This window comes from Pseudomonas morbosilactucae (genome assembly GCF_023241665.1).
In the GTDB taxonomy this organism is placed as follows: domain Bacteria; phylum Pseudomonadota; class Gammaproteobacteria; order Pseudomonadales; family Pseudomonadaceae; genus Aquipseudomonas; species Aquipseudomonas morbosilactucae.
Genome location: NZ_JALQCX010000066.1, coordinates 1 through 44203, shown reverse-complemented (window position 1 = coordinate 44203; position 44203 = coordinate 1). Strand labels below are relative to the sequence as shown.

Below are 44203 nucleotides of genomic sequence, written 5' to 3'. Positions count from 1 at the left end.
CCTTGGCGATGGCGTTGAAGTGCAGGTCGACCTTGCCGTCCTTCAGGGTGTACTCGGGCTGCATGCCGGTGATGGCCAGTTCGCCCGGTTTGGCGGCCTGTTCCTTGTCGATCATCACGTTGACGATGTCGCTGCCTTGCTTGACCAGGATGTCGTTCTTGCCGAAGTTCGGCACCACTTCGTCCTTGTCGTTGAGCAGGCCCATCTGGTAGCCCTGCTTGGCGGCGTTGACCTTCTTCGCCAGTTCGCGCGGCCACACGTCGGCCTTGGCCAGCTCGGCGGAGTCGATGTTCAGTACCACTTGCTTGGCGTTCACTTCGCCCTGTGCGTTGAACACCCGGGTCTTGACCTTGTCACCGATGTTCAGCGCCTGGGGCTGTACCGCGCCCACGGTGGTCCAGGACGACGGAATGACCGCACCGTTGTCGATGTTCAGGTCGACCACGCTGTAGAAGGTGGCGTCGGTGTCATGGACTTTCCAGGTGGCCAGCAGCACGTGGTAGCCGCTGCGGTCAGACGGGATGTTCACGGTGTGCTGGGTCTTGCCACCGGCAGGGGCCGGGGTGTTCAGGGCTGGCCAGGGCTCGTTGAGCAGGGGCTTGAGCTCGAAGGAATCGCGGGTCAGCTTCTGGTTCGGGTTCCAGTCTTTTTTGGTGATGTAGAACTGCCAGTAGCGAGTGGCGTGACCGGCGGTGTACTTCCAGGTGAAGGTCTGCGGGCCCGGCTTGACGGTGGTCTTGGTCCAGCGAGTGGCCGATTGCTCGTTGATCTCGGCGAAGCGGTCAAGGCCGCCGGCGGGGATGGTGCCATCGGCTGGGCCGCATTGGGTGAAGTCACCGGTACAGGCCTGGGCGCTGCTTGGGAAGTGCGAGAAGCCGCCGCCCGGGCGACCGATGTACTCGGCGCTCTGCGGTTCATAGGTGATGGCGCCGCAGTTGGCATTGAGCTGGCCGCCACTGCTGCTGCACATGAAGGAGCGAGCCTTGGGGGATTCGATGTAACCGTGGGCGGACGCCTGTTGCGCGGCCAGACCGGCAGCACCCATGGCCAGGACCAGAGGCAGTTTGAGGAACGAGCGGGCTCGGTTGGAGTTGATCATTGAGAAAGCCTTGAGCGATTGGAAGTGAATACAAAAGGTCTCGGGGTTGCGGATGGGGTCCGACCTGATAGGGCGGCGGGCGTCCGTGCCGGCGCGTCCCCGAGAGCAGAAACAGGCTACGGGGCGGGGCGGGGCGGTCCCATGGGACGAGTACGAGAGTGGTTCGCCAGTGCCTGCCTGGCAGGCAAAAAAAAGCGTGGCACTGATTGGCCACGCTCAATGTTCAACGCGTCGTTTTAGGGGTTATTGGCGATCCCAGGCCATGCCCCAGTGGCTACCGGTGCCCGGCTCGTATTGGGTGGCGCCGGCTTTCCACTGCACGCAGTAGCCGCTGTACGGATGCGCCTTGCACTTGTAGGTCTTGCCGTCCTTGGGTTGCAGGACCCGGGTGCCGGCCTTGTAGGCGCTCAGCCCTTGTGGGAAGACGTGGTCGTACTGGCCGCCTTCAACGGGCTTGTCGCCGCCGGTGCCCGGTTTGTCACCACCGGTTCCGGGCTTCTCGCCACCACCGACGCTCTCTTCAGCCTTCACGGTGAAGCGCGCGGTCTGCTGCATCAGTTCGCCTTTCTTCGAGCTGGAGACCACCACCAGATCGTATTTTCCGGCCTTGATGTCGTTCAGTGAGATCGAGAAGTGCGGGGTCAGGTTGCCGATCGGTGCATGTTCATAGGCCAGGGTCTTGCCTGTGGTGTCGAACACCTTGGCGAAGACCATGTGCTCGTCTTTCGGGTCGCTGGCCTTGACGATGGCGTTGAAGTGCAGGTCGACCTGACCGTTCTTCGCGGTGTATTCAGGCTGCACGCCGGTGACGCTGAGTTCGCTCGGCTGGCTGGCCAGTTCCTTGGCGATGACCACGTTGCTGATGTCGCTGCCCTTGTTGACGAAGATGCTGTTCTGGCCTCGGTTGGGCACGATCTGATCCTTGTCGTCCAGCAAGCCCATCTGGTAGCCGAGCTTGGCGGCGTTGACCTTCTTCGCCAGTTCGAACGGCCAGACGTTTTCGTTGGCCAGTGCTGCCGAATCGATGTCCAGCACCACTTGCCTGGCCTGTTGCTCGGTGTGGGTGAACACCCGGGTCATGACCTTGTCGCCGACCTTCAGCGGTTCGGGCTGCACCGCGCCGATAGCGTGCCATTGCGATTCAACGGCGTGGGCGTTATCGATGTTCAGGTCCACCACCGAGTAGAAGGTGTTGGAGTTGTCGTGGACTTTCCAGGTCGCCAGCATCACGTGATAACCGCTGCGGTCGGCCGGGATATTGACCACGTGCCGGGTGGTCTGCCCGGCTTTGGCCGGCATGCTGCCGTTCCACTTTTCATCCAGCAACGGGGTCATCTCGAACGAGTCGCGGGTCAGTGGCTGGTTCGGGTTCCAGTCTTTTTTGGTGAGGTAGAACTGCCAGTAGCGGGTGGCGTGGCCGGCGGTGTACTTCCAGGTGAAGGTCTGCGGGCCCGGCTTGACGGTGTTCTTGGTCCAGCGGCTGCTCGACTGTTCGTTGAGCTTGGCAAAGCCGATCATGCCACCGGCGGCAATGGTGCCGTCGGCCGGGCCGCAGGTGCGGAAGTCGCCGGTGCAGGCCTTGGCGTTGCTCGGGAAGTGCTCACGGCCACCACCCGGGGTGCCGAAGTACTCGACGCTCTGGGGTTCGTAGGCGACAGGGCCGCAGTTGCCGTTCTGGTTGCCACCACCGGCACTGCACATGAACGACCGGGCTTTCGGGCTTTCAATGTAACCGTGGGCGCTGGCGTGTTGAGCCGCGAGCGAAGCCATACCGATAGCCATGGCCAGGGGCAACTTGAGGAATGAACGGGCTCGGTGCAACGTGATCATCGATTGATCCTTGGTTGGAAATTATTGGATTCAACAGGCGATCGTGGGGAAGGATGTGGCGGCTCCAGTGATGGCCGGGATCCCTGTCTGGCGCCCCTCGAAAGCAAGCGCCAGGGTAGGAACAGCAGCGACCGGCTTAAATGGGACGGGTACGAGATTGCACCAGGGGCGCCCGGGCGATGCCTCGCGACCAGGGCTGGAATGGCTGGCGCAGGGCCGCCAGATCGGCCTTGGCCTGGTCGAAAATGCGTTCCAGGGTCGCCAGCAGCTCAGCCTGGCAGCGGCGTACGGCAGCCGGTTGTTGCGTGTCGGCCTGGCGCAGGGCATGGCAGCTGGCGGCCATCTCGCGGGCATCGATCAGGCAGGCAACGCCGCTGAGGCGATGGCTCAGGTCACCGATGATCTGGGGTGTTTTGGCCAGGTCGGCGAGGCGCAACTGGGTGATTTCCTGCTGCAGGTTCTGGGTCAGTTCCAGGAGGATGCGCCGGCGCAGGATCGCGCTGTTCTTGCCCACCTCGTCCAAGTGATCGAGGTTGAAGGGGCGCTGCGTTCGGGGCTCGGCGTCGATGGGCGCGTGGTGGCTCAGGACTTCCCGCAGGCGCGCCAGGGTCACCGGCTTGACCATCAGGTCGTTCATCCCGGCGTTGGAGCATTGGGTGGCCTCGTTGCTCAGGGCGCTGGCGGTGTAGCCGATGATCAGCCGCGGTGCCAGGCCTCGGCGCTGCTCGTCTTCGCGGACCGCACGGGTCAGGGCATAGCCGTCCATCTCCGGCATGTTGCAGTCGCTGATCAGCACGTCATAGGGCGCCTCGCGCAACGCCAGCAACGCCTGTTCGCCGCTGCTGACATGCTGGGCCTGGTGGCCCAGGCGCTGCAGTTGCAGGGTCAGCACCAGGCCGTTGGTGGAGACGTCGTCCACCACCAGCACCCGCAACGCCTGGGTGGCCGGTTGCGGTGCCGGCAGTTTGAGGGGCGGCGCCAGGGCCGGCTGCCACTTCAGGGGCAGTTCCACGTGCACGCAGCAGCCCTGGCCGGGCTCGCTTTCCAGCCAGATATGGCCGTCCATCAATTGGCTCAGTTGACTGCAAATGCTCAGGCCCAGCCCCGAACCGCCGTACAGGTGAGCGGTGCGGGCGCTGGCCTGGCGATAGGGTTCGAAGATCAACGGCTGCAAGGCCTTGGGGATGCCGATGCCGGTGTCGCGCACACTCAGGGTCAGCAGGCTGACGCCCGGGCGCAGCACACGTTCGGTGACCCGGGCCTGGATGCTGCCACGGTCGGTGAACTTCAAGGCATTGCTGATCAGGTTGTGGAAAATCTGCTGCAGGCGCAGGGCATCCACCAGGTACAGGCGGTGCGGCGTGGCCTGGTAATCGAAGCGCAGGTGCAGGTTTTTCTCCTGGGCCTGGGCGGCGAACAGCCCCAGGCTGTTGCTCAACAGCGGTTCGAGGGCGGTGGGGTGGGGCGCGAGTTGCATGAGGCCGCTCTCGATCTTGTCCAGGTCGAGGATGTTGCCGATCAGGTCGATCATCGAGGTCGCCGATTGCTGCGCCACCCGCAGGTGGTGCGACGGTGTCTGGCGGCTGCTGGTCTCAAGCTCCAGCAGGCCCACCAGGGCATTGAGCGGTGTGCGCAGTTCATGGCTCATGCTGGCAAGGAATTCGCTCTTGGCGGCGCTGGCCTGCTGCGCCGCTTGCTTGGCTTCCCGCAGCTTGAGTTCCAGGTGCTTGCGTTCGGAAATATCCAGCCAGCCGCCCAGCAACCCCTGTAACACGCCCCGGGCGTTGTAGAAGGGCACCAGCCATTGGTAGAGGTAGCGCTCCTGGCCGTTGATCAACAACCGAGTGTCGAGAAAGCGCGGGCGATGGCTGGCCAGCAGCAGGCGGTGTTCCTCTTGCAGGGCCTGGGCGAAGTCCTCCGGCATGCTCGGCTGTTCCGTGGGCAGGCGCTCGCGGACCTGCTCCTGGCGGGTGCTGAAAAACTCTTCATAGGCCCGGTTGCAGGTGCTCAGGCGGCCTTCCAGGTCACACACGTAAAGCGGCGTTGGCAGGCCATTGAGCAGGGAAAACTGGAACGCCAGTTTGTCCTGCAAGCGGGTCTGGGCACTGTTGGTTTCCTTGATCTGGCGCTTCAGCCGCCAGTTCCAGATCAGCGACAGCACGAAAATCAGCAACGCCACCAGCAGCACGTGCCAGGCTTGCTCGGCGATCCATTCCCAGAGCGCAGCGTCGGGGCGTTGTTCGGCAATCAGTTGAATGTCGCTTTGCGGCGTCTTGGCCAGGGCGTCCAGCAGCTTGTCGAGGATGCTCAGCAGCTCCCGTGATCCGGGCGCCACGGCGAACTGATGAGGCGTGGGCGTGGCTTCGAAACTCAGGCCGAATTGCAGGCCCTGGCCGGGCAGGGCTTCGGTGCCCACCGGGGTGTCGAGGGTGGCGTCTACCTGGTATTGCAGCACTCGGTCCAGGGCCTCGCGGTAGTGCTCGGTGAGCAGCAGTTGGATGCCTGGGTAGCGTTGTCGCAGGTAGCCCAGCAAGGGGTGATTGCGCGGCAGCGCCAGCTTGCGCCCCTGCATGGCTTCCAGGGAACTGGGGGAGCTGTCGCCGGCACGGATGATAAAGGCCCAGTTGCGGGTGCCGTAGGCCTGGCTGAAACCGACCCCCCGGGCGCCATCGGAAACCGCCAGGCTGCGGGTGGTGAGGTCGGCGTTGCCGGCCAGCAACTGCGCCAGGTCGCCGGCCTTGGATTGGCTGGGCTGGATCTCCAGTTGCAGGCGCAAGGTACTGGCCAGGGTCTGCAGCAGGTTGATGCTCAGGCCGGCCCACTGGCCGTCGGCGCGACGATAGAGGTAGGGCGGTGCTTCCTCGGCCAGCAGCCTGATCCGTCGATGGGCGCCGAGCCAGGCCAGTTCCGTGGGGCTCAGGCTGAAGGATTCGGTGGGGGCGAAGGGAAAGGGCTGCTGGCTGGAACTGTGCTGGATCTTCTGCTTGTGGGCTGCGGGAATATTGCCCAGCACGTAGTCGATCAAGGTGCGCAGGGCGCGGTCGTCGCGGCGCATGGCGAAGGCGAAACCGGTGTTGGGCAAGTAGGCGGCAAACTTGTTGTGCAGGCCCAGGTCGGGCCGCGCCTGCATGTACAGGTTGGCGCGGAATTTATCGCTGATAAAGGCATCGGCCTGCTCGCTGGCCAATTGTTCGAAGGCCTGGGCAGTGGTGCGCACCAGGGCCACCTCGGCCTGCGGGTAGGCTTGCCTGACCATGGCCGGGCGCAGGTAGTTCTCCAGCACCAGCACGCGTTTGCCCGACAGGTCCGGGGGCAGGCTCTGGTCGTTGTTGCGACCGACGATGATCGGCTGGTTGTCCAGGTAGGGCTGGCTCAGGATCAGGCCGGGTTCATGGGCCTCGAACTCGCTGGCCCGGGGCAGCAGGTCTATGCGACGGTCGAGCAAGGCCTGGATGGCGGCCTGGGGCGAGGGCAGTTCCACCCGCTCGAAGGTCAGGCCGAGCTGGTCGCCGATCAAGTCCAGGTACTGATTGGAGAGGGCCTTGAGCACCTGATTGCCGGCGCTTTCCAGGGGCCGCTCCGGCGGCGCGATGGTGGCCACACGCAAGGTCTTGCTGGGCAGGGCGTTGCGCATTTCCAGCAGCCGGGTCAGGGGCAGGGTGCCGCCCTCGGTGTTCGGCGGCTCGGCGCCATGGGCTGTGCAGTGGGTCAACACGCCGAGCAGGCCCAGCAGGGGGAACAGCAGCCGGCAACGGGACCGCCGCGTGGCAGGCGCAGAAAACGCTAAGGGGGGCATGGGCAAACGCTCCAAGGGGCGACGCGGACGAGGGCTCAGGACAGGCCGTGTTCCTGGATGTACAAAAACAGGCTGGCGTCGGTGTCCAGTCCGAGCTTGCGCATGGCGCTGCTTTTTTGCGTGCTGATGGTTTGCTTGCTGCGGCACAGGTGCAGGGCGATGGCCCCCACGCTCATGCCCGAGCCGTACAGGCGCAGCACTTCGATCTCCCGCGCGGACAGTTGCTCGAGTTGCAGCAGGGGCTTGCCGTGGTCCGCCGTGCGCGTGTCCAGCAGGCGTTGCATCGACGGCGAAACAAAGGGCGCCCTAGGGCTGGCGTTGATGGCCTTGGGCAAATCGTTGAGCAGGCCGCGCTTGCTCACCAGCCCCTGGACCCCGAGTTTCAGCACGCTGCTGATCAGCGCCGGGTTGTCGAGCATGGTGATCACCACTATCGCCAGTTGCGGATAGCGGCTGCGCAAGCGGTGGATCAGGCGGATGCCGTCCACCTGTTCCCCGCCCGGCATCATCAGGTCCGTGAGCAGCAGTTCGCAGGGGTGGTCCTGCAGGTTCTGCAACAGGCTTTCCACGCTGTGGGCCTGGGCCACCACCTTCAGGTTGCTGCGCCGTTCCAGCAGGGTCTGAATCCCAATAAGGGTCAGCGGGTGGTCATCGGCTATCTGGACGTGGATCGACATCGTTCACAAGTACTCGGCTTTTCGACAGGCATGGGGGCGCAGCAAGGCCGTGCTCCTGGTGCAGGAGGCAGGCCTTTTGCCTGGGGGGTGGTCAGAGGTTTCGCAGGGTATCACCGAAATTGGCGGCCAAAAGACGTCGGCCTGCACTTTAAGAATCGTCTGATACGAACTGGGAAAGCTCTGGGTTTGAGGCAGGTAATGGCGGTAAAAGACGTAAGAAACGCCTCTGAACCGGGGGCAGGCGAGCACTTTCAAGCGCTGGATCAGCCAGTTCGGCGCCCCCGTGCGAGGCGCCGCCCGGGGCTCAGGTCATGGGGGGCAGACGCCGCTTGAGCGGGGACTTCTTGATGATCGCGGTGTTGGTTTCGGCGAAGTGGTTGAGCCCGTCAAGCAGGCTGTCCAGTTGCTCCATGTCGCGCACTTGCAGGCGCGCGATAAAGCAGTCATCGCCAGTGACCTTGTCGCAATCGGTGAACTCGGCGATCGCCAGGATCTGCCGCTCGACCTCCTGCAATTTGCCCGGCAAGGGCCGGATACGGACGATGGCCTGGAGTTGGTAACCCAGGAACTTGGGGTCGATTTCCAGGGTATAGGCCTTGATCACGCCGCGTTCTTCCAAGCGTCGCAGGCGCTCGGCGACACTCGGTGCCGACAGCCCGCTGATCTGCGCCAGGGCCTTGAGGGAGCGGCGCGAGTCGTCCATCAGGGCATTGATCAGGCATTGGTCGATTCCATCCAGCATGGCAGCCTCGTTAGGTGAATGGTCGTTTTTGCCTTGATAAAAAAGGCGTTGAAGGCTTGTAGCCTTGCATTGTCCATGGAGCGGCGCAAGGCCTCACCGCATACTTTTGGCTCTTGTCGAGGAGCCTGAAAAATGGACAAAACATTGAGTCGTGGATCCCTGGAAATGACCACCGCCATGCTGATTTCCGGCACCATTGGCTGGTTTGTGCTGGTCTCCGGGCAGCCGGTGCTGGACGTGGTGTTTTGGCGGTGTGTGTTCGGTGCCGGTGCCTTGCTGCTGATTTGCGGCGTTTTCGGCTTTTTGCGTAAGGATATTCTGACGAGCCGCCGTTTTCTGCTGGCGGTGCTCAGCGGGGTGGCGATTGTCGGCAACTGGGTGCTGCTGTTCGCTTCCTACTCCCGGGCCTCGATCGCCATTGGCACCGCGGTGTACAACGTCCAGCCGTTTATCCTGGTGGGCCTGGCGGCGTTGTTTCTCGGTGAAAAAATCACCGCGCAAAAGCTCTCCTGGCTGGCGCTGGCCTTTGCCGGCATGTTGGCCATCGTCAGTGCCCATGGCGAGCAGGGGGCGGTGGGCAGCGACTACCTGTTGGGCATTGTCCTGGCCCTGGGTGCGGCGCTGCTGTACGCCTTCGCCGCGTTGCTGATCAAGCATCTGAGCGGCACGCCGCCCCATCTGATCGCGCTGATCCAGGTGTGCACCGGGGTCCTGCTGCTGGCGCCCTGGGCCCACTTTGACGCCTTGCCGCAACAGCCAAGCGCCTGGGCCAGCCTGGTGACCCTGGGCGTGCTCCACACCGGAGTGATGTACGTGCTGTTGTACGGGGCCATTCAGAAACTGCCCACGGCCCTGACCGGCGCCTTGTCTTTCATCTACCCGATTGCGGCGATTGCCGTCGACTGGCTGGCGTTCGGGCATCGCCTGCAAGCGCTGCAATGGCTGGGTGTAGCGGCGATTCTGCTGGCGGCGGCCGGCATGCAGCAGGGCTGGAGCCTGGGCCGCCGCCGGCTGCTGAGTTCTTGAGACGGTTCAGATTTTCCAGTGGGGCGCACTGTGGCCCAGGCGCTGGCGCATTTCCCCCAGGTTGCTCAGCAGTTGCCGGGTCAGCAGCCGGTAACCGTCCAGCTCGCTGTACAGCGGCGGGGCCACGACCGGTGCGGTAGGACTGGGCCAAGGCTGTTGCAGGCGACGGATAGCTCCGGATTGCAGGGCCCGAGCCATGCCGACCAGCAGTACGCGAATCTGCCGGTGCTCATCCTTGAGCAGGCTTTGCATCTGCGCCATGGCCTGGGCATCGCTGGCATCGGGGCGGGTGTTGCCGAGGATTTCCAGGGTGCTGAAGCACATGCGCAAGTGACGCTGCAGGGCGTCCAGTTCGGTCATGGAAATCCGTACTTCCTTGGACACCGACGGCATCAGCGAGCGCAGTTGCAGCAGGGTGCTGTTGAGGCGCCCGAGGATTTTCAGGTGCTCGTCGTCGGTCACCGACTGGCCGCCGACAATGCGCCCGTACAGGGTCGCGCAATCGCGCAGGGCACTGGCCAGGTTGTAGCGCCAGGAATACACGGCGTACAGCGGAATGGCGAAGGAAAACGCCAGGGCCAGGGCGATGCCGATCAGGATGTCCACGGCGCGCCAGAGGCCGTCGCTGACCTGATTGTCGCCATGACCGGCGACGATAAACACGGTGATCGCCGCCAGCAGCGCGGTGTAACCGCCCTTGCCGATGGCGTGGTAGGAGAAGTACCCGCAGACCGTGGCCATGCCCAGGTAGGTGACCCAGGGCAGGCCCAGGTAGGCCTGCTGGATAATCAGCAGCAGCCCGACCCCGGCGCCGACCAGGGTGCCGATGGCCCGCTCGGCGGCCTTCTTGCCGATGTTGCCGTGGTGTTGCAGGCCGCCGATCACCACCAGCATGGTCACCGAGGCCCACTCGCCGTGGGGCAGGTTGAGCCCGGTGGTCAGCACGATGGTGGCGATCAGGCCGAGGGCCACGCGCACGGCGTGGATCAGTTTGGCGTGGCGGTAGCGCCGGTACGGGTCCAGCAATGGCAGCAGTACACGGCGCAACAGCGGTGGCAGGGTGAATGCGCGCAAGCGCTTTAACGGGCCCAGATCAGGTCCTCCTGTGGGACGTCAGAAAATGTAATCGGTGGTCAGGAAGCTCGACTCGCGCTGACGGATGATGTCGCTGATCAGCGTTTTGTTGCTCTCCAGGAATTTGGTCGCCACCAGGGTACGGATCGAGAAGGTGCGCAACGCATCATGTACCGACAGCGTGCCCTCGGCGGAGTTCTTGCGGCCGTTGAACGGGAAGGTGTCGGGGCCGCGCTGGCACTGGGCGTTGATGTTGATCCGCCCCACCTGGTTGGCGAAGGTGTCCACCAGGCGTCCGACTTCGGCGGGGTCGGTGCCGAAGATACTCAACTGCTGGCCGAAGTCGGATTCCAGGACGTAGTCGATCACCGTGTCCAGGTCGCGGTAGGGCACGATGGGCACCACCGGGCCGAACTGTTCTTCCTGGTAGACGCGCATTTGCGGGTTCACCGGGTACAGCACCGCCGGATAGAAGAACGAGGCCCGGGCTTGGCCGCCCTCGGGGTTGATGACCTGGGCACCGTGCTGGACGGCATCGGCCACCAGGGCGTGCAGGTAGTCGACCTTGCTGTTCTCCGGCAGTGGCGTCAGGGCCACGCCCGGCTCCCAGGGCATGCCCGGTTTCAGGGTCTGCAGCTTGGCGTTGAATTTCTCGATAAAGGCCTGCACCACGTCTTCGTGGACGAAGAGAATCTTCAGCGCGGTGCAGCGCTGGCCATTGAACGACAGGGCGCCGGTCAGCGCTTCGTTGACCGCGTTGTCGAGGTCGACCTCGGGCAGCACGATCCCCGGGTTCTTCGCATCCAGGCCCAGGGCCGCGCGCAAACGGTGGGGCTTGGGGTGGAGTTTCTTCAGGTCGCTGGCGGCCTTGTTGGTGCCGATAAAGGCAAAGATGTCGATCTTGCCGCTGGCCATCAGGGCGCTGACGGTCTCGCGTCCGCTGCCGTAGATGACGTTGATCACCCCGGCTGGGAAGCTGTCGCGGAAGGCTTCGAGCAACGGCCGGATCAGCAGCACGCCGAGCTTGGCCGGCTTGAACACCACGGTGTTGCCCATGATCAGCGCCGGGATCAGGGTGGTGAAGGTTTCATTCAGCGGGTAGTTGTAGGGACCCATGCACAGCGCCACGCCCAGGGGCACGCGACGGATCTGGCCGAGGGTGTCCTGCTCCAGCTCGAAGCGGCTGGAGCGGCGGTCCAGTTCCTTGAGCGCATCGATGGTGTCGACGATGTAGTCGCAGGTGCGGTCGAACTCTTTTTCTGAATCCTTGAGGTTCTTGCCGATCTCCCACATCAGCAGCTTGACCACCGCGCTGCGCTGCTGGCGCATGCGCCCGAGGAAGGCTTCCACGTGCTGGATGCGTTCGGCCACGCGCATTGTCGGCCAGGCGCCCTGGCCCCGGTCATAGGCGCGTACGGCGGCGTCCAGGGCGGTGAGGGCGGTGTCGGCATCCAGCAGCGGGGTGCTGCCGAGAATCACTTGTTGGTCACCGTCGGCGGTGGCCAGGTACACCGGGCTGCGGACCACGGCCAGGGGGCCGTCCCAGGTCTGCAACTGGCCATCCACCAAGTAGTCACGCTGTTCGATCGGGCCTTCCAGGCGGTAAGGCTCGGGGATGTCGGCGGCGCCGGGAAACAGGTTGTTCAGGCGATTGGCTGTGGTCATGACTCTACCCCGTGTTGGAAATAATCAGTGCGCAGATGGCCGTGGAAACGTCGCTCCAAGGTTTATACGCCTATCTGGCGCGGTGCTTTAAGGATTTTTCACTGAGCCGGGGCAGGGCGGCGCGCTCGGCAGCCGAGTGTTTTCAGCGGGCGCACGCTTGTCCTCGCGCGGGTGTTGGCCGGTGCTTCAGTCGCTGCCCAGTAACTGGCGGATCAGCTTCGGGGTGCTGCCGGTCCAGCGCTTGAACGAGCGGCGGAAATTGGCCGCGTCGTTGAAGTTGAGGTACTCGGCCACCTCTTCGTTGCGCCAGCCCTTGATCTGGTACAGGTACAGGGCGACGTGCTTGCGCACCTGGTCCACCTGTTGCTGGAACCCGCTGTGGTGTTTGTGCAGCTTGCGCTTGAGGGTCGCCGGGCTCATGCCGAACGCCTGGGCCGCCTGTTCCAGGCTGGGGGCCTGGCGCACATGGGTTTGCAGGTACAGGTAGATGCAGTCCAGAAAGCTGCTGGCAAAGCCCAGCTCCCGCCCCTGCTCGGCGGCTTCCAGGCGTGCCACCTGGCCAGCGGTGGCCGAGGCGTTGGGCCAGGGCTGGGCCAGGTACTCCCGGGGGATACGCATCATGTCCAGGGGGCGCTGGAACTGCGTGTGTTCCCCCAGGTGCACCCAGTACTGCTCGACATAACGCGGCTCGGCGTGGCTGAAACTGCATTCCCAGGGCAGGCGCTGGCCGCTGAGCCACTGACTCATGCCGGCCAGGGAGGTCATGCTCGCTTCCAGCAGAAAGCGCCAGTGCTCGCCGGCGCCACAACTGTCCAGCCAATAGCAGTAGGCGTAGTGCTCGTCGAACAGCAATCGCGGCGCAGCCAGGGGGCTGAGCAGGGCCTGGTGCTGGACCAGGGTGTCCAGCGCCTGGTGCAGGCTGTGGGCGTGGCGCAGGGCATGGCTGGCGGCACCGTAATGCCCGGGCAGCAAGCGCTGGCCGAACAGGAAGCTGCTGTCGTCGGCGTCCAGCAGGCGCCGGCTGTTGCCGATCAGCCCGAGAAACTGCTGCGGGCTGAGCAGGGCCTGGCCGGCGAGGATGTCTTCGTGGAACAGCCCGGTGCCCCGCAGCAGGCGATGGCTGTCGATGTCCCGGGACAGGGCCAGGTCCACCAGCGCCGCGGGTTGGTAATGCCCGGGAATAAAGCGGCTGTCGTTTTCGTACCAGGTGGTTTTCAGAGTCATGGTGCGCCTCAGGCCGTCTTGGCCAGGGGCTGCTTGGCCCGGGCCAGCGCCAGGTTGAGGCGTTTGAGCAAGCCTTCCGGGGTTTCGTCGAGGGCCATCACCACTGCGCAACTGGCCGACAACTGCAGGCGCTCGCCGTGCTGCCGGGTCTTGTGGGCCAGGCTGTGGATCGCCTGTTGCAGCTCCTGGGCCAGAAGCCGGGCCTGGCGCTCGCCGGTGTTGGGCAGCAGCACCACGAAGCGGTCGCCGGCCAGGCGGCACAGCAGGTCCTGGCGACGCAGGTTGAGCAGCAGCAAATGGCTCAGGGCCTGGAGCAGCGCATCGCCCTCGGCGTGGCCGTAGTTCTGGTTGATGGCGGCGAAGTTATCCAGGTCCAGGGCCAGCAACGACAGCGGCTGCTGGTGTTGGCGACTGTGTTCCAGGGTGTCGACCAACTGGCGCTTGAGGTAGTCGGCGCTGCCCAGGGGCGTGAGCTTGTCGAACAGCCGGTGCTCGCGGAACAGCCGTTCGCGTTTTTCCATTTGCGCGCTGATGGCCAACTGTTCGCGGTGCCAGTGGTAGATGCCGATCGTCAGCAAGACCATGCCTACTGGCATCGGCCCGGATTCCAGCCAGTGGTCCCAAGTGATGCTGGCGGGCAGGCGGATGAACTCGTCGAGGCTGTCGATCCACCAGGAAAAGAAGATGCAGCTCAGGCCCAGCGCGAGGTAGTCGGTGACCCGCCCGGCGGGCCGGCTCTTGAGCACCAGCCCCAGCCAGACCAGGGCCAGCAGCGCCGAGCCACCTTCACCGACGATGTCGAGCCAGACCCATTCATCGAACCGTTTCAAGTCGCCGCAGGCCAGGTGCAGCAGCAACCCGGCGTTGGCCGCGAGCAACAGCACGGCGAGTTTCCAACGATGGGGTTTGAGCACGGAGAACATGGCCGCGATCCTTTTGCCAGGAATGAATGGGCGCCAGCACAGCAGATGTTTGTGACAGCCGGGTGACACCCGTAAAAACCGCGTCGGGGTCGAATCAGCTCACACTCATCAGCCGATTTTTTTCGCCCCGATACCGCGCCCTCCCGTCCCTCGCCAAACCCCAACCCGCCTGTAGGAGCCGGCTTGCCGGCGATGGCCCCCGCCTATCCACCGTCCACCTCAAGACGGCATCGCAGGCAAACCCGCTCCTGCAAAAGCCTTTACCTCGGTGCCGTGGGGGTCATTTCAGCTCATTCCGTGACTCAATCCCCCGGCAAAGAGCCCTTTACGCCTTGCGCCGCCCAGGCCTGTCACAGAACCGTCATTCGCCGCCCCTAGCGTGCCCTCCCAGTTGCCGGGCCCCTTGCCCGGCGTCAGCGGATTCTTTGGGGAGGCCACCATGTACAAGCGCAGCGCCAACGTCGGGCTCGTCAGCTTCACGCTCACCGCATTGGCCATGGCGATTGCCAGCGAGCGCCTCAGCGCCGCCGAGCCAGCCGCCACCGAGCACGTGGAGGTGGTGGGCCAGGCCGCCAGTATCGACAAGGCGCTCAAGGAACAGCGCAGTGCCGACAGCATCAAGAGCGTGGTGCACGCCGACGGTGTGGCCCAGTTGCCGGACCAGAACGTCGCCGAAGCCGCCCAGCGCCTGCCGGGCATCAGCATCGAGCGCGACCAGGGCGAAGGGCGCTTTGTCAGCGTGCGCGGCCTGGGCCCGGACCTCAACAGTGTGACCATCAACGGCACCCTGGTGCCTTCCCCGGAGAGCGAACGCCGGGCCGTGGCCCTCGACGTATTGCCCTCGGAGCTGGTGCAGTCGCTGTCGGTGATCAAGACCCTGACCCCGGACATGGACGCCAACTCCCTGGGCGGCACCGTGGACGTGAAAAGCCTTTCGGCCTTCGACCACAAAGGCCTGTTCTACACCGGCAGCAGCGAGGCCAGCTACGACAAGAACAGCGGCCAGACCAGCCCGAAATTCTCCGGTGCGGCGAGCAACCGCTTCAGCCTCGGCGACGGCATCGACAACTTCGGCGTGGCCGCGGCCCTGAGCTGGCAGAAGCGTGACTTCGGCTCCGACAACGTGGAAACCGGCGGTGCCTGGGACTTCGAGCAAGGTGCCAAACTGCAGGAGTTCGAGCAGCGCGACTACGACATCAGCCGCGAGCGCGCCGGTGGCGGCCTGAATTTCGACTACAAGCCCGACGACTACAGCAGCTACTACCTGCGCACCCTCTACAGCCGCTACAAGGACAGCGAGACCCGCAACTCCACCAGTATCGAATTCGCCGACCCGCAGGCCGCGGGGGAATTGGGTGACGCCGAGGGCAAGCGCAAGCTCAAGCAGCGCGACGAGACCCAGGAAATCCAGTCCTATGTGTTTGGCGGCGAGCGCCTGGTCGGGCTCTGGACTCTGAGCGGGCAAGCCGGCTACAGCCGCTCCAGCGAAGACAGCCCGGGGCACATCGCCGGTGCCACGTTCGAGGGCAACAGCGACTTCAGCGGCAGCGGTTTCTACGACAACGACAAGCCTCGGCCGATCATCAGCCCCGGCTTCTACGACCCGGCCAACTTCAGCCTGAGCAAGGTCGAGTGGGAAAAGCAGAAAACCACCGACACCGAGAAAAACCTGCGCCTGGACCTGGCCCGGGACTACGACTTCAAGGGCTACGCATCCCAGGTCAAATTCGGCGGCAAGGTCAGCCGACGCAACAAGGACAACGACCTGGAAACCTGGGTCTATGAAGACTTCGACACACTGGGCTTTACCAGCGACCAGCTCAACCTCAGCCAATTCCAGAAAGGCACGGTGGACTATCGCCTCGGCCAGTTCGGCCCGGGCATCAGCGCTGGCGCCATCGAGCAGTTGATTGGCGGCCTCAACGCGGCGGACTTCTATGACGCGGTGGAGTCCCGGGTCAACGACTTCAAGATGAGCGAGGACATCAACGCCGGCTACCTGATGAACACCCTGGACATCGGTGACTGGCGCTTTATCGCCGGCCTGCGTTACGAGGGCACCGAGTTTTCGGCCAAGGGCACCGGGGTCACCGACGGCGCCTTTACCGACACCCAGACCCAACGCCGTTATCACCACTGGCTGCCGGGCCTGCACGCCCGTTACCAGCTGGACAAGAACACCCAGGTGCGCGCCGCCTGGACCAAGTCCGTGGTGCGCCCGACCTTCGGCCAACTGGCCCCGGGTTTTGTCATTGACGGCGACGAGGCGAGCTTCGGCAACCCCAACCTCAAGCCCCTGGAGTCGAGCAACCTGGACCTGGGCATCGAGCACTTCATGGGCCGCGCCGGCACCGTCTCGGCCTTCGTGTTCTACAAGGACATCCAGAACTTCGTCTACAACACCGACCTGGCCGGCAGCGGCGCCTGGGCCGGCTTCTCCGAAGCCCACAGCTTCGCCAACGGCGACAGCGCCAAACTCTACGGCCTGGAACTGGCCTACTCGCAGAAGTTCGACTGGTTGCCTGCGCCGTGGAACGGCCTGCTGGTCGGCGCCAACAGCACCTTCAGCCGCTCCAGCGCGAGCATCGAGGGCTTCGACCAGGCCAGCGGGCGCAATCGCAAGCGCGACATCGACCTGCCCAGCCAGTCGGACACCGTGGGCAACCTGATGCTCGGCTGGGAGAACGACAAACTCAGCCTGCGCGTCTCGGCCAACTACAAATCGGACTACCTCTACGAACTGGCGGGCATCAACGACAAGGCCCATGACCTGCACGTGGACGCCCAGACCTTTGTCGATTTCAGCGCCAAGTACGCCCTGAGCAAGAACCTGCAAGTCAGCTTCGAGGCGCAGAACCTCACCGACCAGCCGTACTTCGTCTACACCGGCAACCGCGCCTACAACGGCCAGTACGAAGAGTACGGCCCGACCTACAAGCTCGGCCTGACCTTTACCCACTTCTGAGCCACCGCCCGGCGCCCTTGGCGGTGCCGGCCTGAATCGACAACCAAGGATTGTGATGAGCACTTTATTTGCCCCGAAAAATACCCTGCTGGCCCTGTTGATCGGCCTCGCCAGTGGCGCCGCCCTGGCCGCGCCCAACGTGCCCGGCTTGAGCCTCAAGCCCTGGGCCGAGCAGCCACAAGGGGTGACTGCCCTGGGCTTCGTGCCCAGTGGCCTGGGCGCCGATCGGTTGCTGGCCAGCGAGCGTGACGGCCTATTGCTGCTGGACGAGCAGGGGCGCCAGTTGGCGGCGCTCAAGGGTTCCTTCAGTGGCCTGGACAGCCGCGTCGCCGGCCAGCAGCTGTTGGTGGCCAGCCTCGACAACCAGCGTCAACAGGCGCTGTTGGTGAGCGTCGATCCGGCGGCCCGTCGCTGGGGGCAGCCGGTGTACCTGCCCACCCGCGACTACCCGGTCAATGGCCTGTGCCTGTACCGCGATGAAGCCAGCAACCTGTTTCTGTTCCTGGTAGGCGAGGAGGGCAAGGGCGAGCAATGGCTGGTGGGCAAGGGTGCCCAATTGAATGCCGAGCCCCTGCGGGTACGCGGCCTGCCGCTCCCCCCCGAGGCGCAGTTCTGCCAGGTGGACGATGGTGCCCAGCAACTCTTGGTGAATGAACAGAATGTCGGCTGGTGGGCGTACCCGGCCCATGCCGAAGCCGACACCGCGCGCGCCCCGGTGGCCCTGCGCGCGCCCTTTGGCGACATCAAGAACAGCGCCGGGGCCATGGCCCTGATGCCGGGCGGGGTGCTGGGCCTGGACCCGAAGGCGGCGCAGTTGCACCTCTATCAGCAGCAGGAGAAAGGCTGGAGCGCCAAGGCCACGCTGCCGTTGGCGGGCCTCAAGGAACCGGAAAATCTCGCCGTGCGCGCCAGTGGCAAGGGCCTGCAAGTGCTGCTGCGCGATGACGAGGACGGGCGCCTGTATCAGGGCCAGTTGAACTGGCAGGCGACCCCGCCGAGCCTGCCCCCGGTGCTGCCGACCGTGGAGCCTGTGGTGCAGAGCGACCCGGTGGGACGCCAGGGCGATGCCGCCGACGATCCGGCGATCTGGGTGCACCCGCAGCAACCGTCCCTGAGCCGGGTGCTGGGCACCAATAAAAAGCAGGGCCTGCTGGCGTACGACCTGCAGGGCAAGCTGCTGCAGGAACTGCCCGTGGGGCGCTTGAACAACGTCGATGTGCGTCCCGGGTTCAAGCTCGGCGAGCAGACCGTCGACCTCGCCGTGGCCAGCAACCGCGATCACAACAGCCTCAGCCTGTTCGCCATCGACCGCACCAGTGGCGAATTGCGGGAAGCCGGGGAGATCCCCACGCCGCTCAAGGAAATCTACGGCATGTGCCTGTTCCAGCCCGCCAGCGGCGAGTTGTACGCCATCGCCAACGGCAAGGACGGCACCTTTGTGCAATACCGCCTGAGCGCACCCAATGGCAGCGTGCAGGGCGAGTTGGTGCGCCAGTTCAAGGTGGCCAGCCAGCCGGAAGGCTGCGTCGCTGACGACCAGCGCCAGCGGCTGTTTATCGGTGAGGAAGATGTCGGCGTCTGGGCCGTGGACGCTCGGCCCGAGCAACCGGCGACCCTGGCCAGTGTGGTCAAGGTCGGCGGCCTGCTCCAGGCCGACGTCGAGGGCCTGGCCCTGTACCAGAGCGCCGCGCGTGACTATCTGGTGATTTCCAGCCAGGGCAACGACAGCTACCTGGTGCTCGACGCCGAGCCGCCGTTCGCCAGCCACGGCGCATTCCGCGTCGGCCTCAACGCGGCGGCGGGGATCGATGGCGCCTCGGAAACCGACGGCCTGGAAGTCACCTCGGTCAACCTCGGCGGGCCCTGGAGCCAGGGCATGCTGGTGGTCCAGGACGGCCGCAAGCGCATGCCCGAGCAGACCCAGAACTTCAAGTTCGTGCCCTGGGCCGAGGTCACCCGGGCCTTGCAGTTGCCCTGATCGGCCCGTCATCAATCGGTCATCCATTTTTCATCGAATAGCCCACAGGCCAGCGTGCAGCGTTGGCCCGTAGGCATCAGGCAAAGGAGTTTCACCATGCAGGCCACACTCGAACACATGACGATCTGGGGACTGATCAGCGACGCCAGCCTGTTGGTCAAGGCGGTCATGCTGACCCTGCTGCTGGCATCCCTGCTCAGCTGGTACCTGATCATCCAGCGCAGCCGTGTGCTGCGCGGGCGGGAAAAACAGATGAACGAGTTTGTGCAGCGTTTTCGCCGGGCGCCGGAGCTGCTGCCGCTGTACCGCGAGACGGCCCAGGCCAGTGACGGCGAGGGCGGCGTGGAGCAGATTTTCCACGCGGGTTACCAGGAGTTCGGCCACTTGAAACAGTCCGGCGGCAACCCGGCCGAGGTGGTGCTGGAAGGCGTGGAACGAGCGCTGTACGTGGCCATCAGCGAGCAGGAAGTGCGCCTGGAAAAGGGCCTGCAATTTCTCGCCACCGTGGGCTCGGTCAGCCCTTACATCGGCCTGTTCGGCACCGTGTGGGGGATCATGAACTCCTTCCTCGGCCTGTCCCAGGTGCAGCAGGCGACCCTGTCCACCGTGGCCCCGGGCATCGCCGAAGCCTTGATCGCCACGGCCATCGGCCTGTTCGCGGCGATCCCGGCGGTGATTGCCTACAACCGCTTCTCGGCCCGCAGCCAGACCTTGCTGACCCGCTATTACGCCTTTGCCAACGAGCTGCAGGTGCGCCTGCACCGCACGTTGCATGGCGCGCCGATCAACCTGGCCGTGGCCGCCTGAAAGGAGAGTGCACATGTTAGTCAGGCCGCAACGCAAGCACGGGCCCAAGGCGGAAATGAACGTGGTGCCTTACATCGACGTGATGCTGGTGCTGCTGGTGATCTTTATGGTCACCGCGCCGATGCTGACCCAGGGGGTGAAGATCGAATTGCCCAAGGTCGCCAGTGAAGCCCTGGCCAACGACACCCGGCAGCAGATTCTTACGTTGTCGGTGAAGGCCGAGGGCGGCTACTACTGGAACCTGGGCGGCGAGCTGGACACGAAAAACCAGACCGACAGCGCCGTGGCCCTGGACGAGATGCGCGCCAAGGTGGCGCAGATTGTCGCCGAGCGCAGTGACACCCAGGTCTATATCCGCGCCGACAAGGACGCCGGTTACGGCAGTGTGGTCGCGGCCATGGCGGCCTTGCAGCAGGGCGGGGTGCACAACCTGGGGCTGGTGACCGAGGCCCCGCAATGACTGCGCTGAGCTTGCAGGTCGCGTTCTGTGACGAGCCGCGCCGGGCGCGCGAGGTGTTCTGGCGCAACAGCCTGGCGGCGACCCTGGCCCTGGCCTTGCACGCGGGTGTCCTGGTGCTGTTGGTGCTGGGCTGGGCGGTGGAGCCGCCGCCGGTGCAGGCGCCGGCGGTGTTGAAAACCCAACTGGTGATGTTGCCGCCGGCGGCTGAACCCCAGGCCCCGGAACCCTTGCCCGTGGCGGCGCTGCCTGCCCCGGTGGAGCCCCAGGTGAGTGCGCCACCGGAGCCGGCCAAACCGCTGCCGCCGGTGCGCGAGCCGGCACCGAAACTCGAACAGGCGGCCCTGGCCCGCAAGCGTGTGGAAGAGCGCAAGCGTGAGGAACAGGCCGAGCAACAGCGCCAGCGCCTTGACACGGAAAAGCGCCAGCGCGAAGCCGAGCAACAGCGGGTGGCCCAGGAACAGGCGCAGCAGGCGCAACGGGCAGAGCAGGCGCGGGTGGCGGCGGAACGGGCACGGCAGCAGGCGGCTGCCGCTGACAGCCGTCAATACCTGCCCCTGAGCAAGGAGGCGCCGGACTACCCGCAACGAGCCCTGGACAAGGAACTGGAAGGCGATTGCACCGTGGAGTACAGCGTCAATCCCCTGGGGCGGGTGGAAAATCCCAAGGTGCTGGACGGCTGTCATCCGTTGTTTATGCGGCCCTCGCTGGCCGCGGCCAACACCTTTCGCTACCAGCCGCGGATCGTCGATGGGCAAGCGGTGACGGTGCCGGCGGTGCGTAATACGTTTCATTATCGAATCAAGTGACTGCGAGGCGATTACAGGGCAGAAAAGGCGGCGAAATCCCCCGGTTTATGGGCGCGGCTCACCACAAACCGGGGGCTGGCGGGTAAACTTCGCGCTTTCTTCAAGGAGTCGTTATGAGTTACTACCAGCCGGGCATTCTTGCCACCCCCGTTCCGAGCCAGGCCCGTCATTTGTTTTTTGCCCTCGAATCCATCGAGGCATTGCCTGCCGCCCTGGATCAGTTGCTGTCGCAGGTGGATGGAAAAACGGCGGTAGCAGGTTTTGGCGCCTCGCTGGTCAAGGCCCTGGGCGCTCGCGTGCAAGGCCTCAAGGCGTTCCCGGCACTGACCGGCGTCGGCGTCGACAACCCGTCGACCCAACATGCACTGTGGGTCTGGCTGCATGGCGACGACCGCGGTGAATTGCTGCACCGCAGCAATGCCCTGGAAGCGGCCCTGGCACCGGCCTTGCGCCTGGTGCAGATGAACGAAACCTTCCGCCACAAAGACGGCCACGACCTGACCGGCTACGAAGACGGCACCGAAAACCCACACGATGACGCGGCCGTGGCGGCGGGCCTGGCGGACGGTGTCGATGGCCTGCGCGGTGGCAGCTTTGCCGCGATCCAGCAGTGGCAGCACGACTTCAAGGGCTTTGCCGCCATGCAGCCCGAAGAGCGCGACAACATCATGGGCCGGCGCCTGAGCGACAACGAAGAGCTGGACGATGCGCCGGTCTCGGCCCACGTCAAGCGCACCGCCCAGGAGAGCTTCACCCCGGAGGCCTTTATGGTGCGTCGTTCGATGCCGTGGATCGAAGGGGATCGGGGCGGCCTGATGTTCCTGGCCTTCGGTCACACCCTCAATGCTTTCGAAGCCCAACTGCGACGCATGAGCGGCCTGGAAGACGGCATCACCGACGGCCTGTACCGCATGAGCCGGCCAATCACTGGTGGCTACTACTGGTGCCCGCCACTGCTGGACGGCCACCTCGACCTGCGCGGCCTGAAAACCGCCTGATCCAACCCCGCCATACCGCGATCGCCGGCAAGCCGGCTCCTACAACAGCCGCACCCGCCGCCCCCTTGTAGGAGCTGGCTTGCCAGCGATCGCGCTCCCAAAATCCACACCCCTCCCAAAACTGCCTCCACCGGCAGCGGATTAGCGGTGCTTGTCAGAAAAATCCGAGAGGAGTACAAATGTACTCCATGACGACTTTATCTCCCCGCCGCAGTGCCATCCTGACCTTTATCCGTGACCGCATCGCCGATCGCGGCCAGCCTCCGAGCCTGGCCGAAATCGCCGAAGCCTTTGGTTTTGCCTCGCGCAGCGTGGCGCGCAAGCATGTGCTGGCGCTGACCGAGGCCGGGTTTATCGAGGTCAACCCGAACCAGGCGCGGGGCATTCGCCTGCTCAATCAAGCGCCGCGCCCCGAGCTGCTGGACATCCCCGTGCTGGGCCGAGTGGCCGCCGGCGCGCCCATTGGCGTGGATGCCGAGGTGCATGGCCGCTTGTTGCTGGACCCGGGGATGTTCTCCTTGGCCCCGGATTACCTGCTGCGGGTCCAGGGCGATTCGATGATCGAGGACGGCATCCTCGACGGTGACCTGGTGGCCGTTCGCCGCAACCCTGAACCGCGCAACGGGCAGGTCGTCATCGCCCGCCTGGACGGCGAAGTCACCATCAAGCGCTTTCAGCGCCAGGGCCAGGCCATTCGCCTGCTGCCGCGCAACCCGGCCTATGCGCCGATCGAGGTCACGGTTGATCAGGACCTGGCCATCGAAGGGGTGTTCTGCGGTCTGGTGAGGCCAGGCTGATGGGGGCCGTGGTCGCGCTGGATACGCTGTTCAATGCCGGCCGGGTGTGGAAGGGCCGGCCTGCTGCGCCGGCCCCCAGCCCGCAAGCCACTGGCCACGCGGCCCTGGATGCGGTGCTGCCCACGGGTGGCTGGCCGGAGGCGGCGCTGACGGAAATCCTTATCGCCGCCCAGGGCGTGGGCGAGTTGCAACTGCTGTGGCCGGCCCTGGCCCGATTGGCGGCGGCGGGGGAGCGAGTGGTGCTGGTGGCGCCGCCTTATGTGCCCTATCCCCAAGCCTGGCAGAACGCTGGAGTGGATGTGCGTCAGCTGTCGATTATCCAGGCCAGTGAGCGCGATGCCCTGTGGGCCGCCGAGCAATGCCTGCGCTCGGGCAGTTGCGGCGCCGTGTTGTGCTGGCCGCAGCAGGCCGATGATCGCGCCCTGCGCCGTTTGCAGGTGGCGGCGGAAACCGGCCAGACCCTGGCCTTTGCCTACCGCCCGCAGGCAGAGGCGGTCAACCCGTCGCCGGCGGCCTTGCGCATTGCCGTGGATGCCCGGCCCGCACAATTGCGTGTACTCAAGTGCCGGGGCGGCCTGGCCCATGGCGCGCCCATCGCGTTCAGCCCCGGGCACTGAGGCGGTCATGCGTTGGGTGTGCATTCTATTTCCGCAGTTGGCCCTGGACGCCGCGCTGCGTCAGCGCGCCGAACCCGAGGCCCCCCTGGCTCTGCTCAGTGGCACCCCACAACGCCGGGTGCTGCAAGCGGTGAATACCGCTGCCCGGGAGCTGGGCCTGCGCCCCGGCCAGTCGTTGACGGCCGCCCAGGCCCTGGCCAAGGGCTTTGCCTGTGCCGAATACGACCCCGAGGAAATCCAGCGTTGGCAGCAGTTCCTGGCGGCCTGGGCCTATGGCTTCAGTTCCCAGGTCAGCGTGGCCTACCCGCGCACCCTGGTGCTGGAGATCGAGTCGAGCCTGGGCCTGTTCGGTCCCTGGCCGCAGCTGGAAGCGCGGCTGCGTCGCGAGCTGACGGAACTGGGCTTTCGCCACCGTATCGTCGCGGCGCCCAATCCACTGGCGGCCCGGGTCCTGGCCAATGCCTATGACGGCTTGGCCGTGGCGGATGATGAACAACTGGGCCAGGTCCTGGGTGCCATGCCCATCGAGCGCCTGGGCCTGGCCGCACAAACCGCCGAAGCCTTGTCGCGCATGGGCGTGCGCAGTTTCGCCCAGGTGCGCGGCTTGCCTCGTTCGAGCCTGGCCCGGCGTTTTGCCCCGGCCTTGCTTCAGCACCTGGATCAACTCCTGGGCGAGCGCCCATTGGCCTTGGCCTTCTATCAACCACCGGACCGTTTCGACCTGCGCATCGAGCTGAATTTCGATGTCTTGTCGCACCAGGCGCTGCTGTTCCCCTTGCGCCGCTTGACGGCGGACCTGGCGGCTTTTCTCTGCGGTCGCGACAGCGGGGTGCAGCGTTTCGAGCTGCATCTGGAGCATGCTGAATGCGCCGATACTCTGATCCCGGTGGGCCTGCTCAGCGCCGAGCGTGACTCGGCCATGCTCTTTGAACTGGCCCGCGGGCGCCTGGAGCAGATCCAGGTGCCGGCGCCGGTGCGCAGCCTGCGCCTGCTGGCCGAGGACTTGCCGCGCTTTGTTCCTGAACACCGTCAACTGTTCGATGAGCGCCCCCAGCAATCCTTGCCCTGGGAGCAACTGCGCGAACGCCTGCGAGCGCGCCTGGGGGATGACGCGGTGCATGGCTTGCGGGCTCTGGCCGACCACCGACCGGAGTGCAGTTGGCAGGCCACCAGCGACCGTCAACCGGGGCCGGTCCTGCCGGGCCCGCGTCGCCCCGGCTGGTTGCTGCCCGAACCCTTGCCCCTGGCCGACAGCGCTGTACGGATTGTCATGGGCCCGGAGCGCATCGAGTCCGGCTGGTGGGACGGCGCCGATGTGCGCCGCGACTATTACCTGGTCGAAACCCAGGGCGGCCAGCAAGGCTGGGCCTATCGCCCGGTTGGTGGCGGCCCCTTGCTGTTGCAGGGCTGGTTCGCATGAGCGGCTACGCCGAGTTGCATTGCCTGTCGAACTTCAGTTTCCAGCGCGGCGCCTCCAGTGCCTTGGAGCTCTTCGAGCGGGCCCGGGCCGAGGGTTACCAGGCCCTGGCGATCACCGACGAGTGCACCCTGGCGGGAGTCGTACGCGCCTGGCAAGCGTCCGAGGCCTGTGGCGTTCCGCTGATTATCGGCAGTGAAATCCAGGTCGAGGACGGACCGAAACTAGTGTTGCTGGTGGAAAGCCTGGAGGGCTATCAGGCCCTGTGTCGTTTGATTACCCAGGCCCGGCGTCGTGCGCAAAAGGGCCAGTACCGCCTGCTGCGGGACGACCTGCAAATACCCTTGCCGGGGCTGCTGGCGCTGTGGCTGCCCACGGCGGGGGATGAGCCGCACGCGCAGGAGCATGGCCGTTGGTTGCAGGGGATTTTCCGCGAGCGTCTGTGGCTGGCCGTGGAGCTGCATTGCGCGCAGGACGATGCCCGGCGCCTGGCGCGGTTGCTGGCCTTGGCCGAGCAACTGGGAATCGCCAGCGTGGCCAGCGGCGATGTGCACATGCACAGCCGGGGGCGCCGGGCTTTGCAAGACACCATGACCGCGATCCGTCATCACCTGCCGGTGGCGGAGGCCGGGCAGTGTCTGCACCCTAATGGCGAACGCCACCTGCGTAGCGTTGACACCCTGCGGGCCCTGTACCCGGCGGCCTTGTTGCAGGCCTCCCTGGACATTGCCCGGCGTTGCACTTTCAGCCTCGCTCAATTGCAGTATCAGTACCCCCGGGAGTTGGTGCCCGAGGGCCATGACGCGGCGTCCTGGCTGCGCCACCTGGCGACCCAGGGCTGTGCCTGGCGCTGGCCCCAGGGCGCACGGGCCGAAGTGCTGACGCAGATCGACAAAGAGCTGGAGATCATCGGCGAGCTGGGCTTCGAGAGTTATTTCCTCACCGTGCACGACATCGTGCGCTTCGCCCGCAGCCAGCACATTCTTTGCCAGGGCCGGGGTTCGGCGGCCAACTCGGTGGTGTGCTTCGTGCTGGGCATCACCGAGATTGACCCCGATCGCTCGACCTTGCTGTTCGAGCGCTTCCTGTCCCGGGAGCGCAACGAACCGCCGGATATCGATGTGGATTTCGAGCATGAACGCCGGGAGGAGGTGCTGCAGTACGTGTTCCGTCGTTACGGCCGGGGGCGGGCGGCCTTGACCGCAGTGGTCAGCACTTACCACGGCGCCGGCGCGGTGCGGGACGTGGCCAAGGCCTTGGGCTTGCCGCCGGACCAGGTCAACGCCCTGGCCGATTGTTGCGGCCACTGGAGCGACACGCCGCCCAGTGCCGAGCGCTTGCAGGAAGCCGGTTTCGACCCCGACAACCCGCTGCTGCGCCGGGTGCTGGGCTTGACCGGGCAGTTGATCGGCTTTCCCCGGCACCTGTCCCAGCACCCCGGCGGCTTCGTGATTTCCGAAGAACCCCTGGACAGCCTGGTGCCGGTGGAAAACGCCGCCATGGCCGAGCGCACCATTATCCAGTGGGACAAGGACGACCTGGACCGGGTCGGCCTGCTCAAGGTGGATATCCTCGCCCTGGGCATGCTCAGCGCCATTCGCCGCTGCTTCGACCTGATCCACGGGTATCGTGGTCAACGCTACAGCCTCACCAGCATCCCTTCTGAGGACCCGGCCACCTACGAGATGATCAGCCGCGCCGACACCATCGGCGTGTTCCAGATCGAGTCCCGGGCGCAGATGTCCATGCTGCCGCGGCTCAGGCCGAAGACGTTCTACGACCTGGTGATCGAGGTGGCGATTGTCCGGCCCGGGCCGATCCAGGGCGGCATGGTCCATCCCTATCTGCGCCGGCGTAAAGGTGAGGAAAAGGTGACCTACCCTTCAGCAGAGTTGGAGGGGGTACTGGAGCGCACTCTGGGCGTGCCGCTGTTCCAGGAGCAGGTGATGCAGATCGCCATTGTCGCCGCCAACTACACCCCCGGCGAGGCCGACCAGTTGCGCCGTTCCATGGCGGCCTGGAAACGCCACGGCGGCCTGGAACCCCATCGCCTGCGCCTGCGCGATGGCATGCGCAGCAACGGCTACAGCGACGAGTTCGCGGCGCAGATCTTCGAGCAGATCAAGGGGTTTGGCAGCTACGGTTTTCCCGAATCCCATGCCGCCAGTTTCGCCTTGCTGACCTACGCCAGTTGCTGGCTCAAGTGTCACGAACCGGCGGCCTTTGCCTGTGCCCTGATCAACAGCTGGCCCATGGGCTTCTACAGTCCGGACCAGATCCTCCAGGATGCGCGGCGGCATCACCTGGAAATCCGCCCGGTGGAGGTGGGCGCCAGTGATTGGGATTGCAGCCTAGAGCCGATCGCCGGGCAGCAGCCGGCCTTGCGCCTGGGCTTGCGCATGATCAAGGGCTTTCGCGAGGAGGATGGCCGGCGCCTGGAAGCTGCGCGCCGCGCCGGGGTCTTTGCCGACATCGCCGACCTTGGCCGGCGGGCCCAACTCGACAGTCGGGCCCAGGAACTGCTGGCCGATGCCGGGGCTTTGCGTGCCTTGGCGGGCAATCGTTATCAGGCGCGCTGGGCGGTGGCCGGGGTGGAAACGCAATTGGGGTTGTTCGCCAGCGTGCCGCGTCAGGAAGAGGCCCCGGTGAACCTGCCCAGGCCAAGCCGGGGCGAAGACCTGCAAGCCGATTACCTGAGCCTGGGCACCACCCTCGGGCCCCATCCCCTGGCCCTGTTGCGGGCCCAGCTCAAGGCCCGGCGCTGCCGCAGTTCCCGGGAATTGCTGGAAGTGGCGCACGGGCGCCCGGTCAGCATTGCCGGCTTGGTCACCGGACGCCAGCGCCCGGGCACCGCCAGCGGCGTGACCTTCGTCACCCTGGAAGACGAGTTCGGCAACGTCAACGTGGTGGTCTGGCGTGATCTGGCCGAGCGTCAGCGCCGCGTGCTGGTGGGCGCCCAGTTGCTGCAAGTGGACGGCACCCTGGAAACCGAGGGTGAAGTGCGCCACCTGATTGCCGGGCGACTCCAGGACCTGACCCCATTGTTAAGCGGGATTACGGTGCATAGCCGGGATTTTCGTTGAGTCGACGGGCCCCAGAGGTAGAGAATGCCCGAGTCGTGGGCCCGACCCGGTGAAACCATCTGTGTCGACGGTGCTCAAAGGTTTTGGGTGATCCAGCGCCCTGCTTAGAGTGCCCACTCCGTGCCACATTTTTTATCGAGTTCGTCCATGCCGTTCTTATCTGATGACTACGGATGCCAAGGCTGGAAAGGCGAGATGGCCGAGCGCATTCGCCGTTTCGACTGGTCCATCACTGACCTCGGGCCGTTGCAGGACTGGAGCTTGAGCCTGCGCAGCACCGTGCAGTTCATGCTCGGTTCACCCGTGCCCCAGGTGATGCTCTGGGGGCACTTGGGCTACATGATCTACAACGATGCCTACGCGGTGTTTGCCGGCGGTCGCCACCCCTTCCTTTTGGGCTGCCCGGTGGAGCTTGGATGGCCGGAAGTGGCCGAGTTCAACCGTGACATCGTCGACACCTGCCTGGCCGGGGGAACCCTGTCCTTTCGCAATAAAGACCTGACACTGCTGCGCAACGGGGTGCCGGAAACGGTCTGGCTGGACCTTTACTACAGCCCGGTGGCGGACGACAGCCAGGCACCGGCCGGGGTCTTGGCGATTGTTGTGGAGACCACCGAGCATGTGATTTCCGAGCAGCGGCGCCAGGCCGCCGAGCACGCTTATCGGGCCGAGAACGAGCGGGTGCAACTGGCTTTGAATGCCGGTGCGCTGCTGGGTTCTTTTGTCTGGGACTTGCAGGCCAATCGGCTGTCGGGCGATGAGCGTTTTGCCCGCACCTTCGCCTATCCCCTGGAGCAGCCCCTGGATGACTTGCCCATGGCCAATGCCGAGGCGCGCATTCACCCAGACGACGTGCCCAGGGTGCGCGAACGGGTTGATGAAAGCCTGGCCCGGGGCGTGCCCTACAACGCCGAGTACCGGGTGCGGGGCGCTGACGAGTGCTACCGCTGGGTCATGGCCTGTGGCCGTTGTGAGTTCGACAGCGCGGGCCAGGCCTTGCGCTTCCCGGGTGTATTGATTGATATCCACGAGCGACGCATCGCCGAAGAAGCCCTGCGGCAGTTGACCCGTGACCTGGAGCAGCGGGTGCTGGATGAGGTCGATGCGCGCCTGGAGGCAGAAGAACAATTGCGTCAGGCACAGAAGCTGGAAGCCATCGGCGGCCTGACCGGCGGCGTGGCCCATGACTTCAACAACCTGCTGCAAGTCATCGCCGGCAACCTGCACCTGCTGGCCCGCCACGAACCGGAGAACGCCAATGTGCAGCGCCGCACCCGTGCGGCCCTGGCGGCCGTCGAGCGCGGTGCCACCCTGTCGGCACAACTGCTTGCCTTTGCCCGGCGCCAGCCGTTGTCGCCGGCGGTCTACAACCCGCGGCACCTGTATGCCGGGCTCGGGGAACTGTTGCAGCGGGCCCTGGGCGAGACCATTCAGATCGAGGTGCACCTGCCCGACGACCCCTGGTGCATTCATGTCGACCGTCATCAACTGGAAAACGCCGTGCTCAACCTGGCCATCAATGCCCGGGACGCGATGCAGGGCGAGGGCACCATCGCCATCGCCGCGCAGAATGTGACGCTGGAGCGGGAGTTCTGCGTGGGCAAGGACATTGGCGCGGGGGATTACCTGCGGCTGTCGGTCAGCGACTGCGGCGGCGGCATGCCCCCCGAAGTGCTGCGCCAGGCGTTTGAACCATTCTTCACCACCAAGACCGATGGCCAGGGCACCGGGCTGGGCTTGAGCATGGTGTTCGGTTTCGTCAAACAGAGCGGCGGCCACATCGAGATGCTCAGCACCCCGGGGCAGGGCACCACGGTGCAGCTGTATTTCCCCCGCAGCCGTGAACAGGCCAGCGCCGAGGAGGCGCTGCCGATGCCGGATGTGGGCGGCGCCGGCGAGCGAATCCTGGTGGTGGAGGACAATGAGGCGGTACGCAGCGCTGCCGTGGAGTTGTTGCAGCATGCCGGCTACCAGGTGCTGACCGCGGCCAATGGCGACCAGGCCATGCAGGTGCTGCTGAACGGCGCCCAGGTGGATTTGATCTTTACCGATGTGGTGATGCCCGGGCTGATCAAGAGCCGCGACCTGGCGTCCTGGGCCAAGACCCAGACGCCGGCGATTGCCGTGCTGTTCACTTCGGGGCATACCCGTGACCTGATATCCCGTAATCATCAACTCAGCCCCGACACGCACCTGCTGAGCAAACCCTATGGCCCCGACGCGCTGCTGGGAATGGTGCGCGGGGTGTTGGCGTCGGTGGGCAGTGCGCCGCCGTCTGTGTGATGATCCGGGGCCCCGGGCCCTGCGCCTTTCCTGATTTTTGCTACAAGGTCGATTCATGACGTCTTCGCGTTCCGTTCCACCGGCCGCTGCGCTGCCGGCCAACAGCACTGGTTTCGTCAAGGTTCGCGGGGCCCGTGAACACAACCTGAAAAACGTCGATGTGGACATTCCCCGGGATGCACTGGTGGTGTTCACAGGGGTGTCTGGCTCCGGTAAATCGTCCCTGGCGTTTTCCACCTTGTACGCCGAGGCTCAGCGCCGCTATTTCGAATCCGTGGCGCCTTACGCGCGCCGCCTGATCGATCAGGTCGGGGTGCCGGACGTGGACGCCATCGACGGCCTGCCGCCAGCCGTGGCCTTGCAACAGCAGCGGGGCACGCCGAGCACCCGCTCCTCGGTGGGCAGCGTCACCACCTTGTCCAGCCTGATCCGCATGCTGTATTCCCGGGCCGGCAGTTACCCGCCGGGGCAGCCGATGCTCTATGCCGAGGACTTCTCCCCCAACACGCCCCAGGGCGCCTGCCCCGAGTGCCATGGCCTGGGCCGGGTGTATGAGGTGAACGAGGCGTCCATGGTGCCGGATCCGTCGCTGACCATACGCCAGCGCGCCGTGGCCTCCTGGCCCCTGGCGTGGCAGGGGCAGAACCTGCGGGACATTCTCGTGACCCTGGGTTATGACGTGGACATTCCCTGGCGCGACCTGCCGAAAAAACAGCGTGACTGGATTCTCTTCACCGAAGAAACCCCCACCGTGCCGGTGTACGCCGGCCTGACCCCCGAGCAGACCCGCGAGGCCCTCAAGCGTCAGGCGGAGCCCAGCTACATGGGCACCTTCAGCGGTGCCCGGCGGTATGTGCTGCACACCTTCACCCACACCCAGAGCGCGCTGATGAAGAAGCGCGTGTCGCGCTTTATGCTCGGCAGCCCGTGCCCGTTGTGCGCGGGCAAGCGCCTCAAGCGCGAGGCGCTGTCGGTGACCTTTGCCGGGCTGGACATCGGCGAGCTGGCGCAGATGCCCCTGCTGCAATTGGCCGAGGTGCTCAAGCCGGTGGCGGCCCAGGCTTATCTGGAGCAGGTCGAGGAGGGCGGTGCGGTGTTGAGCCACCAACAGACCCGCGAGGCGCGCCAGCAACGGGTGGCCCAGGGCGCGCCCGGCCACGGCGGCGCACCGGATGTGCGGCACACGCCGAACCTGTCCCTGGAAAAACGCCTGGCCGCCCAGCGCATCGCCCAGGACTTGCTGGAGCGGGTCGGCACCTTGATCGATTTGGGCCTGGGTTACCTGGCCCTGGAGCGCAGCACCCCGACCCTGTCGTCCGGGGAGTTGCAGCGCCTGCGCCTGGCGACTCAGTTGGGCTCGCAGTTGTTTGGCGTCATCTATGTGCTGGACGAGCCTTCGGCGGGTTTGCATCCGGCAGATGCCGAGGCGCTGTTCGAAGCCTTGCAACGGCTCAAGGCGGCGGGCAATTCGTTGTTTGTGGTGGAGCACGATGTGCAGACCATGCGCCGCGCCGATTGGCTGATCGATGTTGGCCCGGCCGCCGGCGAACACGGTGGCCGTGTGCTTTACAGCGGTCCACCAGCGGGCCTGGCCCAGGTATCGGAGTCCCAGACACGTGCCTATCTGTTCGCTGAACAGGCCCCGGCCCGGCGTGCACCGCGTCAGGCCCAGGGCTGGTTGCGCCTGGAGGGTATCAGCCGCAACAACCTGAATAACCTCAGCGCCGAGTTCCCCCTGGGCTGCTTTACCGCAGTGACCGGGGTGTCCGGTTCGGGCAAGTCGAGCCTGGTCAGCCAGGCCCTGCTGGAACTGGTGGGGGCCCATTTGGGCAAGGGGCCGAGCCGCGACGAGCCGGAAGCATTGAACCTGGAAGACGACGCACCAGCCCTCAGCGACGGGCGGGTGACGGCGGGGCTGGAGCAAATCAAGCGCCTGGTCCAGGTCGATCAGAAACCCATTGGCCGCACGCCGCGATCCAACCTGGCGACCTACACCGGGCTGTTCGACCTGGTGCGCAAACTGTTCGCCGCCACCCCCGAGGCCCGGGCCCTGGGTTATGACGCCGGGCAGTTTTCCTTCAACGTCGCCAAGGGCCGCTGCCCAGCGTGCGAAGGCGAGGGCTTTGTCAGTGTCGAGTTGCTGTTTATGCCCAGCGTCTATGCGCCGTGCCCCACCTGCCACGGGGCGCGCTACAGCCCGCAGACCCTGGCGGTGACCTGGCAAGGGTTGAGCATTGCCCAGGTGTTGCACCTGACCGTGGACCAGGCCATCACGGTGTTTGCCGAACAACCGGGGATCCGCCGTTCCCTGGAGGTGCTGCGCGACATCGGCCTGGGCTACCTGCGCCTGGGTCAGCCGGCCACCGAGCTGTCTGGCGGCGAGGCGCAGCGCATCAAGCTGGCCACCGAACTGCAGCGCACGGCTCGGGGCGCGACCCTGTATGTGTTGGATGAACCCACCACTGGCCTGCACCCGCGGGATGTCGATCGCCTGCTGGAACAACTGGATTTGCTGGTCCAGGCCGGCCACAGCGTGGTGGTGGTCGAGCACGAAATGCGTGTGGTGGCCCAGGCAGACTGGGTCATGGACGTTGGCCCTGGCGCCGGTGATCAGGGCGGCACCCTGGTGGCGTGTGGCACCCCGCACCAGGTGGCGGCGCACCCCGGCAGCCGCACGGCAGCGTTTCTGGCCCAGGCCCTGGGCTTGGGCTGACCTCGGCCGACCTAAGGCGACCAGCGGTCGCCCCGAATGGCATTGGTCGTCGACAGACCCGCTTCGCCAAGGCCATGCTGACAACGGGCAGGCACGCTGCGGCGGGCTTGCCACCGATCAACCAACGGAGGTGTTCCATGCCGGTGACCCACGATCTGTATCAGGATCTGAGCTGCAGCAAAGAAGACATTCAACAGCGTCGGGCCAATGATCCACACCTGAATGCGCTGTTCGACAAATACTCCAGCATCGACGACGAGGTACTCAAAGCCGAGGCCGCCGCCGCTGCTGATGACGATCTGAAGAAGCTCAAGGAGAAACGTTTGCTGATCAAGGACGAGATCTTCCAGAAAATCACCGCCCACTCCTGACCCCGGTCGAACTCACGGCGGGGAGCTCGCGTCTGGCGCGGCTTCCCGCCCCGTCTTGCTGAAATCCCCTGCCTAAAATGCCTCCCTTGCAACGCACCCTCTACAACGCCCCGCCGTGCAAGGCCTGGCTCAATGGCAAGCGCGCCATATGGCGGGCCTTCAGTGACCCCAGGTATAGACCGTCGGCGTATTCGCGCACTGTGGTGATGGGCGAGTAGTTGCCGCTGCTGGCGTCCTGCAGGTTGGCGATCACCTGGCCCTGCAGATCCAGGCCGATGACAAAACCGCGTTTCTCCACGGGCTTGGGCAGCACCGTCATCGCTCGCACCAGCATTTTGCGCACCCAGGGGTACTCGGCCGTGCCGTCCAGTAGAGGGTTGCGCGGCGCATACAGGGCCACCCAGAAACGGTTGTGCCCATTGAAGCTGAGGTTGTCCGGGAGGCCTGGCAGGTTGTCGATAAACAGGTCGTGGCTGCCCGCCTTGGGCCCGCTGAGCCAGTAACGGCTGATGCGATAGGCGCCGGTTTCATTGACCAGTACATAGGCCTCATCCGGCCCCAGGGTGACGCCGTTGGCGAACTCCAGGCGGTCCAGCAACTGCTCGGTCTTGCCGCTCTGGAAGTCATAGCGCAACAGGCGTCCGTCGCCGCCGTGCTCGATCACCGCTTCGCCATCGTGGCCGTAGCCCCAGCGGCTGCTGGCGTCGCTGAAATAGGCATAGCGCCCGGCGGCGTCCACCGCCACGTCATCGGTGAAGCCGAACTTCAGGCCATTGGCCTCGGTGCTCAGGGTGTTCAATTGGCCCTTGCTGTCCAGGGCCAGCAGGCCCTTGATGGCATCGGCGATGATCAGCCGCCCATCCGGGTGTCGGGCCAGGCCCAGGGGGCGGCCGCCAGTGTTGGCCAGCACCTTGAGGGTGGTGCCGTCGAGGCTGGTCTGGATCACCCGGCCATCGTGCAGGCCGGTGATCAGTTGGTTGCCCTCCAGCAGCAGGGCTTCCGGGCCGTCGATAGCGTCCGCGCCGACCCGTTCCACGGCCTTGAGTGTTTGGTTTTCGGCATACGGGCCGCTGCTCAGGGACGGCGCTGGTTGCGGCGTCCAGGCCACCGGTTGGACCTGGGTCGGTGCCAATAACAAAAAGGCGCCGATGGCCACGATCAGCAGCAACACTAGGCGGTGAATCTTGAAGCGACGTGGAGCGACGCGAGTCATGGCGGGTCCTGTTGTGGGGGTGTTGTTTTTGTTGTGGGGCCGCCCCGGGCTTATGGGGTTTTCAACATCACATAGGCTTCACCGCCGCGGCGGTCGTGCATCAGGATAAAGGTCTGTTGATCAAGGGTGATTTTCACCGGGACCTGCGTGCCCAGCGGAGTGCTGGAGAACTTGCCGGCGCTGCTCAAGAATTGCAGGGTCAGCGAGCTGTCGTTCTGGCTGGGGGTGGTGATCGCGCATTCCTTGTTGGCCTGAATCTGCACGCCCAGGGTCTGGTCCTGGTTCATGCCCATCTTGGCGAAACCGGCGTCGGTGATTTGAGTGATGCCGTGGGCTCTCGCCGCGGTTTCGGCACCGGCAAAGGTTGGTGCCGACTTCAGGCAGATATCGCGAAAGGCCAGGATCCCGGCGGACGTGATGGTGGGTTCAGGGTTGATCTCCCGGGTCACACTGGAACAGGCGCTGATCAGGGCCAGGGCGCAGACAAGAGTGGCAACCGATGCGGAGCGGGGCAGCGTCATCATGATAAATCCTTGGCAACAGGCCGACTGTGTAGCAGCGTAGGCACGACCACGCCCCAGATCAATCTTTTGTATTGCCCGTCCCCCTGTCGGAACTGGCTTGCCTGCGATGGCGCCCTGAAGATGTGTACAAGGCTCAAGGGACCTATCGCCGGCAAGCCGACTCCTACACTGGTATTTATTTGCAGGGCAGGGCACTTTCTGATGACGGAAAAAACGCCAGTGAGCATTCTCGATACCCGCGAAGGCCAGCGCTTGCAGGGGGCTGACGCCGAGCACTGGCGCCAGTGGGGGCCGTACCTGAGTGAGCGGCAGTGGGGCACGGTGCGCGAGGACTACAGCGCCGACGGTGATGCCTGGAAATACCTCCCTCACGACCACGCCCGCAGCCGCGCCTATCGCTGGGGCGAGGACGGCCTGGCGGGGTTTTCCGACAAGGCCCAGCACTGGTGCCTGGGCCTTGGCTTGTGGAATGAGCGTGACCCCATTCTCAAGGAGCGCCTGTTCGGCCTGGACAACGCCGAAGGCAACCACGGCGAGGACGTCAAGGAACTGTATTTCTACCTCGACGGGGTGCCCAGCCATGCCTATATGCGCATGCTCTACAAGTACCCGCAGGCGGCCTTTCCCTACGCCGATCTGGTGGTGGAAAACGCCCGGCGCGGCCTCGACGACAGCGAGTACGAGATCCTCGATACCGGGGTCTTCGAAGACAATCGCTACTTCGATGTGACGGTGGAATACGCCAAGCACACGGCCGATGACCTCTTTATGCGGGTGACCGTGCACAACCGTTTCCACCAGCCGGCACGTTTGCGGGTGCTGCCTCAGGTCTGGGCGCGCAACCGTTGGCGTTGGGGTGGCGATGCGCAACGGCCAAGCCTGCGCCTGGAGGGCGATACGGTGCTGGCACGGCATGCGCAGCTGCCCGATCGGCAGATCACCGCCTGGGGCGCGGAGCCTTGCCAATGGTTGTTCTGCAATAACGAAACCAATGCCCCCAAGCTCGATGGGCTGTCCTCGCCGGGTCCGTTCAAGGACGGCATCAACGATTACCTGGTGGACGGGCAGGCCACGGCGGTGGCCTTCGATGGCGGCACCCGGGCCGCAGCGCATTTTGCCCTGGAGTTGGAGGGCGGCGAGAGCCAGAGTCTGTTCCTGCGCTTTGCCCCAGCGGGCAGTGAGCAGGTCAATGCTCGCCGCCTGTTCGAACAGCGCCGGCGCGAGGCCGATGAGTTTTATGCCGCCTTGCAACAGGGCATTCCGGATGCCGATGCGCGTAATGTGCAGCGCCAGGCCCTGGCCGGGCTGCTGTGGTCCAAGCAGCTGTACTACTTTGACGTCAACCAGTGGCTCGACGGTGATCCCGGGCAGCCGGCGCCACCCAGCGGGCGTGAGCACCTGCGCAATAGCCATTGGCGGCATTTGTCCAACAGCGACATCGTCTCCATGCCCGATACCTGGGAATACCCCTGGTACGCTTCCTGGGACCTGGGTTTCCAGGCGGTGGCCTTTGCCCTGATCGATCCGGGGTTCGCCAAACAGCAGTTGTTGCTGTTGGTGAAAGACCGCTTCATGCACCCCAACGGCCAGTTGCCGGCCTACGAGTGGCGTTTCGACGATGCCAACCCGCCGGTGCATGCTTGGGCCAGCTGGCGGGTCTATCAGCAAGACAAGGCCCTGACCGGCCAGGGCGACCTGGATTTTCTCGAGCGTATCTTTCACAAGTTGCTGCTGAATTTTTCCTGGTGGGTCAATCGCAAGGACGCCGAGGGCCGCAACCTGTTTCAGGGCGGCTTTCTCGGCCTGGACAATATCGCCCTGTTTGATCGTTCCGCGCCGCTGCCGGAAGGTTTCACCCTGGATCAGGCCGACGGTACGGCCTGGGTCGCGGCCTATGCCCTGGACCTGATGCGTATCGCCTTGGAGCTGGCCAAGCGCAATGGCGTGTACGTGGACATCGCGGTGAAGTTCTTTGAGCACTTCCTCTATATCGCCGGGGCGATCAATCGGGTGGATGAAAGCGCCGAGGGCTTGTGGGACGAGCAGGACCAGTTTTTCTACGACGTGTTGCACCGGCCCGACGGCCAGAACGAACCGTTGCGTCTGCGCTCCATCGTCGGCCTGATGCCGCTGTTCGCGGTGCAGGTGCTGGAGCAGCACGAGCATGAAAACCTGCCGGGGTTGGCCCAGCGTCTGCTGGGCTTTTTGCATCACCGTCCGGACTTGGCGAGCCTGGTGTCGCGCTGGTACGAGCCGGGCAAGGGCAATCGCATGCTCCTGGCGTTGCTACGGGGCGAGCGCACCAAGGACCTGCTCAAGCGCATGCTCGATGAAAGCGAGTTTCTCTCGGAATTCGGCATCCGCTCCCTGTCCAAGGCCTTTGAGCAGCCGTTTGCCATGCAGGTCGATGGCCGGCAGCTCTGTGCTCGTTATGTGCCAGCGGAATCCGATTCGCGGCTGTACGGCGGCAACTCCAACTGGCGTGGACCGCTGTGGATGCCGATCAACTACCTGCTGATCGAATCCCTGCGGGAGTTTCATCGCTATTACGACGTCAACTTCTCAGTGGAGTACCCGCGGGGCTCCGGGTATCTGGCGTCGTTGGAGGAGGTGGCCGACAGCTTGAGCCAGCGCCTGACGCGGCTGTTCTTGCTGGACGAGGACGGGCGCAGGCCGTCCATGAGTGGCTACCCGCAATTGCAGGTCGATGCCGAGGACCGCGAGCTGGTGTTGTTCCATGAGTACTTCCATGGCGAAACCGGGCGCGGTCTGGGGGCTAGCCACCAGACTGGCTGGACGGCGCTGGTGGCGTTGCTGTTGCAGGCTTAGCTGCAGCAATAGGGAAGGGCGCGCAGCGGGGTTCAGTTCCCTTGCTGCACCTTAAGTTTTTTCGAGACATCCGATATTGCCCAATTCAGCGTGGCGATAGGAACCGTGATCGCCTTGCCATCGGCGTAGAGCGCACAGAAGGATGTCGAGCACTGCATGATCCGGTAAGTGCCCTTATGCCCATCCGGGTCATTGACGGTCACCTGGGGTGAGTCTTTGAAGCCGTTTTTCAGATCCTCGGCCGCCGAGTCTTTGCCGATTAGTACAAAGGGGGTGATGGTGATCATCAAGATAAAGGAGATGAAAAACATCGCCACAAACAGGCCGTAGCTGGGGATGAAGATGTACAGCGCACATTTGCCGATCTCCTTGAAGAAGGATGGGGCGGGAACGGTGGCCTGCGGTTGCTTGGCGGACTGCTTCTTGTCAGTGAGTTTTTTGTTGAACAAGGCGATCAGATAGTTGAGGCCGCCGAACACCAGAATGCTCAGTGCGCAGACGATTACGGCCCATAGCCAGTGCTGCCCAATGAAGTCCATTCCTCCTTTCAAACCGTTGGTCATGGCGTGATACCAGGCCAGAACTGCGTTGACGAAAGTGGTGGAGGTGTCCATGGGAAACATCGAGGTTTCCAGCTGAAAGTAGCCGAGGTAACCATCGTGGTAGGCCTTGCCGTTCAAATAGAAGAACGGAGTGGTGATTGCCAGAATCACTGAGCCGATCATGCCCCAGGCAATCGGGCTTTTACCGGTTTTTTCCTGGGCTTCTTCTGTGTTCTTAACCTTGGCGTTCATAGTCTTTCCTTAGATTTTTCCAATGGTGTCTTCAACTCTGCGATCCACGCGAGGGGAAATCGTGGCAGCTGTTTTCTTTCTTGCTATCAAACAAGCGTGGGTGAAACTGGGGTGCACAGCACGGGCTGCGTCGCCTATCAGCAATACCAATGAGGCACATGCCTGGAAAATCCGGCGAAGTCTTCCCAGACTTTTTGCGTGCGTTGCAGGGTGGCCTGGACTTCCTGCTCGCCGAAGGACATGGCCCAGAGCACGCTGAAGAAGGTGTCGAACGCGACGTAGAACGCCATGCGGGTGAGGAAAGCCGGGTCGGGCTTGCCTGCGCAGTAGCCGTCGATCTGCCCGCGGGCGAAGTCGCTGCTGAGGTTGCAGGAAAACAGCGCCAGCCTGTTGAAGTCACGCGCGGGGTCTCCGAAACGGCAGCGGTTGAAGTCGATGATCGACAATTGGTCATCGGCGCCCACGATCATGTTGTTCAGGTGATAGTCACCGTGGAGAAACACCAGCGGCGTGTCTGCCAGCAGATGAAAGTGCTGTTCGAGAAACTGCAGGAAGTCTTGTGCATGGGCCACCTTGTAGTCACAGCCCTGATACTGTTCGAGCTTTTTACGGTAGAGGGTACGCATCTGCTGTTCGGCGTTTTCAGTTCCGCCAGGCGCGGCAACGCTGTGGATCTGCTTGAGTATTCGACCGGCTTGCAGGCCAAGCTCATAACAGGCTGCGGCGGGCTGCTCGGCCACCCATTGCGCGCCATCCTTGCCTTCGATCCACGACAACAGCGAATAAACCTGGCGTCCTGAATCAAAAAGGCCGAAGGCCAAGGGCTGGGACATGGCGATGCCCTTGGCCGCCAGATACTGGGTCCACTGGAACTCGTCGCGTTTGTTGACGTACTGAGAGGCGTCGTTGGTGCGCAAGAGCAAGTGTTGGTCTTGTTCGTCGACGATGTGAAAGATCCGATCGCTGGACCAGCCAAGGGTTTGTGCTTCGATGCTGCGCCACGTGGCATGGCCTGGAATGTCGTGCATGCTCGCCTCCTTGCAGACAGCTGCCGCCCCAGGGGGGGCGGCAACAAAAGGCGGCGATACTACGTGGCCTGGCGGTACTTTGAAAGCATGCCGCTCAGGCGGTGAATCAGCCCACCAGGGCGATGTCCTGGGTTTTGGCCCAGCCTTCGATCAGCCGTTCAGGGGTGCAGCAGGCCTTGCGCTTGTAGACGAAATGGCGGCACTTCTCGGCGAAGCCCTTGCGGTTCTGCACCATGTCCATGTGCATTTCTTCCAGCTCGGCGTTGCGGCAGTGCTGCATCAACTGCGGGTCGGCTTTCAGCTTGCGCTGGCGCAGGTCCTGGTAGCGCGGCTCGTTGAGCACACCGTTGGCCCGCTGCAGCAGCCACAGGCCGAACTCGTCCGGGCAGCGTGGGCCGATTTCCTGGACCATGCCCATCTGCAGGGCCTGGAGCGCACTGATGGGCAGGCAGGCTTCGGTCAGTTGCCGGGCCAGCGGCTGGCCAACGGCGCGGGGCAGGCTGTAGGTCCAGTATTCAGAGCCGTACAGGCCCATGCTCTTGTAGTGAGGGTTGTAGACGGTGTCGGCACGGGCCAGGACCACATCGGCGGCCAGGGCGAGCATCAGGCCGCCCGCCCCGGCATTGCCGGTCAATCCGCTGACGACCAACTGGCGCGCGGTGAGCAGTTCCAGGCAGACGTCGTCGATGGCCTGGATATTGGCCCAGGCCTCCAGTCCCGGCTCGGGAGCTGCCTGGATCACATTCAGGTGCACACCGTTGCTGAAAGCACCACGGCCGCCGCGCACCAGCAGGACCTGGGTGTCTCGGGCCTTGGCCCAGCGCAGGGCGTTGACCAGGCGCTGGCATTGCTCGGTGCTCATGGCGCCGTTGTAGAACTCGAAGGTCAGCTCGCCGACCTTGCCGGATTCGCGGTAACGGATCGGCTGGTAGGCTTCGGTGCTGAAGGGGGTGCTGGCCACCGACCAGTCCAGCACCGGCACCTGGGCCAGGCGCTCGCCGAGTACATGGCGGGCCGGGCGTTTGAAGGTGTCTTCGCCGGGCTGGGGTTTGAGGCGCAGGGCGCCGATCCATAGGCTGTGATCGCCGCAGGCCACCAGCACTGCATCATCGTGCACCGCCAGCAATTGCCCGGGCATGCCGCTGCGGGAATCCAGGTGGGCGTCGTACAGGTAGTACTGGCCGCCGGCAAGGCTGGCCAGGACGCCCGGCTGGCCGTCGGCGGCGTCGATGCTGCGTTTGATGAATGGCGCGCTGTCGTGCCAACTGAAGGTGCGGTCGCACTGTTTCATGTTCGGTTGCAGGCGGCCGAGCACCGAGGGGTTATCGTAGTCCAGGGGGACAGGGCTGAAGCCGTTGCGGAATTTTTCCACCACATCGCGGATGCAGTGGATGGCGGCGTCGCTGACCAGGCCGTTGTACAGCTCGGACTTGCGCAGCCCGTTGGGCAGGTTGAATTCATAGGTCGACCAGATCGGCCCCGCGTCCATTTCCTCGACGGCCTGCAGGGCGGTCACGCCCCAGCGTTTGAGTTCCTTGCTGATGGCCCAGTCCAGGGCGCTGGCGCCACGGTCCCCGACGATGCCCGGGTGGATGATCACCACCGGACGCTTGGGGTGGCTCCACAGTTGCTGGGGCACGCGGTCCTTGAGGAAGGGGCAGATCACCAGGTCTGCATCGGCTTCTTCGATCTGCCGGCAAACGTCTTCTTCCCCGGTGAACAGCACCACACTGGGACGGTGCCCGGCCTGGCGCAGGTCGAGCCAGGCCCGTTGGGTCAGACCGTTAAAGGCGGTGGACAGCAGGATGATCTTCAGTGATCGCATAAACAGACTCTTCCGTGAGTGAAACGGTGCGGCAAAGGGCCCCGGCTGAAGCCGTCCCTGGCCGCGATGGAGGCGCAAGAGTAGAGGGGGGCTGATGGGCGAAAGCTGACCGAGATCAATCAAGCGTGCCGCCTGAAGGCTGAGCCGCCGAGTGGTATTGATCCAGGGCAAAGTGGCGGGCTAGACGCGTTGGGTGGCCCAGAAACGACGAATCCCGCCTCAGGGGCGGGATTCGTGTACAGCCGGACCTTGCGGGGTCTTAGGCTGGGAACAGCTCGCTCAATTTCATGGCCAGCATCATGTCGCCTTCGGCGCGCAGCTTGCCGCCCATAAAGGCTTGCATGCCGTCGGTTTCGCCGCTGACGATGCCTTCCAGGGTTTCACCGTCCATCACCAGGGTCACCTGAGCGTCCGGGTTTTCGCCTTCCTGCAGCTCGCAGGTGCTGTCCTTGACTATCAGCGAGAAGTGCTTGGAGTCATCGATACGGAAACCGAAAACCAGATCCAGGCCGGCAGCGGCAGCTGGGTTGAACTTGGCTTTCATGGCTTGTACGGCATCAGCTACGGAGGTCATGGTTCGATCCTTTTATGGGGTGGTTACAGCCAGGGGCACAGTAAGCCGGACTCAGCGGAAAGTGATGAGTTCGGGGGCCTTCAACAGTTGCAGGTGGGCATGACTGTTGAAGGAAGCCAGGGACACCTCGCGTCCGCGGAATTTCAGCTGGTTGAGCGAGGTGTTGACGATTTGCCAGTTGAGCTCGAAGGCCTGGGCCGCCGGGATCCGAGTAATCAGATGGAGCAGGGCGGTGATGGTGCCGCCCGAGGTGAACACGGCGATTTTTTGCCGGTTGTCGGCTTCAGCCAGAATCCGTTGCAAGCCGCCCTGGACCCGCTCGACAAACCCCAGCCAGCTTTCCAGCCCGGGGGGATCGTAGGTGCCGGCCAGCCAGCGTTCGATAATCAGGGCGAAGATGCGCTGGAACTCGGCGCGGTTCTGCGCGGCGTTGCGCAGGGTCTCCAGCGCTTGGGGTTCTTCAGGCAGCAGGTCGGGCAGCAGGGCACGGATGATGGCGTCGGCGTCGAACTCGTTGAACGCCGAGTCGATTTCCAGGGCCGGGGTGTTCAAGCCTGCCGCGCTCATCTGTTCCAGCGCCGTATTGGCCGTGTGTTGCTGACGGCGCAGGTTACCGGACAGGCAACGATCGAAGCTCAGCCCAAGGGCGGCCAGGTGATCGCCGAGGACCGCTGCCTGGCGCACGCCGGTGGCTGACAGCACGTCGTAGTCGTCTGCACCGAAAGAGGCCTGGCCATGTCGAATCAAGTAGATGCTGCCCACGTCCGCGTCGTCCCGGTACGTTGAAAGTTTTGCGAGGTTATGAGGATGCCGGTGAGCTGTCAATGAAAAAACATACGCTTGTTTGAAAAGCTTATTGGAGCGTGGTTACAGGAGGTTTCGCGGCTGGTCGGCGATCGGTCTCGCCGGTATGCTGGGGCCCATTCCACCGCTCGTTGGCAGTGGTGCATGTCGTTAAGGAGTCCCTGTGGAGTTTCTCTCGGAGTACGCCAGTTTTCTGGCTAAAACCGTCACCCTGGTCATCGCTATTTTGGTGGTCCTGGTCACCGCCGCCTCGCTGCGTGGCAAAGGCCGGCGCAAAGGCGCCGGGCAGTTGCACGTGAGCAAGCTCAATGATTTCTACAAGGGCCTGCGCGAGCGCCTGGAGCAGAGCCTGTTGGACAAGGATCAGCTCAAGGCCCTGCGCAAATCCGAAAGCAAGGCCGAGAAGAAAAGCAAAAAACAGCCTGAGGACAAGCCTCGGGTGTTCGTGCTGGACTTCAACGGTGACATCAAGGCCTCGGCCACCGAAGGCCTGCGCCATGAAATCACCGCCTTGCTGACCCTGGCCACGCCCAAGGACGAAGTGGTGCTGCGCCTCGAAAGTGGCGGTGGCATGGTTCATAGCTATGGCCTGGCGTCCTCGCAACTGGCGCGTATCCGCCAGGCGGGTGTGCCGTTGACGGTGTGCATCGACAAGGTGGCGGCCAGCGGCGGCTACATGATGGCCTGCATCGGCGAGAAAATTATCAGCGCACCGTTCGCCATCCTCGGCTCCATTGGTGTGGTGGCGCAGTTGCCCAACGTCAATCGACTGTTGAAAAAGCACGACATCGACTTTGAAGTGCTGACCGCTGGCGAGTACAAGCGCACCCTGACGGTGTTTGGTGAAAACACCGAGAAGGGCCGGGAAAAATTCCAGGAAGACCTGGACATCACCCATCAGTTGTTCAAGAACTTCGTCTCCCGCTATCGCCCGCAACTGGCCATTGATGAAGTGGCCACCGGTGAAGTCTGGCTGGGTGTCGCGGCCCTGGATAAACAGCTGGTGGACGAGTTGCAGACCAGTGACGAATACCTGGCAGAGCGGGCCAAGAGTGCGGAGCTGTTCCACCTCAACTACGCCGAGCGCAAGAGCTTGCAGGAGCGAGTAGGGCTGGCCGCCAGTGGTTCGATCGATCGCGTGCTGCTGACCTGGTGGAGCCGCCTGACCCAGCAACGCTTCTGGTAACCCATTTGCAGACGCCGGCTTTTGTAGGAGCTGGCTTGCCAGCGATAGGGCCCTCAAGTCCTGCGCCAGTCTTGG

General features: G+C 64.4%; 32 protein-coding genes. 16 read left to right on the top strand and 16 right to left on the bottom strand.

The window, feature by feature from the left end:
• The 5 genes from M1B35_RS28595 to M1B35_RS28575 all read right to left on the bottom strand — a co-directional run.
• The coding region (locus M1B35_RS28595) for a lytic polysaccharide monooxygenase (RefSeq protein WP_268263722.1) at window positions 1-1099 on the bottom strand (1099 nt) is incomplete at its 3' end.
• Between the two features lie 243 nt (window positions 1100-1342).
• Window positions 1343-2929 carry a lytic polysaccharide monooxygenase gene (locus tag M1B35_RS28590; RefSeq protein ID WP_268263721.1) on the bottom strand — a complete coding sequence of 529 codons (1587 nt, stop codon included), beginning with the start codon at window positions 2927-2929 and terminating at the stop codon, window positions 1343-1345.
• A gap of 136 nt (window positions 2930-3065) precedes the next feature.
• The gene (locus M1B35_RS28585) at window positions 3066-6725 is read right to left on the bottom strand and encodes an ATP-binding protein (protein WP_268263720.1); all 3660 of its coding nucleotides are present in this window, start codon (window positions 6723-6725) and stop codon (window positions 3066-3068) included.
• Window positions 6726-6760: 35 nt separating this feature from the next.
• Window positions 6761-7402 (bottom strand): response regulator, encoded by a 642-nt coding sequence (locus tag M1B35_RS28580; RefSeq protein ID WP_268263719.1) that lies wholly within the window; start codon window positions 7400-7402, stop codon window positions 6761-6763.
• A gap of 304 nt (window positions 7403-7706) precedes the next feature.
• Entirely contained in the window at window positions 7707-8144 is a 438-nt protein-coding gene (locus M1B35_RS28575) for an Lrp/AsnC family transcriptional regulator (RefSeq protein WP_123335932.1), read from the bottom strand.
• A gap of 132 nt (window positions 8145-8276) precedes the next feature.
• Between M1B35_RS28575 and M1B35_RS28570 the strand changes: the two genes are divergently transcribed.
• Window positions 8277-9170, top strand: a complete 894-nt coding sequence (locus M1B35_RS28570; RefSeq protein WP_268263718.1) for a DMT family transporter — start codon at window positions 8277-8279, stop codon at window positions 9168-9170.
• A gap of 6 nt (window positions 9171-9176) precedes the next feature.
• Here M1B35_RS28570 and M1B35_RS28565 read toward each other — a convergent pair whose 3' ends face one another.
• From M1B35_RS28565 to M1B35_RS28550, 4 genes are all read right to left on the bottom strand, one after another.
• Window positions 9177-10217: an FUSC family protein gene (locus tag M1B35_RS28565; protein ID WP_123336131.1), complete on the bottom strand. Its 1041-nt coding sequence runs from the start codon at window positions 10215-10217 to the stop codon at window positions 9177-9179.
• 66 nt (window positions 10218-10283) lie between these two features.
• The gene (locus M1B35_RS28560; RefSeq protein WP_123335936.1) at window positions 10284-11909 is read right to left on the bottom strand and encodes an NADP-dependent glyceraldehyde-3-phosphate dehydrogenase; all 1626 of its coding nucleotides are present in this window, start codon (window positions 11907-11909) and stop codon (window positions 10284-10286) included.
• A 186-nt stretch (window positions 11910-12095) separates the two neighbouring features.
• The gene (locus tag M1B35_RS28555; RefSeq protein WP_123335938.1) at window positions 12096-13133 is read right to left on the bottom strand and encodes an AraC family transcriptional regulator; all 1038 of its coding nucleotides are present in this window, start codon (window positions 13131-13133) and stop codon (window positions 12096-12098) included.
• Between the two features lie 8 nt (window positions 13134-13141).
• On the bottom strand, window positions 13142-14056 hold the full coding sequence (locus tag M1B35_RS28550; protein WP_123335940.1) for a GGDEF domain-containing protein: 915 nt from the start codon (window positions 14054-14056) through the stop codon (window positions 13142-13144).
• A 439-nt stretch (window positions 14057-14495) separates the two neighbouring features.
• Here M1B35_RS28550 and M1B35_RS28545 point away from each other — a divergent pair, with 439 nt between their 5' ends.
• The 13 genes from M1B35_RS28545 (at window position 14496) to M1B35_RS28485 (ending at window position 33351) form a co-directional block, all read left to right on the top strand.
• A complete protein-coding gene (locus tag M1B35_RS28545) occupies window positions 14496-17021 on the top strand; it encodes a TonB-dependent receptor (protein WP_268263717.1) in 2526 nt (841 codons plus the stop codon).
• 55 nt (window positions 17022-17076) lie between these two features.
• Window positions 17077-18999 (top strand): phytase, encoded by a 1923-nt coding sequence (locus tag M1B35_RS28540; protein ID WP_268263716.1) that lies wholly within the window; start codon window positions 17077-17079, stop codon window positions 18997-18999.
• Between the two features lie 96 nt (window positions 19000-19095).
• Window positions 19096-19806: a protein TolQ gene (gene tolQ, locus M1B35_RS28535; protein WP_268263715.1), complete on the top strand. Its 711-nt coding sequence runs from the start codon at window positions 19096-19098 to the stop codon at window positions 19804-19806.
• Between the two features lie 13 nt (window positions 19807-19819).
• Window positions 19820-20266 (top strand): protein TolR, encoded by a 447-nt coding sequence (gene tolR, locus M1B35_RS28530; protein ID WP_123335948.1) that lies wholly within the window; start codon window positions 19820-19822, stop codon window positions 20264-20266.
• Window positions 20263-21072: a TonB family protein gene (locus M1B35_RS28525; protein ID WP_268263714.1), complete on the top strand. Its 810-nt coding sequence runs from the start codon at window positions 20263-20265 to the stop codon at window positions 21070-21072. Before tolR ends, M1B35_RS28525 begins: the two co-directional genes overlap by 4 nt.
• A gap of 113 nt (window positions 21073-21185) precedes the next feature.
• The gene (locus M1B35_RS28520; RefSeq protein ID WP_123335952.1) at window positions 21186-22070 is read left to right on the top strand and encodes a Dyp-type peroxidase; all 885 of its coding nucleotides are present in this window, start codon (window positions 21186-21188) and stop codon (window positions 22068-22070) included.
• A gap of 179 nt (window positions 22071-22249) precedes the next feature.
• Entirely contained in the window at window positions 22250-22867 is a 618-nt protein-coding gene (lexA, locus tag M1B35_RS28515; protein ID WP_268263713.1) for a transcriptional repressor LexA, read from the top strand.
• Window positions 22867-23484 carry a translesion DNA synthesis-associated protein ImuA gene (gene imuA, locus M1B35_RS28510; RefSeq protein ID WP_123335956.1) on the top strand — a complete coding sequence of 206 codons (618 nt, stop codon included), beginning with the start codon at window positions 22867-22869 and terminating at the stop codon, window positions 23482-23484. The genes lexA and imuA overlap by 1 nt, the downstream gene beginning before the upstream one ends.
• Before the next feature lie 7 nt (window positions 23485-23491).
• Complete coding sequence (locus tag M1B35_RS28505; RefSeq protein WP_268263712.1) at window positions 23492-24904, top strand: Y-family DNA polymerase; 1413 nt, start codon at window positions 23492-23494, stop codon at window positions 24902-24904.
• The gene (locus M1B35_RS28500; protein ID WP_268263711.1) at window positions 24901-27984 is read left to right on the top strand and encodes an error-prone DNA polymerase; all 3084 of its coding nucleotides are present in this window, start codon (window positions 24901-24903) and stop codon (window positions 27982-27984) included. Before M1B35_RS28505 ends, M1B35_RS28500 begins: the two co-directional genes overlap by 4 nt.
• A 147-nt stretch (window positions 27985-28131) precedes the next feature.
• Window positions 28132-30267, top strand: a complete 2136-nt coding sequence (locus tag M1B35_RS28495) for an ATP-binding protein (protein WP_123335962.1) — start codon at window positions 28132-28134, stop codon at window positions 30265-30267.
• A 55-nt stretch (window positions 30268-30322) separates the two neighbouring features.
• A complete protein-coding gene (locus M1B35_RS28490; RefSeq protein ID WP_268263710.1) occupies window positions 30323-32980 on the top strand; it encodes an excinuclease ABC subunit UvrA in 2658 nt (885 codons plus the stop codon).
• 137 nt (window positions 32981-33117) lie between these two features.
• Window positions 33118-33351, top strand: a complete 234-nt coding sequence (locus M1B35_RS28485; RefSeq protein ID WP_123335966.1) for a DUF465 domain-containing protein — start codon at window positions 33118-33120, stop codon at window positions 33349-33351.
• Window positions 33352-33451: 100 nt separating this feature from the next.
• Here M1B35_RS28485 and M1B35_RS28480 read toward each other — a convergent pair whose 3' ends face one another.
• Both M1B35_RS28480 and M1B35_RS28475 read right to left on the bottom strand, forming a co-directional pair.
• The gene (locus M1B35_RS28480; RefSeq protein ID WP_268263709.1) at window positions 33452-34564 is read right to left on the bottom strand and encodes an SMP-30/gluconolactonase/LRE family protein; all 1113 of its coding nucleotides are present in this window, start codon (window positions 34562-34564) and stop codon (window positions 33452-33454) included.
• A 50-nt stretch (window positions 34565-34614) separates the two neighbouring features.
• Window positions 34615-35088 (bottom strand): hypothetical protein, encoded by a 474-nt coding sequence (locus M1B35_RS28475; RefSeq protein ID WP_268263708.1) that lies wholly within the window; start codon window positions 35086-35088, stop codon window positions 34615-34617.
• Between the two features lie 201 nt (window positions 35089-35289).
• On the opposite strand from M1B35_RS28475, the gene M1B35_RS28470 reads away from it, so the two are divergent.
• A complete protein-coding gene (locus M1B35_RS28470) occupies window positions 35290-37917 on the top strand; it encodes an MGH1-like glycoside hydrolase domain-containing protein (RefSeq protein WP_268263707.1) in 2628 nt (875 codons plus the stop codon).
• 32 nt (window positions 37918-37949) lie between these two features.
• Here M1B35_RS28470 and M1B35_RS28465 read toward each other — a convergent pair whose 3' ends face one another.
• The 5 genes from M1B35_RS28465 to M1B35_RS28445 form a co-directional block, all read right to left on the bottom strand.
• Window positions 37950-38711 carry a hypothetical protein gene (locus tag M1B35_RS28465; protein WP_268263706.1) on the bottom strand — a complete coding sequence of 254 codons (762 nt, stop codon included), beginning with the start codon at window positions 38709-38711 and terminating at the stop codon, window positions 37950-37952.
• 137 nt (window positions 38712-38848) lie between these two features.
• A complete protein-coding gene (locus M1B35_RS28460) occupies window positions 38849-39739 on the bottom strand; it encodes an aminoglycoside phosphotransferase family protein (protein WP_268263705.1) in 891 nt (296 codons plus the stop codon).
• A gap of 106 nt (window positions 39740-39845) precedes the next feature.
• Window positions 39846-41564, bottom strand: a complete 1719-nt coding sequence (locus M1B35_RS28455) for a hydrogenase maturation protein (RefSeq protein WP_268263704.1) — start codon at window positions 41562-41564, stop codon at window positions 39846-39848.
• 259 nt (window positions 41565-41823) lie between these two features.
• Window positions 41824-42138 (bottom strand): SCP2 sterol-binding domain-containing protein, encoded by a 315-nt coding sequence (locus tag M1B35_RS28450; protein ID WP_123335978.1) that lies wholly within the window; start codon window positions 42136-42138, stop codon window positions 41824-41826.
• A gap of 51 nt (window positions 42139-42189) precedes the next feature.
• The gene (locus M1B35_RS28445; RefSeq protein WP_268263703.1) at window positions 42190-42900 is read right to left on the bottom strand and encodes a histidine phosphatase family protein; all 711 of its coding nucleotides are present in this window, start codon (window positions 42898-42900) and stop codon (window positions 42190-42192) included.
• Between the two features lie 205 nt (window positions 42901-43105).
• Here M1B35_RS28445 and sohB point away from each other — a divergent pair, with 205 nt between their 5' ends.
• Window positions 43106-44128, top strand: a complete 1023-nt coding sequence (gene sohB, locus M1B35_RS28440; protein WP_123335982.1) for a protease SohB — start codon at window positions 43106-43108, stop codon at window positions 44126-44128.
• Window positions 44129-44203: the final 75 nt, after the last annotated feature.

Coding starts and splice junctions, on each gene's coding strand:
- M1B35_RS28590 (WP_268263721.1), bottom strand. CDS start 2,929: ATGATCACGTTGCACCGAGCCCGTTCATTCCTCAAGTTGCCCCTGGCC.
- M1B35_RS28585 (WP_268263720.1), bottom strand. CDS start 6,725: ATGCCCCCCTTAGCGTTTTCTGCGCCTGCCACGCGGCGGTCCCGTTGC.
- M1B35_RS28580 (WP_268263719.1), bottom strand. CDS start 7,402: ATGTCGATCCACGTCCAGATAGCCGATGACCACCCGCTGACCCTTATT.
- M1B35_RS28575 (WP_123335932.1), bottom strand. CDS start 8,144: ATGCTGGATGGAATCGACCAATGCCTGATCAATGCCCTGATGGACGAC.
- M1B35_RS28570 (WP_268263718.1), top strand. CDS start 8,277: ATGGACAAAACATTGAGTCGTGGATCCCTGGAAATGACCACCGCCATG.
- M1B35_RS28560 (WP_123335936.1), bottom strand. CDS start 11,909: ATGACCACAGCCAATCGCCTGAACAACCTGTTTCCCGGCGCCGCCGAC.
- M1B35_RS28555 (WP_123335938.1), bottom strand. CDS start 13,133: ATGACTCTGAAAACCACCTGGTACGAAAACGACAGCCGCTTTATTCCC.
- M1B35_RS28550 (WP_123335940.1), bottom strand. CDS start 14,056: ATGTTCTCCGTGCTCAAACCCCATCGTTGGAAACTCGCCGTGCTGTTG.
- M1B35_RS28545 (WP_268263717.1), top strand. CDS start 14,496: ATGTACAAGCGCAGCGCCAACGTCGGGCTCGTCAGCTTCACGCTCACC.
- M1B35_RS28540 (WP_268263716.1), top strand. CDS start 17,077: ATGAGCACTTTATTTGCCCCGAAAAATACCCTGCTGGCCCTGTTGATC.
- tolQ (WP_268263715.1), top strand. CDS start 19,096: ATGCAGGCCACACTCGAACACATGACGATCTGGGGACTGATCAGCGAC.
- tolR (WP_123335948.1), top strand. CDS start 19,820: ATGTTAGTCAGGCCGCAACGCAAGCACGGGCCCAAGGCGGAAATGAAC.
- M1B35_RS28525 (WP_268263714.1), top strand. CDS start 20,263: ATGACTGCGCTGAGCTTGCAGGTCGCGTTCTGTGACGAGCCGCGCCGG.
- M1B35_RS28520 (WP_123335952.1), top strand. CDS start 21,186: ATGAGTTACTACCAGCCGGGCATTCTTGCCACCCCCGTTCCGAGCCAG.
- lexA (WP_268263713.1), top strand. CDS start 22,250: ATGTACTCCATGACGACTTTATCTCCCCGCCGCAGTGCCATCCTGACC.
- imuA (WP_123335956.1), top strand. CDS start 22,867: ATGGGGGCCGTGGTCGCGCTGGATACGCTGTTCAATGCCGGCCGGGTG.
- M1B35_RS28505 (WP_268263712.1), top strand. CDS start 23,492: ATGCGTTGGGTGTGCATTCTATTTCCGCAGTTGGCCCTGGACGCCGCG.
- M1B35_RS28500 (WP_268263711.1), top strand. CDS start 24,901: ATGAGCGGCTACGCCGAGTTGCATTGCCTGTCGAACTTCAGTTTCCAG.
- M1B35_RS28495 (WP_123335962.1), top strand. CDS start 28,132: ATGCCGTTCTTATCTGATGACTACGGATGCCAAGGCTGGAAAGGCGAG.
- M1B35_RS28490 (WP_268263710.1), top strand. CDS start 30,323: ATGACGTCTTCGCGTTCCGTTCCACCGGCCGCTGCGCTGCCGGCCAAC.
- M1B35_RS28485 (WP_123335966.1), top strand. CDS start 33,118: ATGCCGGTGACCCACGATCTGTATCAGGATCTGAGCTGCAGCAAAGAA.
- M1B35_RS28480 (WP_268263709.1), bottom strand. CDS start 34,564: ATGACTCGCGTCGCTCCACGTCGCTTCAAGATTCACCGCCTAGTGTTG.
- M1B35_RS28475 (WP_268263708.1), bottom strand. CDS start 35,088: ATGATGACGCTGCCCCGCTCCGCATCGGTTGCCACTCTTGTCTGCGCC.
- M1B35_RS28470 (WP_268263707.1), top strand. CDS start 35,290: ATGACGGAAAAAACGCCAGTGAGCATTCTCGATACCCGCGAAGGCCAG.
- M1B35_RS28465 (WP_268263706.1), bottom strand. CDS start 38,711: ATGAACGCCAAGGTTAAGAACACAGAAGAAGCCCAGGAAAAAACCGGT.
- M1B35_RS28460 (WP_268263705.1), bottom strand. CDS start 39,739: ATGCACGACATTCCAGGCCATGCCACGTGGCGCAGCATCGAAGCACAA.
- M1B35_RS28455 (WP_268263704.1), bottom strand. CDS start 41,564: ATGCGATCACTGAAGATCATCCTGCTGTCCACCGCCTTTAACGGTCTG.
- M1B35_RS28450 (WP_123335978.1), bottom strand. CDS start 42,138: ATGACCTCCGTAGCTGATGCCGTACAAGCCATGAAAGCCAAGTTCAAC.